Source organism: Pseudohaemophilus parahaemolyticus (assembly GCF_938021905.1).
In the GTDB taxonomy this organism is placed as follows: Bacteria; Pseudomonadota; Gammaproteobacteria; order Enterobacterales; family Pasteurellaceae; genus Haemophilus_A; species Haemophilus_A parahaemolyticus_B.
Genome location: NZ_CALIFA010000028.1, coordinates 1 through 57,671 on the forward strand (window position 1 = coordinate 1; position 57,671 = coordinate 57,671).

54 protein-coding genes and 1 rRNA gene (1 of these 55 running past the window's edge) are annotated in these 57,671 nt (G+C 39.8%); 31 read left to right on the plus strand and 24 right to left on the minus strand.

Annotated features, from left to right (window positions below; translation table 11 throughout):
* Positions 1 to 436: ribosomal RNA gene (locus QMF79_RS01930) — 16S ribosomal RNA — on the minus strand; the annotation flags it as partial.
* A 472-nt stretch (positions 437 to 908) separates the two neighbouring features.
* Between QMF79_RS01930 and QMF79_RS01935 the strand changes: the two genes are divergently transcribed.
* The 8 genes from QMF79_RS01935 to QMF79_RS01970 all read left to right on the plus strand — a co-directional run bounded on the left by QMF79_RS01935 (position 909) and on the right by QMF79_RS01970 (position 9,120).
* On the plus strand, positions 909 to 1,745 hold the full coding sequence (locus QMF79_RS01935; RefSeq protein WP_281772549.1) for a DUF5718 family protein: 837 nt from the start codon (positions 909 to 911) through the stop codon (positions 1,743 to 1,745).
* Between the two features lie 114 nt (positions 1,746 to 1,859).
* Positions 1,860 to 2,705, plus strand: coding sequence for a DNA ligase (locus tag QMF79_RS01940; protein WP_281772550.1), 846 nt, complete (start codon positions 1,860 to 1,862; stop codon positions 2,703 to 2,705).
* Between the two features lie 135 nt (positions 2,706 to 2,840).
* A complete protein-coding gene (locus tag QMF79_RS01945) occupies positions 2,841 to 4,115 on the plus strand; it encodes an SLC13 family permease (RefSeq protein ID WP_281772551.1) in 1,275 nt (424 codons plus the stop codon).
* Between the two features lie 187 nt (positions 4,116 to 4,302).
* Positions 4,303 to 4,560, plus strand: a complete 258-nt coding sequence (locus QMF79_RS01950; protein WP_281772552.1) for an oxaloacetate decarboxylase subunit gamma — start codon at positions 4,303 to 4,305, stop codon at positions 4,558 to 4,560.
* 21 nt (positions 4,561 to 4,581) lie between these two features.
* Positions 4,582 to 6,399, plus strand: a complete 1,818-nt coding sequence (oadA, locus tag QMF79_RS01955) for a sodium-extruding oxaloacetate decarboxylase subunit alpha (protein ID WP_281772553.1) — start codon at positions 4,582 to 4,584, stop codon at positions 6,397 to 6,399.
* 64 nt (positions 6,400 to 6,463) lie between these two features.
* Positions 6,464 to 7,771 carry a sodium ion-translocating decarboxylase subunit beta gene (locus QMF79_RS01960; RefSeq protein ID WP_281772554.1) on the plus strand — a complete coding sequence of 436 codons (1,308 nt, stop codon included), beginning with the start codon at positions 6,464 to 6,466 and terminating at the stop codon, positions 7,769 to 7,771.
* An 89-nt stretch (positions 7,772 to 7,860) separates the two neighbouring features.
* A complete protein-coding gene (locus tag QMF79_RS01965) occupies positions 7,861 to 8,184 on the plus strand; it encodes a zinc ribbon domain-containing protein YjdM (protein WP_281772555.1) in 324 nt (107 codons plus the stop codon).
* Between the two features lie 93 nt (positions 8,185 to 8,277).
* Positions 8,278 to 9,120 (plus strand): patatin-like phospholipase family protein, encoded by an 843-nt coding sequence (locus tag QMF79_RS01970; RefSeq protein ID WP_281772556.1) that lies wholly within the window; start codon positions 8,278 to 8,280, stop codon positions 9,118 to 9,120.
* A 24-nt stretch (positions 9,121 to 9,144) separates the two neighbouring features.
* Here QMF79_RS01970 and yggU read toward each other — a convergent pair whose 3' ends face one another.
* The 8 genes from yggU to yceD all read right to left on the minus strand — a co-directional run bounded on the left by yggU (position 9,145) and on the right by yceD (position 14,236).
* Positions 9,145 to 9,453 (minus strand): DUF167 family protein YggU, encoded by a 309-nt coding sequence (gene yggU, locus QMF79_RS01975; RefSeq protein ID WP_040218138.1) that lies wholly within the window; start codon positions 9,451 to 9,453, stop codon positions 9,145 to 9,147.
* The gene (locus tag QMF79_RS01980; RefSeq protein WP_281772557.1) at positions 9,453 to 9,989 is read right to left on the minus strand and encodes a YggT family protein; all 537 of its coding nucleotides are present in this window, start codon (positions 9,987 to 9,989) and stop codon (positions 9,453 to 9,455) included. Before QMF79_RS01980 ends, yggU begins: the two co-directional genes overlap by 1 nt.
* 87 nt (positions 9,990 to 10,076) lie before the next feature.
* Positions 10,077 to 10,418 (minus strand): YggL family protein, encoded by a 342-nt coding sequence (locus tag QMF79_RS01985; RefSeq protein ID WP_281772558.1) that lies wholly within the window; start codon positions 10,416 to 10,418, stop codon positions 10,077 to 10,079.
* 101 nt (positions 10,419 to 10,519) lie between these two features.
* A complete protein-coding gene (trmB, locus tag QMF79_RS01990) occupies positions 10,520 to 11,269 on the minus strand; it encodes a tRNA (guanosine(46)-N7)-methyltransferase TrmB (protein ID WP_281772559.1) in 750 nt (249 codons plus the stop codon).
* A 149-nt stretch (positions 11,270 to 11,418) separates the two neighbouring features.
* Positions 11,419 to 12,369, minus strand: a complete 951-nt coding sequence (locus QMF79_RS01995; RefSeq protein WP_281772560.1) for a beta-ketoacyl-ACP synthase III — start codon at positions 12,367 to 12,369, stop codon at positions 11,419 to 11,421.
* A gap of 109 nt (positions 12,370 to 12,478) precedes the next feature.
* On the minus strand, positions 12,479 to 13,504 hold the full coding sequence (gene plsX / locus QMF79_RS02000; protein ID WP_281772561.1) for a phosphate acyltransferase PlsX: 1,026 nt from the start codon (positions 13,502 to 13,504) through the stop codon (positions 12,479 to 12,481).
* Positions 13,505 to 13,524: 20 nt separating this feature from the next.
* Positions 13,525 to 13,695: a 50S ribosomal protein L32 gene (rpmF, locus tag QMF79_RS02005; protein ID WP_005598552.1), complete on the minus strand. Its 171-nt coding sequence runs from the start codon at positions 13,693 to 13,695 to the stop codon at positions 13,525 to 13,527.
* A 16-nt stretch (positions 13,696 to 13,711) separates the two neighbouring features.
* Positions 13,712 to 14,236 carry a 23S rRNA accumulation protein YceD gene (gene yceD, locus QMF79_RS02010; protein WP_281772562.1) on the minus strand — a complete coding sequence of 175 codons (525 nt, stop codon included), beginning with the start codon at positions 14,234 to 14,236 and terminating at the stop codon, positions 13,712 to 13,714.
* A 154-nt stretch (positions 14,237 to 14,390) separates the two neighbouring features.
* Between yceD and QMF79_RS02015 the strand changes: the two genes are divergently transcribed.
* The 5 genes from QMF79_RS02015 (at position 14,391) to QMF79_RS02035 (ending at position 19,285) form a co-directional block, all read left to right on the plus strand.
* Positions 14,391 to 15,041 carry a DUF4328 domain-containing protein gene (locus QMF79_RS02015; RefSeq protein ID WP_281772563.1) on the plus strand — a complete coding sequence of 217 codons (651 nt, stop codon included), beginning with the start codon at positions 14,391 to 14,393 and terminating at the stop codon, positions 15,039 to 15,041.
* 149 nt (positions 15,042 to 15,190) lie between these two features.
* A complete protein-coding gene (locus QMF79_RS02020; RefSeq protein WP_111313202.1) occupies positions 15,191 to 15,982 on the plus strand; it encodes a cytochrome C assembly family protein in 792 nt (263 codons plus the stop codon).
* A gap of 91 nt (positions 15,983 to 16,073) precedes the next feature.
* Positions 16,074 to 17,345, plus strand: a complete 1,272-nt coding sequence (locus QMF79_RS02025; protein ID WP_111313203.1) for an HlyC/CorC family transporter — start codon at positions 16,074 to 16,076, stop codon at positions 17,343 to 17,345.
* Positions 17,346 to 17,682: 337 nt separating this feature from the next.
* Complete coding sequence (locus tag QMF79_RS02030) at positions 17,683 to 19,191, plus strand: sodium-dependent transporter (protein WP_281772564.1); 1,509 nt, start codon at positions 17,683 to 17,685, stop codon at positions 19,189 to 19,191.
* Between the two features lies 1 nt (position 19,192).
* Entirely contained in the window at positions 19,193 to 19,285 is a 93-nt protein-coding gene (locus QMF79_RS02035; RefSeq protein ID WP_039851557.1) for a methionine/alanine import family NSS transporter small subunit, read from the plus strand.
* 40 nt (positions 19,286 to 19,325) lie between these two features.
* Here QMF79_RS02035 and QMF79_RS02040 read toward each other — a convergent pair whose 3' ends face one another.
* From QMF79_RS02040 to QMF79_RS02070, 7 genes are all read right to left on the minus strand, one after another.
* The gene (locus QMF79_RS02040) at positions 19,326 to 22,466 is read right to left on the minus strand and encodes a type I restriction endonuclease subunit R (protein WP_281772565.1); all 3,141 of its coding nucleotides are present in this window, start codon (positions 22,464 to 22,466) and stop codon (positions 19,326 to 19,328) included.
* A 45-nt stretch (positions 22,467 to 22,511) separates the two neighbouring features.
* Positions 22,512 to 23,624 carry a restriction endonuclease subunit S gene (locus QMF79_RS02045; RefSeq protein WP_281772566.1) on the minus strand — a complete coding sequence of 371 codons (1,113 nt, stop codon included), beginning with the start codon at positions 23,622 to 23,624 and terminating at the stop codon, positions 22,512 to 22,514.
* 346 nt (positions 23,625 to 23,970) lie between these two features.
* Entirely contained in the window at positions 23,971 to 24,432 is a 462-nt protein-coding gene (locus QMF79_RS02050) for an N-6 DNA methylase (protein ID WP_281772567.1), read from the minus strand.
* The gene (locus QMF79_RS02055; protein WP_281772568.1) at positions 24,390 to 25,016 is read right to left on the minus strand and encodes a type I restriction-modification system subunit M N-terminal domain-containing protein; all 627 of its coding nucleotides are present in this window, start codon (positions 25,014 to 25,016) and stop codon (positions 24,390 to 24,392) included. Before QMF79_RS02055 ends, QMF79_RS02050 begins: the two co-directional genes overlap by 43 nt.
* A gap of 9 nt (positions 25,017 to 25,025) precedes the next feature.
* Entirely contained in the window at positions 25,026 to 26,780 is a 1,755-nt protein-coding gene (locus tag QMF79_RS02060) for an N-6 DNA methylase (RefSeq protein ID WP_281772569.1), read from the minus strand.
* A gap of 9 nt (positions 26,781 to 26,789) precedes the next feature.
* Positions 26,790 to 26,972: a hypothetical protein gene (locus QMF79_RS02065; RefSeq protein ID WP_111427919.1), complete on the minus strand. Its 183-nt coding sequence runs from the start codon at positions 26,970 to 26,972 to the stop codon at positions 26,790 to 26,792.
* A gap of 12 nt (positions 26,973 to 26,984) precedes the next feature.
* Positions 26,985 to 27,161 carry a hypothetical protein gene (locus QMF79_RS02070; RefSeq protein WP_281772570.1) on the minus strand — a complete coding sequence of 59 codons (177 nt, stop codon included), beginning with the start codon at positions 27,159 to 27,161 and terminating at the stop codon, positions 26,985 to 26,987.
* A gap of 175 nt (positions 27,162 to 27,336) precedes the next feature.
* Between QMF79_RS02070 and QMF79_RS02075 the strand changes: the two genes are divergently transcribed.
* The 8 genes from QMF79_RS02075 (at position 27,337) to QMF79_RS02110 (ending at position 34,444) form a co-directional block, all read left to right on the plus strand.
* A complete protein-coding gene (locus QMF79_RS02075; RefSeq protein WP_281772571.1) occupies positions 27,337 to 28,200 on the plus strand; it encodes a VirK/YbjX family protein in 864 nt (287 codons plus the stop codon).
* A 20-nt stretch (positions 28,201 to 28,220) separates the two neighbouring features.
* Entirely contained in the window at positions 28,221 to 28,637 is a 417-nt protein-coding gene (locus QMF79_RS02080) for an HI0074 family nucleotidyltransferase substrate-binding subunit (RefSeq protein WP_040218121.1), read from the plus strand.
* Complete coding sequence (locus QMF79_RS02085) at positions 28,621 to 28,920, plus strand: nucleotidyltransferase family protein (protein ID WP_040218119.1); 300 nt, start codon at positions 28,621 to 28,623, stop codon at positions 28,918 to 28,920. The genes QMF79_RS02080 and QMF79_RS02085 overlap by 17 nt, the downstream gene beginning before the upstream one ends.
* Positions 28,921 to 29,017: 97 nt before the next feature.
* Entirely contained in the window at positions 29,018 to 29,653 is a 636-nt protein-coding gene (locus QMF79_RS02090; RefSeq protein ID WP_040218117.1) for a YkgB family protein, read from the plus strand.
* A gap of 159 nt (positions 29,654 to 29,812) precedes the next feature.
* Positions 29,813 to 30,835 carry a hypothetical protein gene (locus QMF79_RS02095; RefSeq protein WP_281772572.1) on the plus strand — a complete coding sequence of 341 codons (1,023 nt, stop codon included), beginning with the start codon at positions 29,813 to 29,815 and terminating at the stop codon, positions 30,833 to 30,835.
* Between the two features lie 8 nt (positions 30,836 to 30,843).
* On the plus strand, positions 30,844 to 31,989 hold the full coding sequence (locus QMF79_RS02100; protein WP_281772573.1) for a TRAFAC clade GTPase domain-containing protein: 1,146 nt from the start codon (positions 30,844 to 30,846) through the stop codon (positions 31,987 to 31,989).
* Positions 31,989 to 33,392, plus strand: coding sequence for a hypothetical protein (locus QMF79_RS02105; protein WP_281772574.1), 1,404 nt, complete (start codon positions 31,989 to 31,991; stop codon positions 33,390 to 33,392). Before QMF79_RS02100 ends, QMF79_RS02105 begins: the two co-directional genes overlap by 1 nt.
* Complete coding sequence (locus QMF79_RS02110; protein ID WP_111313210.1) at positions 33,392 to 34,444, plus strand: WG repeat-containing protein; 1,053 nt, start codon at positions 33,392 to 33,394, stop codon at positions 34,442 to 34,444. The genes QMF79_RS02105 and QMF79_RS02110 overlap by 1 nt, the downstream gene beginning before the upstream one ends.
* Positions 34,445 to 34,518: 74 nt before the next feature.
* Here QMF79_RS02110 and QMF79_RS02115 read toward each other — a convergent pair whose 3' ends face one another.
* The 3 genes from QMF79_RS02115 to QMF79_RS02125 form a co-directional block, all read right to left on the minus strand.
* A complete protein-coding gene (locus QMF79_RS02115) occupies positions 34,519 to 35,124 on the minus strand; it encodes a pirin family protein (RefSeq protein WP_281772575.1) in 606 nt (201 codons plus the stop codon).
* A 198-nt stretch (positions 35,125 to 35,322) separates the two neighbouring features.
* Positions 35,323 to 36,234 (minus strand): N-acetylmuramic acid 6-phosphate etherase, encoded by a 912-nt coding sequence (gene murQ, locus QMF79_RS02120; protein ID WP_281772576.1) that lies wholly within the window; start codon positions 36,232 to 36,234, stop codon positions 35,323 to 35,325.
* A 263-nt stretch (positions 36,235 to 36,497) separates the two neighbouring features.
* A complete protein-coding gene (locus tag QMF79_RS02125) occupies positions 36,498 to 37,610 on the minus strand; it encodes an anhydro-N-acetylmuramic acid kinase (protein ID WP_281772577.1) in 1,113 nt (370 codons plus the stop codon).
* A gap of 101 nt (positions 37,611 to 37,711) precedes the next feature.
* On the opposite strand from QMF79_RS02125, the gene QMF79_RS02130 reads away from it, so the two are divergent.
* From QMF79_RS02130 to cpdB, 4 genes are all read left to right on the plus strand, one after another.
* A complete protein-coding gene (locus QMF79_RS02130; RefSeq protein ID WP_281772578.1) occupies positions 37,712 to 38,752 on the plus strand; it encodes an acyltransferase family protein in 1,041 nt (346 codons plus the stop codon).
* Between the two features lie 233 nt (positions 38,753 to 38,985).
* Complete coding sequence (locus QMF79_RS02135; RefSeq protein ID WP_281772579.1) at positions 38,986 to 43,359, plus strand: hemagglutinin repeat-containing protein; 4,374 nt, start codon at positions 38,986 to 38,988, stop codon at positions 43,357 to 43,359.
* A gap of 79 nt (positions 43,360 to 43,438) precedes the next feature.
* On the plus strand, positions 43,439 to 44,146 hold the full coding sequence (gene aphA / locus QMF79_RS02140) for an acid phosphatase AphA (protein WP_040218101.1): 708 nt from the start codon (positions 43,439 to 43,441) through the stop codon (positions 44,144 to 44,146).
* 91 nt (positions 44,147 to 44,237) lie between these two features.
* Positions 44,238 to 46,211, plus strand: a complete 1,974-nt coding sequence (gene cpdB, locus QMF79_RS02145; protein ID WP_281772580.1) for a 2',3'-cyclic-nucleotide 2'-phosphodiesterase — start codon at positions 44,238 to 44,240, stop codon at positions 46,209 to 46,211.
* A gap of 111 nt (positions 46,212 to 46,322) precedes the next feature.
* Here cpdB and QMF79_RS02150 read toward each other — a convergent pair whose 3' ends face one another.
* The 4 genes from QMF79_RS02150 to nhaA all read right to left on the minus strand — a co-directional run bounded on the left by QMF79_RS02150 (position 46,323) and on the right by nhaA (position 50,701).
* Positions 46,323 to 46,709: a MerR family transcriptional regulator gene (locus QMF79_RS02150; RefSeq protein ID WP_040218097.1), complete on the minus strand. Its 387-nt coding sequence runs from the start codon at positions 46,707 to 46,709 to the stop codon at positions 46,323 to 46,325.
* Positions 46,710 to 46,733: 24 nt separating this feature from the next.
* A complete protein-coding gene (locus QMF79_RS02155; protein WP_005707220.1) occupies positions 46,734 to 47,411 on the minus strand; it encodes a cation diffusion facilitator family transporter in 678 nt (225 codons plus the stop codon).
* A gap of 372 nt (positions 47,412 to 47,783) precedes the next feature.
* A complete protein-coding gene (locus QMF79_RS02160) occupies positions 47,784 to 49,334 on the minus strand; it encodes a phosphoethanolamine transferase (RefSeq protein ID WP_281772581.1) in 1,551 nt (516 codons plus the stop codon).
* A 185-nt stretch (positions 49,335 to 49,519) separates the two neighbouring features.
* Positions 49,520 to 50,701 carry a Na+/H+ antiporter NhaA gene (nhaA, locus tag QMF79_RS02165; protein WP_281772616.1) on the minus strand — a complete coding sequence of 394 codons (1,182 nt, stop codon included), beginning with the start codon at positions 50,699 to 50,701 and terminating at the stop codon, positions 49,520 to 49,522.
* Positions 50,702 to 50,888: 187 nt separating this feature from the next.
* Between nhaA and QMF79_RS02170 the strand changes: the two genes are divergently transcribed.
* Genes QMF79_RS02170 through nudF form a run of 3 tightly spaced genes read left to right on the plus strand, consistent with a single transcriptional unit; the run spans position 50,889 to position 52,666 of the window.
* Positions 50,889 to 51,317 (plus strand): EamA family transporter, encoded by a 429-nt coding sequence (locus QMF79_RS02170; RefSeq protein ID WP_111354067.1) that lies wholly within the window; start codon positions 50,889 to 50,891, stop codon positions 51,315 to 51,317.
* Positions 51,318 to 51,321: 4 nt separating this feature from the next.
* Complete coding sequence (locus tag QMF79_RS02175) at positions 51,322 to 52,053, plus strand: 4'-phosphopantetheinyl transferase family protein (RefSeq protein ID WP_281772582.1); 732 nt, start codon at positions 51,322 to 51,324, stop codon at positions 52,051 to 52,053.
* The gene (gene nudF / locus QMF79_RS02180) at positions 52,046 to 52,666 is read left to right on the plus strand and encodes an ADP-ribose diphosphatase (RefSeq protein WP_281772583.1); all 621 of its coding nucleotides are present in this window, start codon (positions 52,046 to 52,048) and stop codon (positions 52,664 to 52,666) included. Before QMF79_RS02175 ends, nudF begins: the two co-directional genes overlap by 8 nt.
* A gap of 14 nt (positions 52,667 to 52,680) precedes the next feature.
* On the opposite strand, the gene cpdA is transcribed toward nudF, so the two are convergent.
* The gene (gene cpdA, locus QMF79_RS02185; RefSeq protein ID WP_281772584.1) at positions 52,681 to 53,520 is read right to left on the minus strand and encodes a 3',5'-cyclic-AMP phosphodiesterase; all 840 of its coding nucleotides are present in this window, start codon (positions 53,518 to 53,520) and stop codon (positions 52,681 to 52,683) included.
* Between the two features lie 357 nt (positions 53,521 to 53,877).
* On the opposite strand from cpdA, the gene tyrS reads away from it, so the two are divergent.
* The 3 genes from tyrS to QMF79_RS02200 all read left to right on the plus strand — a co-directional run.
* A complete protein-coding gene (gene tyrS, locus QMF79_RS02190) occupies positions 53,878 to 55,068 on the plus strand; it encodes a tyrosine--tRNA ligase (RefSeq protein WP_281772585.1) in 1,191 nt (396 codons plus the stop codon).
* A 358-nt stretch (positions 55,069 to 55,426) separates the two neighbouring features.
* Positions 55,427 to 57,502 carry a TonB-dependent receptor domain-containing protein gene (locus QMF79_RS02195; protein WP_281772586.1) on the plus strand — a complete coding sequence of 692 codons (2,076 nt, stop codon included), beginning with the start codon at positions 55,427 to 55,429 and terminating at the stop codon, positions 57,500 to 57,502.
* 51 nt (positions 57,503 to 57,553) lie between these two features.
* Positions 57,554 to 57,671 carry the 5' portion of an alpha/beta hydrolase gene (locus QMF79_RS02200; RefSeq protein WP_281772587.1) on the plus strand. It continues 743 nt past the right edge of the window, so 118 of the gene's 861 nt are visible here — the first part of the coding sequence; its start codon is at positions 57,554 to 57,556; its stop codon lies beyond the right edge, outside the window.

Below are 57,671 nucleotides of genomic sequence, written 5' to 3' on the forward strand. Positions count from 1 at the left end.
GAACTTTACAACCCGAAGGCCTTCTTCATTCACGCGGCATGGCTGCGTCAGGGTTCCCCCCATTGCGCAATATTCCCCACTGCTGCCTCCCGTAGGAGTCTGGACCGTGTCTCAGTTCCAGTGTGGCTGGTCATCCTCTCAGACCAGCTAGAGATCGTCGGCTTGGTCAGCCTTTACCTAACCAACTACCTAATCCCACTTGGGCTCATCTTATGGCAGGTGGCCCGAAAGTCCCACCCTTTAATCCGAAGATTTTACGCGGTATTAGCTACAGTTTCCCGTAGTTATCCCCCTCCATAAGCCAGATTCCCAAGCATTACTCACCCGTCCGCCACTCGTCAGCAAGAAAGCAAGCTTTCTCCTGTTACCGTTCGACTTGCATGTGTTAAGCCTGCCGCCAGCGTTCAATCTGAGCCATGATCAAACTCTTCAATTCAAAAAGTTTAATCGCTCAATAAACTGCTTAAGCTTAGTTTCACTACTCTATAAACTAAATTAAAAAAATAATTTAATCTAAAAGTAAAAATGAATTTCTAGTTAGCACTTTTATCAAGACTTCAAAATTAAAATATTTTAACTAAGTCAATCAACAAGTGCCCACACAGATTGTCTGATAAGTTGTTAAAGAACAAAAAGAAACGACGCACTGCATATCAATCTAAATCATTCACAACAGTGCGTCGTTGTGTGGGATGCATTATAGAGAAAAATAAAACTCGTGCAAGCACTTTCTGCAAAAAATTTTAAAAAATTTACCACTTGTTGAAACTTTATGCGAAAAGTATGAATAAATACCATTTTTCGATAGTTTTCTATACATTTTAGAAGAAGAGTTTTTCTGATAATTGTAATTCAAACCAAATCCCTTTAAAGTATCTCCACTTTCTAACTCTATTAAGGTACTTTTTATGACATTCAACCATTTCATCGGCTTAGGCGTAGCGGGCAATTTTGCAGGGCATTTAGAACAAGCGGGCGAAGCAGAGGACTTCTTGCAAGTGAAAACAGAAGAAGCCATTCAACCCAAAGCAATTTTCCCTTTTTATGTACCAAGCGAAACGCTTGCCCCAACCGAGCAATTTCTTTCTACTTATCCTTTATCACACGACTCCATCGCCTTTCCAAACGATGCAGACAATCTGCAAATTGAGCCCGAAGTTGCTTTAATCTGTAACATTGAATATCAAGATGGCAAAGTAGTTACCTTAATCCCAACCCATTTTGCAGCTTATAACGACTGCTCAATCCGCCGTCCGAACGCACGCAAAATTTGTGAAAAGAAAAACTGGGGCGCAAACTCTAAAGGGATTTCCGCCACACAAATCGCATTAGATAAATTCGAACAAGGCGGTAATCTTGACCAATACAACATCGCTTGCTTCCACAAACGTGATGGCAAACTTAACACTTATGGCGAAGACAGCTCTGCAGTGAGCTACAGCTACTTCCACCAAAAATTGTTGAACTGGATCATCGACAAAATGAACAACCAGCCCGATCAAGGTCCGATGAACCACATTGCAGAATTGATCAAACAAGCAAACTACCCTGCCCAAGCAATTATCAGTATTGGCGCAACGTGCTACACTCCATTCGGCGAAACCAACTTCTTGCAAGTGGGCGACACCAGCATCGTGGTAGTTTATAACGCCACCAAATACAGCCACGAACAAATCGTCGCAATGGCAGAAGCGGAGCAATTCGCAGAAGAAGGCATTTCTGCGCTGATTCAAAAAGTGAAATAGCCTGCAAGCGGTCAAATTTCCAATTATTTTTGCGATCTCGCTCGAAAATTTCACAACATTTTCTGTTCGCTATTTTTCTTTCTTTTATAGTGCTTCCATTTGGAGGCACTTTTTATGTTCAAACGATTCTTTTGGCAAATTGTATTGCTTTTTCTACCGCTTGTAACACTGGCGAAATTGCCCGATTTAATGCTCCTGCAAGAATATAAAAATCAAGATATTTCAGGCTGGGTAATGAGTGAAAAGCTCGATGGCGTACGTGCTTATTGGGATGGTAAGCAGTTAATCAGCCGCCAAGGTAACCCATTTAATCCGCCCGACTATTTTCTACAACATTTTCCGCCTTTTGCGATTGATGGCGAACTCTTCAGCGAGCGTGGTAAGTTTGAAGAAATTTCTGGCATTGTTCGCTCCGCGGGACCCAAAGGTTGGTATGAGTTAAAGCTGCACGTTTTCGATGTGCCGAATGCAGCGGGAAACCTGTTTGAACGTTTGGCGACCTTAGAACATTATCTGCGGGAACAGCCCTCGCCTCACATTCAGATTATTCCGCAAATACCCATTCAAGATCAGGCACATTTGCAACAATTCTATCAAGCGATTTTGGCAGAAGGCGGCGAAGGTGTGGTGGTGAGAAATCCGAATACGCACTATATTCACGGTCGTTCGGCTCAAATTCTTAAAATGAAACCTGTAGCGGATGAAGAGTGCACTGTGGTTGCGCATCATCAAGGGAAAGGCAAGCACGCCAATCATCTTGGAGCGATAACTTGTGAAAATCATCGCGGACGTTTTCGAATTGGCTCAGGCTTTAAAGATAAAGTGCGAGAAAATCCGCCAGCAATTGGCAGTCAAATCACTTACCGATATCGTGGTTTAACACAACAAGGGAAGCCTCGCTTTGCCACTTACCTGCGTGAGCGTAATGAAATGTCGATAAACACAGATCAAACCAGATAGGAAACAAACAAAAATAGTATTTATTTTAAGCTATTTCACTCCAAAATCTGCCTTTTATTGCGTTGGATCAATCCTATCCCCCTCAAGTTAGGTATGATAGCAAGCTAAATTTCAATCCTTCAAAGGAGCTTATCCATGACTCCAAGTGTAATTACACTCTGTTTTCTCGGCTTTGCCGTTTTGATGTTTGCACTCGAAAAACTACCGCTTGCTGTTACCGCAATGGTGGTAACCGTTGGTTTAGCCGTCACAGGCGTATTGCCTGCGAAAGAGGCATTTTTAGGCTTTGTCGATACCAACGTGATTTTATTCGTTGCAATGTTTGTGATCGGCGGAGCTTTATTTGAAACAGGTATGGCGAACAAAATTGGTAGCGTAGTCAGCCGTTTTGCCAAAAGTGAACGTCAATTGATGGTTGTGCTAATGGTCATTACTGGCTTGATGTCGGGTGTATTATCCAACACGGGCACAGCAGCCATTCTTATTCCCGTGATTCTGGGTATTGCGGCTAAATCGGGCTTTGCACGCTCACGTTTGTTGATGCCAATGGCATTTGCATCCACACTGGGAGGCAATCTTTCACTTATAGGCTCACCAAACAACTTGGTAGTGCAAGGTGTATTATCACAAACTGGTTTAAAATTTGCCTTCTTCGAATATGCAAAATTAGGTTTACCGATTTTAGTGGCGGGCATTCTCTACTTTGTCTTTATCGGCTATCGTTTCTTGCCAGCGCAACCCAACGTCCACGTGGAAGAAGAGGAATACAATGCGTTCCATAATCACCACAATCCAATCCCACAATGGAAACAATATCTCTCACTTCTCGTACTTGTCGGCACACTTCTTGCGATGGTATTTGAAGAGGCAATCGGCATCAAACTCTATATTTCGGCTTGTATTGGTGCCTTGATTTTAGTCATTATGCGTGTCATTACCGAAAAACAAGCCTATCAAGCGATTGATAGCCAAGTAGTATTCTTATTTGCAGGAACGCTTGCCCTTGCCGATGCCCTCCAACGCACAGGGGCTGGTGCTGACATCGCCCATTTGATTTTAGGCTTACTAGGCGATAATCCCAATCCATCCTTGTTACTGCTCACCATTTTATTACTAAGCTGCTTACTCACAAACTTTATGTCGAACACCGCAACGGCTGCTCTTCTCGCCCCGATTGGGCTTTCTATTGCAGGCTCGCTCAGTGCTGATCCGCGTGCAGTCTTGATGGCGGTAGTAATCGGTTCTTCTTGTGCCTTCGCCACTCCAATTGGCACACCGGCAAACACAATGGTGCTTTCAGTGGGTCACTATCGCTTTATTGATTACACCAAAGCAGGTTTACCACTCATTGCCATTACGGTTATCATATCCATGATACTGCTCCCGATTTTCTTCCCATTCTTCCCATAACGGAATAATCGGCATCACAAGCGGTTATTTTTTGGAAACATTTGCAAATTTTCCGAAAAATGAACCGCTTGATTTTTTTGCTTAAATTTTTTTGTGATCTACTCCACACTTTTCACTTCAACCCTTTGCACTCCAATTCATTCACGATTATTCTTCAATTATTCATCAATCACGATAAGGAAATATTATGACCAATGCAGAACTCTTTAGCGAAGGTATCAATTTGATGATTTCTGGTATGGGATTTGTGATGTTCTTCTTATTCACCCTGATCTACGCCATCGCTTTGATGTCTAAGCTCATCAATCAATATCTTCCCGAACCTATCCCCACTCCAATAAGCAAACCTAAAGTGCCAACGCCACCTATTCAAGATGATCTCGAGCGTTTACGCCCTGTGATTGTTGTCGCCATTGCACATCACAGAAGAAAACAAGGTTTATAAATTATCAGAAGGATTTGAATTATGACAACTCAACCCAAAAAAATTGCCATCACTGACGTGGTATTACGCGATGCCCACCAATCACTTTTTGCTACCCGTTTACGTTTAGATGATATGTTGCCGATTGCCGCTGAACTCGACAAAATCGGCTATTGGTCTTTAGAAGCATGGGGCGGCGCAACTTTTGATAGCTGCATTCGTTTTTTAGGCGAAGATCCGTGGGTGCGTTTGCGTGAATTGAAAAAAGCCATTCCAAACACCCCGCTGCAAATGTTACTACGTGGTCAAAACCTGTTGGGCTACCGCCACTATGCAGACGATGTAGTCGATAAATTCATCGAACGCTCTGTGGCAAACGGTATGGATGTGTTCCGCGTGTTCGATGCGTTAAACGACCCACGTAATATGAAACAAGCCCTACAAGCGGTTAAAAAACAAGGTGCACACGCACAAGGCACCTTGAGCTACACTACTAGCCCTGTACATACATTGCAAACGTGGTTAGAGGTAACAGAACAACTACTTGAAATCGGCATTGACTCCCTTGTCATCAAAGATATGTCAGGCATTCTTACCCCGATGGCAGCGCAAGAATTAGTGAGGGCGATTAAAAAACAATTTGATGTCGAGCTTCACTTACACTGCCACTCCACCACAGGGATGGCGGAAATGGCGTTGTTAAAAGCGATTGAAGCAGGCGTGGATGGCGTAGATACTTCCATCTCTTCTATGTCTGGCACTTACGGACACCCAGCCACTGAGTCAATTGTCGCCACTCTACAAGGCACCCCATACGACACAGGCTTGAACATTCCAGCGTTAGAAAAAATCTCTGCTTACTTCCGCAATGTGCGTAAAAAATATGCGAAATTTGAAGGACAACTCCGTGGTATCGACAGCCGTATTTTAGTGGCACAAGTACCAGGTGGAATGCTCACCAACCTTGAAAACCAACTCCGCCAACAAAATGCCTCTGACAAACTCGATCTTGTGTTGCAAGAAATTCCACGTGTGCGTGAAGAGTTAGGCTACATTCCATTAGTAACACCAACCTCACAAATTGTTGGTACTCAATCGGTAATGAACGTATTGATGGGTGAACGTTACAAAACCATCGCCAAAGAAACTGCAGGCATCTTAAAAGGCGAATACGGTAAAACCCCAGCCCCTGTTAATGCTGCATTACAAGCTCGTGTGTTAGAAGGTACTACACCATTAACCGACCGCCCAGCGGATCATATTGCCCCAGAATGGGATAAATTAGTCGCCGAAGTAACCACACAAGCCAAAGAAAAAGGTATCACTCTTTCAAGCAACTTAGTAGACGATGTGTTAATTGTGGCACTCTTCCAACAAGTGGGCTGGAAATTCTTGGAAAACCGCAATAACCCAGCAGCCTTTGAACCAGCACCAACAGGTCAAGAATCTACAAAATCTACGGAAAAACCAACCGCTTCTCAAACCCCATTAGCGAAAGCAGGCGAACCAGCAGTTTATACTGTGGAACTCGAAGGCAAAGCCTTTGTGGTAAAAGTGAGCGAAGGCGGCGATATTACTCATATCACACCAACTGCAGCTCCAGCAGCTGAACCACAAGCGGTACAATCTGCACCAAGATCTGCAAATGCTGAACCTGTGAAAGCCCCCATGGCGGGAACCATCTTAAAGGTAGAAGTGGCAGAAGGTCAGCAAGTAGCTGAAGGCGATGTGTTGCTCATTCTTGAAGCAATGAAAATGGAAACCCAAATTTGTGCAGCGAAAGCGGGCAGAGTGCAAGGCATTAGCATCAAACAAGGTGACTCTGTGGCAGTTGAACAGGTGATGATGAGTTTGGCGTAGTTTTTAAAATAATGCAGGGTGTGTGAGTTTTCAATTCACGCCCCTACAAAGAAAAGGACAAAATATGGACAGCATTATTGCACTTTTCCAAGGTATGGGCATTATGCATATGGAGTGGGGGCAAGCGGTGATGATTATCATCAGCCTTGTACTACTCTGGCTTGCAATTGCACGTGGCTTTGAGCCACTTCTGCTCCTGCCGATTGGTTTTGGGGGATTGCTCTCGAACATTCCTGAGGCAGGAATGGCGATGACAGCTCTCGATAATCTTTTACACCACGGCACGCCTGAACAATTGGCGATTATTGCCGCCAAAGTAAACAGCCCAAACATTGACATTCACAGCCTAAAAGAAGCGATTGCCTTAGCTTTGCCTTCCGTGCAAAACGAACTTGAAGTCATCGCAGGTGATATGGGCTACACCGCTGGCGTGTTGGCGTTATTCTATAAAGTGGCGATTGGCTACGGCGTGGCTCCGCTTGTAATCTTTATGGGCGTGGGTGCGATGACCGACTTCGGTCCGCTCCTTTCTAACCCGAAAACCTTGCTTTTAGGCGCGGCAGCACAGTTTGGGATCTTCGCCACCGTGCTAGGTGCATTAGCCCTTAACTGGATTGGCGTGATTGATTTCACCCTCCCACAAGCCGCAGCGATCGGTATTATCGGTGGGGCAGACGGTCCAACCGCCATTTATTTGGCAAGTAAGCTCGCCCCTGAATTGCTCGGTGCAATTGCGGTAGCCGCTTACTCTTATATGGCATTAGTACCACTTATTCAGCCGCCAATTATGAAAGCCTTAACCACCAATGCAGACCGCCGCATTCGTATGGTGCAAGGTCGTGAAGTCACTAAACGTGAGAAAATTCTTTTCCCAATCGTATTGCTCGTGTTAGTGGCACTCTTATTGCCTGATGCCGCACCGTTGCTTGGTATGTTCTGTTTCGGTAACTTAATGCGTGTGAGTGGCGTGGTAGAACGCTTAAACGACACCGCTCAAAATGCGTTAATCAACATCGTGACCATTTTCTTAGGCTTATCTGTGGGGGCTAAATTAGTGGCGGATAAATTCCTCCAACCACAAACCCTCGGCATTTTAGTGCTTGGCGTGATTGCGTTCGGCATCGGTACAGCAAGTGGTGTGTTAATGGCGAAATTGATGAACAAATTCACCAAAGACAAAATTAACCCGCTTATCGGCTCTGCAGGCGTTTCTGCCGTACCAATGGCAGCGCGTGTGTCGAATAAAGTCGGTCAAGAATACGACAAACAAAACTTCCTGCTTATGCACGCAATGGGTCCAAACGTCGCAGGCGTTATCGGCTCCGCAATTGCCGCAGGGGTGATGTTGAAATATATTTCTGTGATGATGTAAAACTGACTTATAGCTCTCTTCCATAGAGAGCTATATTTTTATACGCTTTCGTTATAAAATACCGCTTTTTACAACTTCAAGGACTAAAAATGACATTTCCAGCTTGCCCAAAATGTAATGGCAAAAACACCTACCACGACTCAATCCAATTCGTTTGCCCAGATTGTGCTTATGAATGGACAGGCGAAGAAGTGGCTGAAGACGATGAAGATCAACTAATTGTCAAAGACAGCAATGGCAACTTATTAGCTGATGGCGATGATGTTTTATTGATTAAAGATTTAAAACTCAAAGGCTCATCAGAAGTGTTGAAAAAAGGCACGAAATTCAAAAATATTCGCTTAGTGAACGGCGATCACAACGTAGATTGTGGCAAAATTATGCTGAAATCGGAGTTTTTGAAAAAAGCGTAATTTTTCATATACAGATGCCAACGGCGGACTTTAGTCCGCCATTTTTTTATAAGCAAACATAACTATTTCAAATAATCATTATAAGGAAAGCAGATGAAAATTGGCTTAGTACTCGAAGGTGGTGCGATGCGAGGTATGTACACCGCAGGCGTGCTTGATACTTTTTTAGATAAAGATTTTTGGGTGGATGGTGTTATCTCAGTTTCAGCGGGGGCATTGTTCGGCGTAAATTACCCCTCTAAACAAAAAGGCCGAGCTATTCGCTACAACAAAAAATTTATGCCTGATAGCCGCTATGTAAGCCTAAAAAATCTGATTAAAACGGGTAATATTATCAGCAAAGCGTTTGCCTTTTACGAAGTGCCATTTAAACAAGATGTTTTTGATAATACCACTTTCCAACAAACACAGATGGATTTCTACGCCACTATTACCAATCTAAACACAGCTCAGGCAGAATATGTCAAACTGACTGATCCACTGGCTCAAATGGAAGTGCTGAGAGCCACTTCCGCAATGCCTTATGTTTCAATGCCTGTCGAAATCAATGGTGTACCTTATCTTGACGGTGCGATTGCCGACTCCATCCCACTTGAGCAAATGAAAAAAATGGGCTACGACAAAATCATCGTAGTGCTTACTCGCACGCTTGATTACCGCAAATCTAAACCCAATCCGATACTTGCCAAACTTTGGTATCGTAAATACCCCAAATTCGCCGAAGCGGTAAACAACCGCTATGCGATGTATAACGAACAAGTCGAAAGCATCATCGAGCAAGAAAAAAAAAGCGAAATTTTTGTGATCCGCCCTTCGGTCGATTTAAGCGTAAAACGAGTAGAGAAAGATCCGAATAAGTTGCAAGCAATGTATGATTTAGGCGTGAGTGATATGCAAAGAGAGTGGGAGAATTTGCAGGCGTTTTTGGAGAAATAGAAAATTGCAAGCGGTCGGAAATTTCTAACCGCTTGTTGATTGTAATACATTTTCAATCTCCCTCGGCATCAGCTTCGGGCTTGGCACAAAAATCTGTTTATGCCGTTGCAACTCGCCTTTTTCTAGCACAATGCTACTTTTCGGGACTTTAAACAATTTGCTGAGATATTTAAGCAGATGAGCATTTGCTGCGCCATCCACAGGCGGGGCAGTAATGGCAATTTTTAGCTCGCCATCGTGTAAGCCGACAATTTGATCGCGGCTGGCTTTCGGCTGCAGGAGAATTCGCAACCGAATGCCGTCAGGATTTTCTACTTTTTCAACCGCTTGCATTATGCAATTGCCCATAATACGCCGAAAATATTGTAGAACACGTTGTTTAGCAAAATTAACGCAAAGCCAAGTACCATTACAGAGAAATCTAACATTCCCGTGCGAGGTAAGATACGGCGGATAATACCTAAGACAGGCTCAGTGATTTGTGCCACCATATAGTCAAGCGGATGGTTTCCTTGAGTCACCCAGCTCATTAAAGCTCGAATTAAGGTGGTAAAGAAGAGCATTTGCCCAAAGGTTTTAAGCACACCTAATACTCCTGCCAATACAGCAAGTGGAACAGATAAGCCAAATACGATCCATTTTTCTGCCATCAGTAACACTACTGCTAATAAAATCGCTGAGAAGTTGATGCCTTTGCGGGTTGGGATGACTTTTTTGATAGGAGCAAGTACAGGTTCGCTCATTCTCAATAATGATTGTGAAAGTGGCATTCGAGGATCTATGCGACAAAATTCTAGCCAAGAACGTAGAATTAAAATAAAGGTGAAAAAGCCGATAATGACCGACAAAATTGAACCGATTATTTCCATTTTATTTCCTTTTAATCTAATATAAGCAAGCGGTCAATTTCTGTAAAACTTTTGCAAAAATTGACCGCTCGAGATGAAAATACTTAATTAAGCTTCTGCTGGGAAATCCCACCAAATATCGAATAATTCGCTTACTTGTACGTTTTGTAAGCCATTGTTTTCTAACCAAGTTTTCACTAATTGACGGTGTGATTCATCACATTTGCCAATTTTTTCTAAGCATACTAAACCTTCCCAAGCGAGGTAGCCGTTGCCTTCATAAGCAAGACCGTTTGCTTTGATCACTTCGTCGATAAAACGATCAACGGTTGCATCAATTTGGTCGATACCTGTGTTTTCCGCAAAGTTAAATTTTACTAAAAAGCCTAATTCTTGGAATTCTGCTAAGTGCATTTTTTTACGCTGACGTGCGTTACGTTGAATAGCCATATTTTTCTCCTTATGGAATGTTCGTTGAAATTGGCGAAACTTGATTGGGCAAAAGATGGTTACATTTTGCGATTTTTCAAGCCTTTTTCACCGCTTGTTTATTACTTTTTGAGAAAATATAAATCCCAAACGCCATGACCGAGGCGATGCCCACGCTCTTCGAATTTAGTCAATGGGCGGAAATCAGGACGAGGAATAAAATCATTCGTTGCCGAAGTGTTCTCTAATTCATTTTCAAATTGGCGTAAGACTTCAAGCATATGTTCTGCGTAGTTTTCCCAGTCGGTCGCAAAATGAATAAAACCATTCGAGCGAAGTTTGGTTAATACGAGAGTGATAAATTCAGGTTGTACAATACGGCGCTTGTGGTGCTTTGCTTTCTGCCACGGGTCAGGGAAATAAAGTTGCAAGCCACCTAATATGCCATCGGCAACGCTATCACGTAGAATTTCGGTCGCGTCGTGACAAATCACGCGTAAATTTTTCACGCCTTTTTCTAGGGCATACGCAATACAAGCCCCCACACCAGGTGTGTGAACTTCGATCCCAATATAGTTACGATCTGGATTTTGCTCCGCCATTTCGACGAGTGAGCGCCCCATTCCGAAGCCAATTTCAAGAATAACAGGGTTGTTGTTGCCAAAAATAGCTTGGAAATCGAAAGGGGTATTTTGATAATCTAAGCCTAAATTTGCCCAGTTATTGTTCATCATATCGCGTTGATAATCGCTCAAACGTCCAGTTCGCAATACGAAACTACGCACTTTCCGTAAGTAGCGTCCATCTTCGGTAAACTCCGCCTGTTCAACGGTTTTACGCTTTTTATCTGCAAAAGTAATTTTTTCTGACATTTTTCTCTCAATAAAAAAGCACTGAAAATTCAGTACTTTTGGTATTTTAGTGTAGGGTGTATGGATTAAAAATTCACATACGTTTCGGGAAAATAATTAGAAAATCAACCGCTTACGTGCGTGAACTCTATTTCTCCCTACAAAAATTATTAAAACCGCACTAACGCTGAACCCCAAGTCCAGCCACCACCGAAAGCTTCAAGCAACAATAGTTGACCACGTTGAATACGTCCATCACGCACAGCTTCATCTAATGCCACAGGAATGGTTGCTGCACTAATATTACCGTAGCGATCTACCGTGATCACCACTTGATCTAACGACATCTCTAATTTTTCTGCGGTTGCAGTGATAATGCGTAAATTTGCTTGGTGAGGCACAAGCCAATCTAATTCACTTTTATCTAAATTATTTTCACGTAAAGTTTCTTCGACCACATTCGAAAGCTCACGAACTGCCAATTTAAAAGTTGAGTTACCTTGCATCGAGATAAAGCCTGAATTCGCCTCACCACGTTCAGCATTTGGTAACACAAGCGATTCTTTAGTGTCAGCTGAAGCATGTAAATGGGTCGAGATAATGCCTTGTTCTTCGCTTGCTTCTAAAATGACTGCACCTGCACCATCACCGAAAAGCACCACTGTGCTGCGGTCGGTTTCGTCTAATTTGCGAGAGTTGAGGTCAGCTCCCACAACTAACGCCTTTTTCACTTTGCCTGTGCGGACGAATTGATCGGCGACGCTTAATGCGTATACAAAGCCTGTGCAAGCTGCCGCAACATCAAATGAGATTGCATCTTCAATACCAAGCAAGCCTTGAATTTGACAAGCAGCACTTGGATAAGCATGTGAGTTGCTCGTTGTGCCTACAATAATTAAATCAATCTCTTGTGGATCTAAATTAACTTGCTCTAAACATCGTTTTGCTGCTTCAAAACCCATTGTCGCAACGGTTTCATCTGGCGTTGCGATACGGCGTTCTTTCATACCTGAACGGGTGATAATCCACTCATCTGAAGTGTCCACCATCTTTTCTAAATCAGCATTGGTTCGAACTTGCTTAGGTAAATAACTCCCTGTCGCTAAAATTTTGCTGTTCATATTTTGTTCTCAACGATATTTTTAATTATGGAAAATTTGGCTATTATAGCCTGAAATAGTCAAAATTTATAGGAAAACAAGCAGGCGATTTTAGGGAAAGTTTTGCAAATCAATGAGCTAAACTCACCAATTTTTGCTGAATACGTTCAGGGATTTTGTGCTCAATCTGCTGAATGGCATACTCAATCGCATAGAAAAAAGCATTAGCACTCGCTCCACCATGGCTTTTTACCACTACTTTTGATAAACCAAGCAAAGTCGCTCCGTTATGTCTGTCTGGGTTGATTTCTTGCAACTTGCGATAGTAACGATACAAAAATGCTTTCATAAAGAAATTTTTGACCAACGAACAGAGATGAGAACTCCCTTTTTCTTTATGTAAAGAGATGATATTTTTTGCGGCACCTTCTAATGCTTTCAACGCCATATTACCGCTAAAACCATCACAGACAATCACATCCGTCAAATAATTCATTAGCTTATCGCTTTCAATAAATCCGCAATAATTGATGTCATAACGTCTGTGCAGAATTTTGTTTACATCTCGCAATACTTGCGTGCCTTTGCTCTCTTCCGTGCCGATATTAAGCAAAGCAAGACGAGGATAAACTAAGCCCAAAATGGTTTGAGCAAAAATATTGCCCATTTCAGCAAATTGAAGAAGTTGCTTTTGATTGACCTCTACATTCGCCCCTAAATCGAGCATCACAGTAGATTTACCATTCATGGTTGGAATAAGCGAAGTGAGTGCTGGGCGATCAATATTCGGCAGCGGGGCAATCAATAATTTTGCCAAGCCAAGCAGAGCACCCGTATTACCGCCACTTACACAGCCATCCGCTTGCCCATTGGCAACCGCTTCAATAGCTAAACGCATAGAACTGTTTTTGCTTTGACGCATTGCAACCGAAAAAGAAACTTCGGGATCAATGGTTTTGTCTGTATGCTGAAATTGAATGCGAGATTGTAGTGCTTCTGGAAAAGTTTGCAGAATTGGATCAACCTGTTGCTGATCACCAAATAAAAGAAAAGTTAGCCTTGGGTTAGACTCCAATGCTTTTTGTACGGCGGGCATAGTAATACGGGGACCAAAGTCCCCGCCCATTACATCTAACGCAAGAGTTAGATGATTCAAGTTAAACCTCTAAAAAGGAATTACTTGTTGATTACTTTACGACCACGGTAGTAACCGTCAGCAGTAACGTGGTGACGTAAGTGAGTTTCACCAGTTGTTTTGTCTACTGATACTGCAGCAGTTGTTAATGCATCGTGTGAACGACGCATATCACGACGTGAACGAGATTTTTTATTTTGTTGAACAGCCATTGGCTATACTCCTAAGTTAGTTCTTTTTTAAATTAGCTAATACAGCGAACGGGTTCGGTTTTTTCGCCAGTTCTTCAGGCAATTCGCCAAAAACCTGTTCCTGCGTGGACACTTCACAGTGTGCAGCATCATGCATCGGGACTAGAGGCAATTCAATGATAAACTCATCTTCAATCATATCTAGTAAATTTACTTCACCGAACTCATTAATTTCAATCGGCTCATAAATTTCGGGCAAATCGTCCGCCTGATTCATATTTGACACTGGACTGAAACAAAATGTGCAGTCGAGCGTTTGCGTAAATGGGTTACCACAACGTTGGCAGTCAAGCTCCACATCAACTGTCGCCGTGCCTTTAATCACTACGAGTTTTTGCGGATCAACATATAACGAGAGAGTAACTTGTGCATCGCTTAGCACTTGACCAACAGATTCACCCAAACGGCTTAAAAGACTTACTGGAAAGTAGCCTTCGTAATCCATTCGACGCTGAGCATCTTTATATGGGTCAATTGTTAGGGGTAGTTTTACCTTTTGCATAGGGTCGATATATTACAGATAGAACGTCAAATAGTCAAAAGGAAAATCGGCTTTTTAATAAAATTCTCTTACTTTACTCGTTAGGCTTTATTTCTAAACAATGTCGAATTCGTTATAATTCTGCTGTTTATTTTCTTTTCAAACAAGGCAATTTATGCAAGTTATAAAAAACAACACTACTCTCCTAGTTAGCTTATTAAGTGCGTATTTAATCTTTCTTGTCATTAGTGTTGCGAATGACCTTATCGCATTAAAATTTATTCATGATATTGAAAATGGAGTTATCTCTGAGTACATCGATGCTTTTGACAACTACACAGCCGTATTTAATATTATCCTTTTCATTCTTCTTATTACAGTTTTCATCAACGCGGGAATTTGGTTATATCGTAGCCATAAGAGATTACGTGTTTGGGGTGCTAAGAACTTAAAATTTAGTGATGCCAGCTGTATCTGGTGGTATTTTGTTCCACTTATGAATTTAGTAAAACCTTACCAAACAATGAAAGAAACATGGTTTGCAAGCCAAAATCCTAAAAATTGGTCATTACCCTCTTCGCCTACATTATTAAAAGTGTGGTGGGGGTTATGGATTGTTTCAACAATTGTAGATAATGCTTATTTCAAACTTTCTTTGCGATTGGAAAATCCAACGCTTGGGGAACTCAGCTTTTTAACTAGCCTTTCTACTTTTTCAGGTCTTATGAGTATTGGTGCAACGATTGCTTTTCTATCTGTTGTAAAACACGTTAATCGTATGCAATTAGATTATCAAGATACCGTCTCAGAATCAGAAAAAACCTAATCAATCTCTTTCAAGCGGTTATTTTCTCAAAACAATTTGCAAAAAATTAACTGAAAATAACCGCTTATTTCATTCAAAGATAGAAAAGATCCAAAAAAACTGCTACCTTAAGCATTATTTGACAACGATTCTTAATTAGAGAACATTTTATGATTTTTTCCATCTTTGCCATTATCGCTTACATTGCAGCCTTGCTCTGGATTACTCCTACATTGGCAAATATTGAAAACCAAAATAGCAATAAAAAACCGAATATTAAAGCCGTTTTTTCCATTGGCTTAGTTGCCGTGCTTTGCCACTTTATTAGCACCTCGCAAGAGTTGCTTTTAAGCGAAGGGCAGAACTTCACGCTTGCCAATGTTAATGCTTTGATGAGCCTGTTATTAAGTGCTTTTGCAACCCTTACCTTGCTCAAATGGCGAACCATCTGGTTTCCGCTGATGATTGTTTACACTTTCGGGATTTGTAGCGTAGCAGTAAGCCTAATTGCAACAGGTAACTTTACAAAAAATATTGCCGAAAATGCGGGGCTTATCTTCCATTTAGGCATAGCCTTGTTCTCTTACGCCCTCTTTTTCTTGGCGTTTATTTATGCACTGCAACTTAAATGGCTCGATCAAAAGCTTAAAAGCAAAAAGCTCTTTTTCTGTTCAATGCTGCCGCCATTGATGACTGTTGAACGCCATTTTTTCACGCTCACCCTTGCAGCGCAAGCAATGCTGACAGTAGCACTTATATCGGGAATGATTTATCTGCACAATTTCTTTGCTCCTGAGCAAGTGCATAAAGCGATTTTCACCTCACTGGCGTGGATTATTTATGCGGTGCAACTGCTTGGACAGTGGAAATTCCGCTGGCGTGGAAATCGGGTGCTTATTTACTCAATTTCGGGTATGATATTACTCACAATCGGCTATTTTGGTAGTCATCTGGTGAAATAGCCAGAACGGTAAGCGGTTAAATTTATTTTGTTTTTGCAAAATACCAACAAAACTCAACCGCTTGAATATTTACAAACATAGGAAATTTATTTTGGACAGTATCCCCCTGAGTACGCTTTTTATCACACTTGCCATTCTTTTAGCCCTCTCGGCATTCTTCTCTGGCTCTGAAACAGGGCTAATGTCACTTAACCGCTACAAAATGAAACACCTTGCCGAACAAGGGCATAAAGGTGCGATTTTAGCCAGCAAACTACTTGAAAAAACCGATGTTTTATTAAGTTTTATCTTAATCTGTAATAACCTTGTAAACATTGCTGCCTCAGCGATTGCAACCATGATTGGTATGCGTATTGCAGGTGATGCGGGAGTTGCTGCGGCGACAGGTATTCTGACCTTTGTAATGTTGGTTTTCGCTGAGATTCTGCCGAAAACCATTGCTGCAATTTACCCTGAGCGTATCGGCTTTTTTGTTAGCTACATTCTTGTTCCACTTAAAAAAATCATCCTACCATTAGTCTTTTTGATGAACTTAATCATCAACGGCTTAATGAAGCTCTTCCGCATTCATAAGGATGAAAACCAAGGCTTAAGTGCAGAAGAACTGCGTGGTGTAGTGCTTGAAGCAGGGAAATTTATTCCAACCGAACACCAAGAGATGCTCGTTTCCATTTTGGATATGGAAAAAGTGACAGTCGAAGATATTATGGTGCCTCGCAATGACATTGGCGGAATTGACATCGACGACGACTGGAAAGCGATTATGCGTCAGCTCACAGGTGCCGCTCACACTCGCGTAGTGATCTACAAAGGCAATATGGACAAAAACGTGCTGGGGATGCTTCGCGTACGTGAGGCGTTCCGCTTAATGTTAGAGCGAAACGAGTTCACTAAAGAGATGCTGATTCGTGCTGTGGATGAGGTCTATTTCATCCCTGAAGGCACCTCGCTGACTACGCAATTAATGAACTTCAAAGCAAATAAAGAGCGAATCGGCTTGGTGGTTGATGAATACGGTGATATCAAAGGCTTAGTCACGCTAGAAGATATTTTAGAAGAGATTGTGGGCGAATTTACCACTTCAACCGCCCCAACGCTTGAAGAAGAGGTCAAACAGCAAGCAGACGGCACAGTGATTATCGAAGGCTCTGCAAATTTACGCGATCTGAACAAACTCTTTGGCTGGCAACTGCCTGTGGATGAAGTCCGCACCTTCAACGGTTTGATTCTCGAACACTTGGAAAAAATTCCTGATGAAGATACGGTATTTGAGCTCTATAACCTGAAAATTACGGTGTTAGAAGTGGCAGATAATATGGTAAAACAAGCGAAAGTTGAGCCGCTGCTTGATACAGAAAATTAATATCTCCTTTCAAGCGGTAGATTTGTACAATATTTTGCAAATCTCACCGCTTGTTTTTTATCCAATTAAAAAACAAACTTTCCCTCTACTTTTTAATCCTCAAACTTATCACAAAAACTAGAATAAGATAATTTTTAGCATAAACATCTATTATTATCTCAAATATATAGAATAATAGACTAGTAAATTTACTAAAAACCCATCAAAATTTTATATTCCTCTTCTTTACTTTCTAATCACTTAAGCATATTCTTCACTCGTCTGCGAATTATTCGCAACTTATTTGACTAAACTCAAATCAATGTTTGCATTTTTAACTTTTTAGAGGAACTTTTCCGTGTCTAATCAAACAACCCACAAACGCGAAACCTTCTCAGGTCGTCAAGCGTTTATTATGGCAGCCATCGGTTCAGCCGTAGGCTTAGGGAACATCTGGCGTTTCCCTTATACCACTTATGAAAATGGTGGCGGTGCATTTATCATTCCTTACATCGTTGCACTTTTAACTGCAGGGATTCCGCTACTTTTCTTGGACTTTGCGATTGGTCACCGCCATCGTGCAGCCGCTCCGCTCTCATTCCGTCGCTTAAATAAACACTTTGAAGTATTTGGCTGGTGGCAAGTAATGGTGAATGTCATCATTGGCTTATATTATGCAGTAGTATTAGGCTGGGCAGCCATTTATACTTTCTTTTCATTTAGCAAAACGTGGGGCGATAAACCGGTTGATTTCTTCGTCGGTGAGTTCCTTAAAATGGGCGATATTGCACAAGGTGTGAGTTTTGATTTTGTTAGCTTAGTCACAGGTCCATTGATTGCCGTTTGGGTTGTCGCATTATTAGTATTAGCCCTTGGCGTACAAAAAGGGATTGCAAAAAGTTCAAGCATTTTAATGCCAGTATTGGTGGTGATGTTCGTGGCACTCGTAGTTTACTCATTAACACTACCAGGGGCAGCGAAAGGCTTAGATGCGTTATTCACGCCAGATTGGTCAAAATTAGCAGATCCAAGCGTATGGATTGCAGCTTATGGGCAAATCTTCTTCTCGCTTTCAATCTGTTTCGGAATTATGGTGACCTACTCTTCATACTTGAAAAAAGATTCAGACCTTACTAGCACAGGCTTGGTGGTCGGCTTTGCAAACTCCAGTTTTGAAGTGTTAGCCGGTATCGGCGTGTTCGCTGCACTTGGCTTTATGGCAACTGCCGCAGGTCAAGAAGTCAGTGAGGTGGCAAAAGGTGGCATCGGTTTAGCCTTCTTCGCTTTCCCAACCATCATTAACGAAGCACCAATGGGCACGGTTTTAGGCGTGTTGTTCTTCGGTTCACTTACCTTTGCAGCATTAACTTCATTTATCTCAGTAATTGAGGTAATTATTGCTTCCATTCAAGACAAACTCAAAATGGGGCGTGTAACTGCGACTTTCGTGGTTGGCGTGCCAATGATGATCGTCTCAGTGATCTTATTCGGTACCACAACAGGCTTGCCGATGTTGGATGTAATGGATAAATTTGTGAACTACTTTGGTATTGTAGCGGTCGCTTTTGCTGCCTTAATTGCAATTGTAGCGAATGGCAAACTTAGTACATTAGGTCACCACATCAATAAAACTTCATCATTCAAAGTCGGCACAATCTGGCGTTTATGCATTATCGTTACCACAGGGGTTTTAGCGTTTATGCTATTAAGTGAAGGCGTAAAAGTGTTTACCGAAGGATATGAAGGTTATCCAAACTGGTTCGTTAATACTTTCGGTTGGGGAATGGCAATTTTCTTAGTGATCGTGGCGTTTATCCTGTCTCGCTTACCGTGGAAAAACGAACCTGAATTTAACGTGGAGGAATAATATGAGCACATCAGCAATTTTAATGATGGTTGCAGCGTTAGTTATCATCTGGGGCGGTTTAATCCTCTCGATTAAACGCTTGCCGAAAGAGTAAAAAAATAAGGCTGATTGGTGAAAACCTATCAGCCTTATTTTTAATGATATTGTTTAAAATTCTCTGTCTGTTCCATCACTTTTTCAAACACTTCCTCATTCCATTGTGGCGGATAGCCGTTGTTGTAAAGCAATAGAGTCAATTCCATATTCAGCTTGTTTTTAATATCATCACGCACATTCCACTCGGCAAACTGGAGATTATCATCCACCAACTCTTTAATTTTTTTGGCAAGTACTACGCATTTTTCATCATCATAATCAAACTGATGTTCATCTCTCACATGCGTGAGAATATCGAAAAAAGCTTTTTCTTCAAGACTAATACCAAGCTCTTCAAAAGAGGATTGGTCTTCTTGTAGCTGTTTAAGCAGATCTAAAATTTCATCTGATAAACTGTTGATGAAATCGCCCACCACCTCATTTACAAATGCTAAATTATCGCGACTATTGTAGCGATCAACCACCGCTTTCATTCGTTGTTCAAATTCAAGACTTTTCACTTTATTTGTTTTGCCATATTCGCCAATGGCTTTTTTCAGCAAAGCGAGTAACGCGTGGAATTTCGAAATAGGTAGTTCAATTTTAGCTACTTCTTGTTCCAAGTTCTCATCAAATAAAGCCTCTCTTTCTTGCATATTGATGATGTTTTCCACCCCCGTTGAGGCAATCGCTTGTTCCACCATTTTGCTCACAAAAGCATTCATCTGCTCGGTGTCTGGCGCTTGCTGGCTGCCCGAATGTTGTTTATAAATCACGGCTCTTACCGCTAAGAAAAACTGACTTTTTTCGATTTCTTGCTCACTTAACTCACCTGATGCCACACAAATTTCATACGCCATTTTGAGTCGTTTCGACAGCCCCATAAAACGGTTTTCTGTCTCTTTTTTCTGTTGCACCCATTCTGCAGCTAAGTTCAAGCAATGCAATCGTGCTAAAGGCGAACCGTGATAGAAATCGTGAGTATCAAAACTATGCATCAATTTGCTTAACAAATCTAATTGATTACGCAAAATTGCGAGTGTCACTTTCATATCATCTACTGGCGATTCATCATCATTACCATATAATTTCACCGCTTGTAACATCGCATTTTTAATCCCGATATAATCCACCACGATACCTTGCTCTTTACCAGCAAAATTGCGATTAACGCGGGAAATGGTTTGAATAAGCGTATGTTTTTGTAACGGTTTATCAATGTACATCACCGCTAAACTCGGCACATCAAAGCCTGTAATCCACATATCCACCACCACAGCAATTTTGAAATTCGATTGCGTGTTTTTAAACTGACGATCTAACTCTTTACGATACTCTTTCGTACCACAGGCTTGATAAAGGGCTGGCGTGTCGTTGTCGTTACGTGTCGCCACCAGTTTAATTTTTTCAATAGCGGTTAAATTTTCTAATTCTTTTGCAGAAAGTGCAGCCTCATTTTCCGCTTTTTTTGCCACGCCCCAATCAGGGCGAATTGCCACAATTTCATTGAGCAATGCAAAGGCAATTTCCCGATCAGCACACACAATCATTGCTTTTTTCACGATGGCAGGATTTTCTGCACAAAGTGCGTCATAGTGTGAAATCATATCTTGAGCGAGTAATTTTAATCGAGTTGGGTGTGCCAAAATCTGGCGCATCTGACTCATTTCTCGTTGACTTCGCTCAATTTCATAGTCGGTTGAACCTTGTTCCGCACAATGATCATAATAAGCCTGAATTTCTTTGATTTTTTCCTCTGAAAGCAACACTCGTGCTAAACGTGGCTCATAAGCAATACGCACCGTAATGCCATCATCACTGGCTTGCTTCATTGTATAACGATCAACGACATCACCAAAAACAGAAATGGTTTCATCAATCGGCGTGCCGGTAAAGCCGACATAAGTAGCATTAGGGAATGCATCACGCAAGTATTTGGCAAAGCCAAATTTAGTTTTTACACCCTGTTCATCAATGTAGATTTTTCCTTCCACACCAGTTTGCGTGCGGTGAGCCTCATCAGAAATACAGATAATATTTGCTCTGTCTGAAAGCAACCCGACATATTCAGCGAATTTCTGAATGGTGGTTAGATACACGCCACCACTAGGTTTGGCACGTAGTTTATCAGCTAAATCTTGGCGAGACTCAATGCTCAGCACCTCATCTTCTCCTAAAAAGTTTTTCGCATTGGTAAAAATTTTCGCTGTTTGGTTATCTAAATCTTCTCGATCAGTGATAATGATTACTGTTGGATTTTTAAATATCGCTTGCTCACGTTGCACCAACATTCGGGCTAAATAGAGCATCGTATAAGTTTTTCCGCAGCCTGTTGCTCCAAAGTAAGTGCCTCCCTTGCCATCCCCGATTGGGCGTAAATGGCGTTGGATATTGGCAAACATTTTATTGGCAGCGAAAAATTGCGGATAGCGTGCGACCACCACCATTTCATTATCGCTTTGATCTGGATAGTAAATAAAATCACGCAACAACGCCAACAAACGCACAGGCGTTAATGCCCCTTCAATCAGACTAAACAGGGTTTGAATGCCTTTTTTCGTAGTAGCTTCTTTATTGATACGGTTCCAAGTGTAATAAAATTCATAAGGCGTAAACACAGAGCCTAAACGGTTATTCGCACCATCACTTATCACACTTAAAAAAGTGTATTTCAGTAGTTTTGGAATATCACGGCGATAACGAATATGAATCTGCTCCCACGCATCATAAATATTTACCTCTTCATTGATCGCACTTTTCAGCTCAAATAGGGCGACAGGAATGCCGTTAATAAACAACAAAATATCGGGAATGCGCTCTTGCTCGCCTTGTACTTTAAACTGATTAACCACCCGAAAGCGGTTATTCTCCACACAATCAAAATCAATAAAACGCAAGTGTAACGCGGGCTTTTGGCTCTCTTCACGCGGAAGAGTCAGCCCCTCATTAATCAATTTAAAGGCAGTTTTCGAACCTTGGTAAAGTGGTGTGGCAGGAATGTTTTCTAATTGAGCGATGATTTTTTGCATTTCGCTTGGCGTTAAATCGGGATAACAAGCGGTTAAATAATCGCGTAAATCTGCAACTAATAACACCTCGTTAGGCGCACGGTTTAATTCATCGCCCTGGCTGTGTTGGTAACCTTGTTGCACCAACAATTCCACCACGGCTTTTTCTAATTCGCTCTCGTAAAATTTCATAGGTTATCCCGTTTGTAAAATAGTTGCCAAAAATGACCGCTCTTTTTAGATTTCAGCCATCGCACCACGCACTAGCACAGGGCAAAGTTGCTTAATTTGGTTTTTTAATTGCTCGTTAATCCGACGACGTTCTAGCAATACTTTGTAAATATCCACGATAAATTGTTGAACGTTCAAATCGGGAAGAGGAATCTTAACTTCACATAAATCCGTCCAAGAAAATACTTCCCTTACACTGCCCCAAGAATGAAAACGTGCATAACGGTCAAATTCGCTACGGTTAAAGAATAATGCAAGGTATTCAGGAAGAAGTTTGGTTTCATTTTTGCTATAAAAAACCGTACTAATTGATGATACTAAATAATTATTTTTACTTTCGTTAAATGCCAAAGATATTTTATCTCCACGGCGTGAAGTATCTGCGACATAAGCAAAATAACGAGAAGGCACAATTAAATAATTATCTAAATTAACACCTTCTAAATTAGATTTTGTTTCAATAAATGTTTTTGCCGTAGCAATACCCATTACAGAATTTTGATCTAATAAACCGTTATTTTTCACTTTATGTTCCGCAATAAAATCCCCAATCCTATGCAATGGCTCTGAATGTTGCAAATGCTCAATATAGGCGTCACACACCAACTTCAAATCTTCCAATCCTTTTTCATAAGCACGTTGATTGGCAAGCATTGCTTGATACACCGCCACATATTTTTGTTGGATTTCAAGGGATGGGAGGGAGAGTTCGATGTTGCAGAGATCGTCCCAAGATAAACCATCTCTCACTGAACTATCTGTAAATAACCAAAAATAACGATCTTTTTCGTCTGATTTTAGCCACATAAAGAAAAACTCACTTAAGATTTTGCTTTCATCTTTAATTTTGAAAACCGTATAAGCAGGGCTAACAATTCTATTTTTGTTTGTGGTATTTAATGAAATTGGTAAAACAATATCTCGACCAACATGCATTAAATTACACGCAAAGTAATTTGGTGGAACAATCTTATATTTACTGGTATCTGTTCCCACTTGCTTTGCAGGTGAAAAAAATTCTTTATCACGGTTGATGCCTGATACTTCATCTACTGTTAAATTCTCTATTCCACAGGCTTCTGAATAGAGTTCAATTAAATCACCGAGTTTGTGTTTCATTTTATTCCTTGGTTATTTTTTATTAATTTCTTCGTTAATCACTTCTGCCAAATCTCCCCTACCCCTCTTTGCTAAAGAGGGGATTGGATCGCATAAGAGTTTAATTTCAGAGCATTACCCGAACATTATTTTATAATGAATGCAAATGAGCCAGTAATCATTAATTTACTAAAGAATGCCCCCTCTTTAGCAAAGAGGGGTAGGGGAGATTTGGCAGAAGTAAATCCAACCTCATACTCAATCAGCCCTCGTTATTCCTTATTAGCTCCCATGTATTCGTATCTAGCTCTACTGATAAGAAGATTTAACTCACCTGTATCCACGTTTAATTTAAGGGTTAAAACACCTATTCTCCTAATTTAAACCCAATCCCTTCAAACGCTTTTTCTAACATCGCTTGCGATTGTTTTTCGCTTGTCAAAAGCGCGGTCATTTCTGATTGGATTCTTTTCATCTCTGCGTTGTAATCAATCTCTAAATCGCGATCAACAAATTGAATATATTGACTTGGTGCAAGGGAATAATTTTTTGTACGAATGCCTTCAAGAGTTGCCGATTGGCAAAACTCAGGAATATCCGCATAATTTTCACCTGTTTGCCAGTTAAAATAGGTGGATTTTACTTGTTCAATATCAGCTTGTGTTAATTGAATATATTTTTTCTCGTAAACGTTGGTATTAAACGTACGGAGATCCATAAATAACACTTCATTTTGACGATTGCGTAAATTTCTACCATTTAATGACCGCTCTTTTTTGTTGTTATTTAAAATCCATAAGGTGACAGAAATATCGGTGGAATAAAACATTTCACGTGGTAATACGATAATGGCTTCCACTTTGTCATTTTCGATAAGCTGTTTCCAACGCCTGAATCAATCGCAAACACTTGCAAGAAATATTCTTGTACACGCCCAATCAAGTCTTTTTCGTGAAAACGGTTGTTGTCGAGCTTATTGATTTCATCAATGAGGCTTTTAATCTCTTTTTTGCCAATGCCGAGTGTCGCGTAGAAGTTTTGCGGCAACGCGCCTTTAAGTGGCGGATTGCGTTCTTCAATATCCGCCATCGCTTTATCTAATTTCACCGCAATATCATCGCTTGAGGCTTGCTCCACTAAATAAGACCAGCGAGCTGTTTCGTTAAGATAGAATACGTTTTCACTACGATAAAAGGATTCTTGCTCCCAAAAAATTTCAGGATATTGCGCCATTATTTCAGCGCGGCGAGCGGCAAATTTATCGCCAACAAATTTTAAGAAAACCAGTCCCATTACAGTATCGCGATTTTTTTCATTTCCGCCCACTTTACCACGCAGAGCATTACGGCAGTTCATCATTACGCTTTCTAGTGAAAGCTCTTCAATTTTGCTTTTTTTCGGTGCTTTAGCCATTGTTATTCCTTAGTTTGTTTGCCAGAAATTATTAGCAAGCTGTTTCATTTCTTGCTCTTGTTGGCGAATCATTTGTTTTATTTTGGCTTGTTGGTGAAAATTTTCTGCTAATTCTTGCTGTTTTTGTAAAGAAAAAAGTGCTATAGGAAATTCTTTTAAATCCTTCACTGATAACCCTGCAATCATTGCCCCTGATGAGAGTAACTGCAAACGAGATTGACAAAATTCCGAACGAAGTTGCATTAACAACGCAAGCGGTGTAATTTTTTCTGCATTTTGCAGACGTAGCACCACACAGATTTTTCCTGCAATTACACGCCCTTCATATTGTTCAAGTAAGCTTTTTGAAACAATGCCAACTTTGCCTGTTACACCGCGAATGGTAATTAAAATATCATTTTCTTTTAAATAATACTTTTCTAACCCTTTTAGCTGGCTTTCCTCTACCTGATTTGTTTTGCTAATAGAATCAATGTAGCCATATTCCGGAAGATCGCCGCCTTGAATTTCAAAAATAGAATATTTACCTTCTTCTTTTGAAAGCGATGGAGCAGGACGCAAAACTTCTACAAAACTGCCCAATGTTGCCGTTTCGTATTGATTTAAAATCTCAAGAGCGGCTTCGGTTTGTGAATCGACAATATAGCGTTCAGGATCGAGTACATAATCATTTTTAGCCAAGGTTTCTATCGCAATTCTTTGAGAGATTTTGTTTGACTTGCCATTAATGATCTCAACCAAAGTGTCAATTTGAGTAAGTTTATTTTCTCGTAACTGTCTTTCAACAAAATCGGAATCTTTAAGAGAAACTAAATTCACTTCATCATAAATTTTCGTGAAATCAAAAATCAGTAAAGAAAAACCAATATTTGTGCTCTTTATAAAACCGCCACTAGGAAAAGCCACAATTGATTTCAAATGACCTTGCTCAAGCAACCATTTACGCATTTCAATTTCACTTTTTACCGTAGAAAATAAATGGTTCATTGGCACAGCGACAATCGCAAAATCACTTACTTGTTGCCATAAATGTTGAATCGCATAATTCTGATAGTTATTGCTAACGACAGAAAAACGTTGCTTTGCATCTTCATTAAGGCTAATTTTCATTCCCCAAGGCTCTGCCAAAAATCCTTTTTTAAAAGGCATTAGTTTTCCATTTTGCATATAAGCTGGATTTAAAATAGGGTCACTCACTTTATATTGGATGTTGCCTAAAATTAAATTCAACAACGCTGGGATATTTGTAGATTTGATACTTTCTGCCGCCACAGATTGCTGTTCACTTAGCATTAAACTGTGGTAAGTTGCATTACCTGATGTGAGATAAACATCCCCTTCTACACTCGAAAATAGCTGATTACAAAGTGCATAAACACTCTCTTCAAAAGCAAAGAGATCACTTTTTCCTCCTAGCTGAAGATTAAATAAATGATGTAACCAATCTTGCTTATTTTCTTTAGTCAGTAAGCCTTTTTGCTGATTTTCACTTAAATCTGCCAGCAAATTCATCATAGTTGGAGAAAGATGATTACTTAAAATATCGTGGCTATTTTGTAAGAAAACTTCAGCATATTCTCGTTCTGTGCTTTCCACTATAGTACGAAGTTCATCCTGATTTCTTAGCAATTTATTTTCGTTTAAAACCACCACTGCCATTGCTTTAATCGCTAATTCGTTAATGATTTCAATCGACAATTTATTGTGCATAGTTTGGTAAAAATCATTAAAGCTATTTTTATTTAATTTGAGTAATTGAGTCATAATGAACCCTTAATGGTATCTTGATAATTTACGGTTATAGCTGCAAAGGTTATAAGTAGTCAGGAGAGCATTATCTTCCATCACAACAATAACACCTTGTTTATCGGCAATCTTTTTCATCTGTTTGAGTAAAAAGTTAAGTTGTTCTTTACTCATTTGTGAAAAACTATGATTGTATTCTGCTATTCTCATTTTTTTACCTCTCTAATGCTTACGTTTTGCCAATTCTTGCTGAATTAATTTGATATATGAATTGGCAAGTTTTTTGCTGATAACGTATTTGTCTTTTTTGATTTCCCCAAACTCAACAACACAATCTAATAGTGTTTTATTGATTCCGCGATGGTTCATTCTTTGAACGATATGGAAAGTGGTTTTCATACATCCTCCGACTCTTAAGTTGGGTAAAGAATAGCATAGCTAAATTTTAAGTCAATAAAGATTTTAAAATATCTATTGAAACATTTTTAAAATGTATGGAAGATGTAATTAAACTTATGGATTCGCTAAATCATTAAAATTATGCGAAAATAACCGCCGATTTTAAGGAGCTACAATGAATTTATCGCAATATCACTGGACAAAAGCAAACGATATTTATCCCAACCGAGGCAAAAAATCTTATGCAGGCAAGCGTTTACGCTATCGCCTGCGTTCACTTTTACACGTGCAAGCGGTTAAAAAATTTGAGCAATTTGTCAACCAACACCCTTTGCTTATTTCTCTACTTAACGAACGAACAAACTACGGCTATCCATTAGTGCATCGCTTTTTAGATAAACGTTTTAACAGCCAACAACGTTTTAATGCTATCTGTGAGAACTTGCTTTTTATCCCGCAACAACTTGCTCATCTCAACCCACCTTTGTGGCAGCAACCATTAAGTTTTTGCGAAGTTATCCCTGATTTTGAGATTTTGCTTAACATCAACGAACACCAGCCGATGGAAGGTTATTGGGCATTGGAACTTCGTTATAAGCCTAAGAATCAACTGATTTACTTGCTGACTTTTGGCAAGTTGGGCGATGCACTATTGATAGCGGTGGTACAAGGTCCAAATTTTGAAGGCTCAAAAGAGATGGTAAAACAGCTCACTAAAGCTTGCCACGGCTTACGCCCTGCGTATTTGATGGTAGAAGCAATGAAAAGCCTTACCAAAATTTTAGGGTACGATAAATTATTGGGCATTCCGCAAAAATATCAGAACAAATCGCGCCTTGTGCAAAGCAAGCGCTATGTGGTGGATTACGATGCGATTTTCTCTGAAGCAGGCGGAAAACGTGAAGATTATTGGTTGCTCCCACTTGAAGATGACCGCAATTTAGACGAAATCCCAAGCAAAAAACGTTCAATGTACCGCAAACGCTTTGCGATGTTGGATGAATTGTTTGAGGCGATGAAACAAGCGGTAAAAATGTAAGAAAAGTTTGCGAGAAGAAAATGAATCTTGATTTAACCCCACTTAATAATGCAATAACTCGTTTGTCTGAAGGGCTCACACGTTACGAATCAGACACAAGTGATATTCAGATTCGCGATGGTTTAGTTCAGCGTTTTGAATTTACTTACGAAATTAGTCATAAAATGCTTAAGCGATTTTTGGAACAGACCTCTGCTAACCCCGCTGAATTTGATGGGATGACTTTCCAAGATTTAATTCGCACAGCAAATGAACGCAGTTTATTACTCGGAAGTTGGCAAGATTGGCGGAAATATCGTGATATGAGAAGTCGTACAAGCCATACTTACGATGAAGAAACCGCTATCTTAGTCGTGGCTGGCATTCCTGATTTTTTAAAAGAGGTCCAGTTTCTACAAAAATCGCTACAAGAAGGTTTAAATGCTAGCAATTACTGAGGCTGAACGCCAAATCGTACTAGATATTTTACACAAGAATGTGCCTGAATATGAAGTTTGGGCATTTGGTTCACGGGTTAAAGGTACGGCAAAGCGCTATTCAGATTTAGATCTCGCTATTATTACCGAAAAACCGCTTTCACTTGAAACGCACGCCAATTTAGTCGATGCCTTTTCTGAATCCGATTTAGATTGGAAAGTAGATATTGTTGATTGGGCAGCTTGTTCTGAAAACTTCAAAAAGATTATTCAAACGCAATTCGAAATTGTGCAATCAAGATAGTCAAAATCTTACGAATAAATAGTTTTTACCATCAATATTTTCAACAGATAAATATGCAATAATTGCGTCCCTTTTTACTACTCTTAATGAGGTATCTATGAGTGCATTTAATGCGTTTGTTGAATTTGTTGCTAAAATCGTTGCCCCAATGCAACGCCAATTTATCAACTTTATTCGTATTGCTATTTTTATCGTTATGGTTTGGATTGGCGGCTTAAAAGTTTGTCAATATGAAGCGGATGGCATCGCCCACTTTGTATCAAACAGCCCGTTCTTCAGCTATATGTATAAAAAAGGTCCAAATTTAGTTGAAAATGACAAAGGCGAAATGGTGATGGAATACACCCTTCACAAAAATCCTGAAGGCAAAATGGTAGCGAAAAACATCGAATGGCATAAAGAAAACGGTACTTACACCACTTCTTATATCATCGGTGCAATTATCGTGACTGTGGGCATCCTCACTTTAGCAGGTATCTGGAATGCAACCGCAGGCTTGGCAGGCGGATTGCTCACCTTCGGAATGTCGATTGTAACACTCTCATTTTTAATTACTACACCAGAGGCTTGGGTGCCTAATCTGGGCGGTGATTTACCAACACCAGCCTATGGTTTCCCTTATCTCTCTGGTGTTGGTCGCTTAGTCATCAAAGACGTGATTATGATGGCAGGCGGCTTAACTGCTGCGGCTGAATGTGCTAATCGCATTTTAGCAAGAAAACGTGCAGCTTAATTGCAAAACAGTCTAAATTTATGACCGCTTGTAACATTTTCTACAAGCGGTTTTTTTCTGTGTAAAATTTACAATTCGAGGTCGGAGTTGTTTTTTTTTTGCTCGTTCTTGGTATGATTTGCACTCAATTTTACATCAACATTTTTGAGGTCTTATATAATGAAACCAACAACAAAAAAATTACCTGGCTGGGTACATATTCCTTTATTTGTTTTTATGGCGATTAGCCTTGCTCAAACTGCATTAGGCTTTACCGATTTATTCGGGGCTACTTTTGCTTGGGCATTTTCTGCAGCAATTACGATGTTAATGTATGGCTTTACCCTGTTTATTGGGACTCGCCGTTTAAATAAATTGCCCGTTATTGGCTTTTTAATCGCCTACTTTTTCTTTTCACTTTTTTCCTTCGCTGGGAACTTCAATGCGATTTATACCAGCTATCAAAAAGAGCAACTCTTCCGTGATGAACTTCTTAAACATAAGCAGCAGCTTAATGATGTCGTTAGTGCAACAAATAAAGCCTTAAATAATTTCAACCCTGAATTAACAGAAAAACGCAATCGCGTAGAAGCATTAACGGAACAACTTGTGAGCCAAATTTCAGATCCAGCTCGACCTGGTTTAGGCAAACGTGCATTAGAGCTTATTCGTGAAATTGAAGGAGTACTCGGTGAACGCCTCACTGAATTTGGTACAAGAGGTATTTCCCCAAAAGAATTGGCATTACGTTATCAAGAAAATATTGACCAAATCACTCGCCGTAAGCTTACTAATAAAGATTACGATAAAGTAGAGGAAATCCGTGCTAATACGGAGAAAAAAGCAAAAGAAATCAATAATTTAATTGACAATGTGCTATCTACCGCCGCAGATGTTAAACAATATGGTTTTGAAACCAATTTAAAAGCAGTGAATGTGATTAATGAGATTGGCTCAAACACACAAGAATTTATCAACGATACCGCTATTTTCAAATTTGAAAAAGTACCTTTTGAAAGCCAAGAGATTGGTAAAATCGCCTTCTCTTTCAAATCGGCATTTGTAGATCATCCTCTTGTTGCGGTGTTATTCACCATTCTTTGCTTATTTATTGACTGGGCTGTGGTATTAAGTTTACTCGTGTTCTTCGGCCGTAACGAAAAAGAACCTGCACAAGTCATTCATTCTGGTCGTTCAATGTAGGAGGCAGTATGTTAAAGAATCCATTTGAAACCGAAGAGCAAACAACAAAACCTTCAACAGAAGAAACCACTTTTGCCGTTGATTTAGAAAAAACAGAGCAAAGTAAGGAAGAAAATCCACCGCTTGATTTCGTAACGGAAGAACCTGTCATCGAAAAAAATGAATTTGCCGCTTTTGAGCCATTACCAGAATTCAATTCAAACTACACGCATACGCCAATCACTAAGCAGGCAAAATTAGATAAGCGTGAAGTGAAAGAGTTATCTGATGAAGAATATCACGAACGTGTAAAAGAATTAAATGAAAACGCTGAAAATAAGCACTATGTTTTATTCTTTGGTAGCCCTGCATCAGGTAAAACGTGGATTATTGGTAGCGTACTTCACTATATGAAAAATTATATTGGTGGTGTGGTTTATCTACAAACCGACAAAACCACTGAAAGTGAAGAAGAATTATTCTATCAATTACAAGATCGTTTTAATGACATTGTGGGTACAAAAAAATTAACCAGTACTGATACAAAACAATACTTTGAAATGCATATTTCTTTTACGCCAACCGATAAATCTAAGCCACCAATTGAAATTGTATTTGTTGATGCTTCAGGCGAACATTCAGAAGAAGCCTTCCATAGTCGAGATAAAAATAAATCAGGTATGCTGCCAAATTATTTAACAGCTATTTTAGAATCGGACGTTAAAACAAAGATTGCCTTTGTTTACGATCAGTCATTATCTGATAATGGCAAAATTCCACAAATGAATGTATTAAGTGAAGTTTTCACTAAAATTCAATATATTCAAAGTAGTCAAGGGAAACAATTTCCAAAAGCCTTACTGCTTTCTAAAGCAGATAAAATTTTTGCAACAGATATAGCAGCCGTAGAACGCAATGGTTATGACCCGATGCACTATGCGTTAGAAAAAATTCCTGCCTTTGCAAATAGTTTCTTTAATGAATCGCCAAATAATAAAACGATTTTTTATCGAATGGGAAAATTCTCTGTTAATTCCGATTTATTAACCGAATTTGATAAAGAGTGCCCAGAGAAATTCTTTAATTGGTTATATAAAGAGGGCATGGGCGTTTCAGCAGTAAAAGAATTAAATTGTTGGGATAAATTTAAGCGTTGGTTTAGTGGGAAAGCATAATGACACAAGAACAAAATTTTAAACAATATTTAGGCTGGGGATTGGTCGGTACGCCAGCAGGTCGTCAATATACCAATAATGGCATTGACAAACAATTTAATTTAGGCAAAACCGCTTTTGAATTAGGGCAAGATTTAGGTGGTTGTTTGCCTTCACCAAAATTAGGTGATGATGCTCCTCTATATGCCTTAATCAGCCGTACGGAACAAAACGTTTCGCTTTTAGGTTTTGCAGAATACTTCTCTATTTATGAGCAAGGGCAGACTCGAGCAGGCACTTATTTTGGTAGCTTTATTGAAGCGGCTAATGCCTCATTTTCGCCTAACAGCATAAAAGATATTTTTTCTGGCCTTCGTCAATTAAGTATTTATCAAATGACTCACTTTATTGACAACGAGAAAAAGGCTTACCATACCAGTATTACAGGTAAAACATTTGAATCACCAAAAGCATTAGAAAAAATTCAATTAGTTGCACCTGTTAAAAATAGCATTACGAAAACCGCCTCTTCTGACTTTTTATTTATCCATTGCCAAGAAGGTGAAGCGTTAAAAGTCGCAGAGTACTTGATAACAAGCGGATTACATTATCAATATAAAGATATCTTCTTTACAGAAAGTGAACATATTTCTGCACAAGTACGCCAAATGAAGCGTTTGCAAATCTCATCTTCGCAATTATTTAGCTTAGATATCTTTGTTTCGTCTTATAAATCGGAAATTCATTACTTGCACACTTATATACAGGAGCTGAGTAAAAAATATCAAGATGCAACCGGTGAAATCCAACAATTAAAGAGTGAACAAGCGAAAATCATTCAGCAAGAAGTCACAAAAAAGGTTGAAGTCCAAGCTAGGGCTTATCAACAAGAGCGAGATAATGCGATTGCAGAAATGAAAAAAGTGCGAGCTAAAGCTGAATTAGGTGATACTCGGCTTTCTCTTTTTTCAAACGAGGTTGCAAAACAAGTGGCAGAAAAAACTGAACAAAAATTAACTTTACAGCTAGATAATAAGTTCAAATCGCTTGAGTTGAAATTGCGTCAGCCTGTAGAACCAGCTCAAGCTGTACAAGTAGATGATATAAGTAATCCTTCTATGGCAACAAAAGTGTTAGCAATAATTTGTGCATTACTCTTTCTTATGCTTGTTTTCACTTTTGCGTGGCAATGGTTCGATTCGAGTGTAAAGATCAGCGAGGAACAAAATAAGGAATATCTTAAGCTAAAAACAACTCAAAAGAATGTTGAAGAAATGGAGAAAGAGCTGAGTGACTTAAAACAAGAAAAACAAAAAGTTGAGGAAAATAGCAAAACAGAGATTCAAAAATTGAAAAATCAACTTAGTACGGTTTGTTCTAAACCATCTAATAAAAAAGAAAAAGAGTGTGTGGAGTATAAATAATGCAAAGATTAAATAAAATAAAACCGCTTGTATTATTTACCCCTTTGCTGTTAAGCGGTTGTTTTGATGATAGCGTGGAACAATGCCAAACTTTATCAAATGATGAAGCGAAACAATCCCTTGCATTTTCTTTCTGTGAAAAAGCAGCGAATAGTGGTGATATAAATTCGCAACTGAATTTTTCGACATTACTGCTTAAACAAGGCAACACAGAAAGAGCTATCGCTTTTTTAGAAAAATCCGCTAATCAGAAAAATGGGCAGGCTGCTTATAAATTAGGGGAAATTTATGAGAGCCAGGCTGATTTAGAAAAAGCCGCGTTCTATTATGAAGAAGGTTGTAAACAAAGCGAATTAAAGGCATGTGAACGCTCTCGTGCGTTGATAAAACAACAAAATGAGAAAGATAAAGCTGACAAAGTCGCATTAGAAAAAGCGAAATTAGAAGCACAAGCAAAAGCTCAAGCGGAGCAAATCGCTTTGGAGGAAGCAAAAGCGAGAACACTTGCCCAAGAAAAAGCCAAATTAGATGCTGAAGCAAACGCACAAGAACAAGCACGTTTAACCGAAGAAGCCAAACAGCGTAAAGCTGAAGCTGATGAGATAAAAGCGAGAGCAAAAGGCAAAAAATTTCGTTATGGCTTAGCGAAATATCAAGATGGCGCATTGTGGGGGCATATCAATCAAAATGGCGAGATCGTAATTAAACCGCAATGGGCTTACGCTGCTGATTTCTATGATGGTTTAGCCGCAGTAAAAACAACGGATGGGAAATGGGGATTTATTGATACCTCTGGCTATTATCAAATCCAACCACAATTTGCCTGTGTCGTTTATTTTAATGAAGGAATGGCAGCAGCAACAACATCTGGCTATGGTAAAAATTGTCAAGGCGGAAAATGGGGATTTATTGATAAACAAGGAAAATGGGCAATTCCTCCTATTTTAGATAGTACTGAAACCGTCTTTAAAAATGGGATAGCCAAAGTTACTCTTAATGGATATACAGGCTATATTGATAAGTTAGGTAACTGGGTTAATTATCAAGAATAATGGAAAATTAAATATTCTTCTAGCATCACCGCTTGTAAGCATAATACAAGCGGTGTTTTTTAGAAAATTTTTTGCTATTTCAAATCAAACAATAAAAATTCCACTGCACTGGCTGTTTGCAATTCAAGCAAAGTTTCATCACTTACCGCCAACGCATCGCTGCTGTTTAGTTTCACTCCATATTGATAACGCCATAATTTCATCTCTTGATAGACCTTAAACGAGCCACCCTCCGCATTTGGTGAAAGAATTAAAGTTGCACCCTCTTTATCGGCAAACTGCTTTTGCCCATAGCGAGGCGTAATACCATATTCATTCGGCATAATCCAGATTTGCAACAAGTGCAACACGTCCGTTTCAGACGGATTAAACTCTGAATGATATACGCCCGAACCCGCCGACATAACCTGAAACTCACCTGCATTAAATTCCTTCACATTGCCCATACTGTCTTTGTGAGCAATTTTTCCTTCCAGCACATAAGTGAGAATTTCCATATCTTTATGCGGATGCATTCCAAAGCCCATTGTCGGCTGGACAAAATCTTCGTTAATCACCCGTAAATCGGAAAAATGCATATGATTACGGTCGAAATAATCCGCAAAAGAGAAGCTGTGATAAGCCTTTAACCAACCGTGATTTGCATGACCTCGTTCATTTGCACGTCTAATTTTTAACATACTCTATTCCTTACTTTAAGTTAATAATTTGCATTTAAAATGCGTTTGGTTTTGATAGAATACATTATAAAACGGTTAAAAATAGGATAAAGAGAGATTTTATGAAGAGATTATTTAGCAAAAATGAATAAAATAAAAAGCGATCAAATTCTCTTTCATTTTTGCAAAATAGAACAGAAATTTGACCGCTTAAAATCATTAACTTTGAAGTGCTTGCCTTAACTTGCCTTGATTCTCAGCAAGCATTTTTTCGGCTTGGGGTTTATCCACATTGGCTAAAATCATAAGAATAGCAACTTTGGCGTGGTTATCGGCTTGAAGCAAGGTGATTTCTGCGGTTTCTTTGGTGCAGTCGGTGGCTTCCATCACGATTTTCACCGCTCTTGCTTTGAGTTTTTCATTGCTAGCTTGTACATCCACCATCAAGTTTTGGTAGCATTTGCCGATGCGGAGCATCGAAGCCGTGGTAAGCATATTAAGCACCAGTTTTTGTGCTGTACCCGATTTCATTCGGCTTGAGCCTGTGAGTATTTCCGCACCTACGACGGTCTCAATTGCAATATCTGCAATTTGCGACATCGCACAACCTGCGTTACTGGCAATGGATACCGTAATCGCACCTAATGATTTGGCATATTCCAACGCACCAATCACATAAGGCGTACGCCCGCTGGCTGCGATGCCAACTAAGACATCTTTTTCGCAAAAATCGACCGCTTGTAAATCGGCTTTGCCTTGCTCGTAGTTGTCTTCTGCCCCTTCGACGGGATGGCGTAAAGCTCGCTCGCCACCTGCAATAATACCTACCACCATTTCAGGTGGCACACCGTAAGTGGGTGGACATTCAGACGCATCTAATACGCCTAATCGTCCGCTCGTGCCAGCACCAATATAGACAAGTCGCCCGCCGTTTGTGAATGCGTGTTCGATTTTTTCGACTGCTTCGGCTATGTGAGGTAAGCATTTTTCTACTGCCTTAGCAACTAACAGATCTTCTTGGTTGATGAGTTGCACAATATCGATTGCCGTCATGCAATCAATGTTAAGAGAACGGGGATTGCGTTGCTCAGTCATCATCTGAGAGAGCGAATTGAGTAGTGTTTGATTCATATTACACTCGTTTCACAACTATACATTTAATTTGGCGTTTATCTTTGTTTCAGCTCATTTTAATGCAGAATAACTTGCCATTACCAACGCACTCAAACCAAATAATACCACTACAACAGGCTGCCTCATTTTTATTTTTTTCATCTTGATTTCTCCTGTCAATTTTCAATTATAAGCTACTTAGCTAAAGCACAGAATAGAATTTATAGCACAGAATGAAAGAAAAGCTGTCTTTTCAGACAGTTTTTCCTTTTATCCATTAATTATTTCGGAAAAATCACCCCTAAACTAACCGCTTGCGATGCCCCCGTTACGCTTGGCATATTACTTGGCAGGTTTTCCATTCTTTGAAACGCCAACCAGGCAAAAGCAGCCGCTTCCACATAATCAACATCTACGCCATAATCATTAGTCGTACCAACATGCCAATCTGGTAACAAAACATTGAAACGTTCCATCAATAGTGGGTTTCTCGCCCCGCCACCGCATACCAACAACACTTTATTTGGCTCATTTTTCCACTGCGATAATTCAAGAGAGACACTTTGAACGGTAAATTCCGCCAATGTGCGTTGTACATCTTCTACTTTGTAAGCGGTCGATTTTGCCGTTAAATTTGCAAATTGCTTTTCTAACCACGCAAGGTTAAACAGCTCACGCCCTGTACTTTTCGGGGGCGATAATTGTAAAAATGGCTCGCTCAACATTTCCGCCAAGAGTTCAGAGATCACCTCACCCGTTTTTGCCCATTCCGCATTTTTGTCGTAACGCTTACCGAGATGTTTTTCAATCCAACTATCCATCAGTGCATTGCCTACGCTTACGTCGTAGCCAATGGTTTCCGACTTAGGATCAAGCACCGAAATATTACTAATGCCGCCAATATTGAGCACAACGGTAAACTGATTTGGGCATGCAAAAACTGCTTCGTGAAAGGCAGGCACCAGCGGTGCACCTTGACCTCCCATCGCCATATCTTTACGGCGAAAATCAGCGATGGTGGTAATCCCCGTGCGGGCGGCAACGATATTCATATCGCCAATTTGCATCGTAAATGGGAAGTTACCTTGCGGAGCGTGCCAAACCGTCTGCCCGTGGCAACCAATCGCTTTAATTTGGCTGGGTTTAAGCTTATTTTTCGCCAGAAATTCGTTTACACAATCAGCATATAACACGCCCAAGCGGTGGTCGATTTCCCCCAATTTTTGTAACGATGTTTCGCCCGATTTAAGCAATTCGGCTAAATTCGCCCGTAAATCCTCTGGCATTGGCACAAAACCACTCGCAACCAAATTGGGCTTTTCGAAGAAATCCACCAACGCTAAATCCACCCCGTCTAGGCTGGTGCCAGACATAATGCCTAAATATAAATTCATTTTACTTTCATTAAATATGTTATAGTATTGACGGGATTATATACAATTTATTACTCGTTAGTGAGCATTTTATTTGAGTATATCTCTAGCAGGAGGTTTATATGACAGATGAGAGAAATAGATGGCTTGATATTGTAAAAGGATTAACCATTTTTCTTATGATATTAGGGCACTGCATTCAGAATGGAAATGGTGCAGCTTATATCTCTTCTCAAGCATTTTGGAGCGATAAAGTTACAATATTTATCTATTCTTTCCATATGCCGCTTTTTATGTTAATTAGTGGATATTTTCTGCATTACAGTCTTAAAAAACGACCGCTTGTTAAAGCTTTACGCAATAAAATAAATCACCTGCTTTATCCTATTATTATCTTTAATCTCTATAATTACATTATAGGTAATACAGCTTATATAGATAATCTATTCTATATTATTATCAATCTAAATGATTTAGCCTTTAAGATTTTTGATGGATATTGGTTCTTATGGACTGTGCTCATTTTCTCTATATTAGTAACTCTAGTTCATTTCCTTCTTAAAGATAACCTCGTCATATACATTGTTATTTTCTTTTTATTGTTCTTTATTCCTAATTTTATCTTTAACTTGCAAACATTTAGAATAGATTTTATGTATCCTTTCTTTATTATTGGTTATTTATTTCCTAAATGGGAATTTAAACTAACTCGTCCTTTGCTAATTTGGTTTTTAGTTTGTGCAATTTTTGCGATACAGCTTTACTTATTTGATGAGAAAGACTACATCCATGCATCAGGATTAAATATCCTTCATTCTAAACTTAATTTATCAGTTTTAGAACAAATTAAAATTGATCTCTTTAGAATAAGTATTGGCATTTCTGGTAGTCTGTTCTTTCTTATTTCAGTTTATTATGTTTACCATCAGTTTTTTAAATTAGAAAGGCTATGGAAAATATTTTCTTATATAGGAGTAAATTCGCTTCTTATATATTGCCTACAAGAAATTTTGATTACTTTTCTTATTAGATCTTATGCAAAAGATTTTGAACTCAGTTATTTTAATAATCTCTTGCAAACTTTCTTTACCCTTTTCTGCTGTTTCATTATTATAGAAATTCTAAAACGCAATGAATTATTAAGAAAATTACATTTAGGCTAAAAAACCTCAACATACGAAAACGTTTGCGTAAAAAGTAAGCCAAAATGCTCCAAAATTTTTCTATTTTTGTGAACTAGATCACATTTTTACCCAATAAACCTCTAGTCTAAACCAAGCATTTTTGCTTTAATACTAATGTTTTTTATTTAGCGACAAGCGGTCAAATTTTGCGGAAAATTGCAAAACAGCACGGAAGTTTGACCGCTTCAGTGTTCATTTTACGAGGTGCCAATATGTCTAAATCCTACTCTTTAAGCAAAATTTCGCTTGCGATTGCATTGAGTATTGCAGGTCAATCAGCGTTTGCGGAAATCACTAGTGCCGATGCTAATACGCAAGTGAGCAAAAAACAGGGCATTGAAATTATCAATATCGCCAACCCAAGCAATGCGGGTTTATCGCATAACCGATACGATAAATTCAATGTGGATAAGGCAGGAGCGGTGTTAAATAACGCTCGTCAAAATGGCAAATCTCAACTCGCAGGCGATCTGAACGCCAACCCAAATCTCAAAACCCAATCCGCAAAAGTGATTCTTAATGAAGTGGTGAGTCGCAATTCTTCTAAAATTGCTGGTCAGCAAGAAATCTTTGGTGATAAAGCCGATTATGTGTTAGCTAACCCGAACGGCATTAGCGTGGAAGGAGGCGGTTTTATTAATACGCCTCGTGCTTCGCTTGTGGTAGGTAAGCCGCAAGTCGCAGAGGGTAAACTTAAAGGCTATGATGCAACAGGCGATAAAGCGTTAAGCACCAACGGCAAAATTACCAGTTCTGGCGACATTGATTTAATCGCCCCGCAAGTGACCGTTGGCGGTCAAATTACCACCAGCGAAGGGGTGAATGTGATTACGGGCAAAAATAAAATTGCACGTGAAGACAATGGCACGCTTAAAATTACAACTGCAGAGCGTAAAGGTCAAGTGCTAGACGGCAAAGTCGTGGGTAGTATTCAAGCGGGTAGAATTCGTATTCATTCAACCGATGATCGTGCCACCATTACCGCACAAGCAGCCGATTTACAAGCAAAAGAAGTGGATATTACCGCAGGCAATGCAAACTTAAATGGTAGAATTAGTCGTCATACAGATCGTGGTAAAACAAAAATTACGCATCAAAATGGCGTACAAGCTCGTGAACATCAAAGTGGTTCAAGCGAAACTTACCAAGCAACGCGTATTCAAGCTGAACAATTTGATATGAATATCAGCGGTAATTTGAATATCGTAGGCACAGATATTCAAGCCAAAAATAGCAATATTCGTGGTGGCAATGTACATTTAGGGGCAGAAAAAACCGTAAATTTACGTGAACACAGCAAAAACCAAAGCAAAGGTAGCTGGTATCGCAATGAACAAGAGAGTAATCGTGTTGAAACCACACACCGCACTACGATTGCAGGCGATAGCGTAAACATTGAAGCAACCAAAGGCAAAGTGACCGCTGAAGGTGCAAAAGTTTCCGCAAAAACGACCGCTATTTATGGCGAACAAGGCGTGAATTTACGTGGTGTAAAAGCCACTACTACTCAAATGGCTCGAGCTGAATTTAAAAATGAAACTGCACGTTTAAAAACAGGTTTAAGTAGCCAAGATAGTAGCGTGCAACACTACACTGCGACAGAATTAACGACTGAACAAGATCTTATTTTAGGCGGTAAAGGCGACGTACATTTAACAGGCGTAGTGGCAAATGTGGATGGTGCATTATTGGCAAAAAATAGTGGTGCATTGAGCTTTGCGTCTGAAAAATCAACTGAAAGCTACAACCTCAGCGATGATATGCGTTTCTGGGGTGGTTTAGCAGGCTCTAAAACAGTGGGTACAGGCAGAAGTGCGGAAACTGTTCACGGGGCTGATTTTACCGTTAAAGGCGATGCAACTTTAGATGCAAGCCGTGGCGTGCATATTTCAGGCAGCCGTGTCGTAACAGGTGGTAATGGCATGGTAAAAGGCAATGCAGGTGCATTAGTCATTGATAGCACTCAAGCAAAAACCACTGCAGTTGATTACGCTCGTCAAGGTACAATTTTTGATATTACCAAGGCTCGCCAAAGTAGCTATACACATACCTCTACTGCAAAAGGTTCAACCTTAAAATCAGAATCAAATCTCCAACTTTCTACCAACAAAAACGTGAGCATTGTGGGCTCAACAGTGCAATCTGCAGGGTTGCTCGATATTGCAGCAAAAAGTGGCATTGAAGTGAAAGGTGCAGCTAACCACGTTCATACGGAATCAAGTAAGGCTGGTTTTAGTTTCGCAGGCGGTTTCGATAGCCTCAAAACATCATTCCAACACGGACATTTAACTGCAAACCTTAATATTGATAACAGCAAAGGCACGCCAAGCGTGGATTCAGATGTTGAAATCAGCAAAGAGAAAAAAGCAGATTCTGTAAATGCAGAAGGTAAATTCCACTTAGGCTTGAACGTTTACAATAACAGCCAAAATAGTCACACAACAACGCATACAGGTTCAAGCGTAAAAGGTGGTGATGTAGCATTGAATGCAAAAACTGTGACTGTTTCAGGCAGTGAAGTGGCGGCAACTCACGGCAATTTAGTCATTAACGCGGATAAAATCACGACACAGGCAGCTCAAAATCAAAGCATCAACAACAGCGTGAAAAATGAAGTAAATGTTGGTTTGAGCGGTACAATAACAGAGAGCAAATTAAGTGGTACGTTAGGTGTGAGTGTGGCTCACGCTTTAACTTCAAGCGTGGAAAACAAAGCCCAAGCAAGCAAACTTTCAGCGTCAAATGATGTAAAACTCAACGCTAATCGTATTGAGCATCAAGGCAGCCAAGTGCAAGCAGGCGGAAATATCCAAGAAAATGCGAAAGAGGTACTTCACACGACTGAAAAAAATAGCACAAATAGCTTTGGCAATAATGTGAACGTGGATCTCAGCGTGTCGGCTGGCATCAACCAAGCGAAAGCCTTTAATGTGAATGCAGAACTTTCTGCTAAAGGTGGGCACGAAACCGCTTCAATCACAACGCATACCGCAACGCAGTTACAAGCGGGCAAAAATATCAGCGTGAATGCAAACCACATTCAAGATAATGCGACCCAATACAAGGCGGGAGAAACGGCACAATTTAATTCAAACAACCATCAACTTGTAGCAGTTGCAAATCGTGTTGAGAAAAACAGCCTTTCAGCTGGGGCGAGTTTAGGCGTTTCAGCCGATACTACTGACTTCCAACGCTTTAACGTTGCGGCAAAAGTAGGAGCAAATTACAACCAATCAGCTAGCCAAGAAAGCAATGCTGTGCAAGGCTCAATTAATGCGAAAAACGTGAACATTCACACAGGCAAATTGAATAGCCAAGCAAATATTAACGCAAGTGAAAATGTGAATATTCAAGCTCAAAGTGCTCAATTCAGCCAAGCAACAAGTAGTAAAACCCAATCAGGTGGTGGTTTTGATGCGAAAGTCGGTGTTGGTGCAATGGTTGTGCCATCAGCAGGTGCAGCCGTTCCATCTATTGATTTAAGCCTTTCTGCAAATGGTAAAAACGGCAACCAAAGCCAAGCAGTAACAAGCACCATCGCTGGTCATAATGTGAAAGTACACACCACAGGCACTTTAGGCTTACAAGGCACCAACGTACAAGCGGTTGAAAATGCACAACTTTCTGGTAACCGAGTTAATATCACCGCAGGTAATAATGCTGTACAAAGCGTTGCGGCCACTGTTGCTACTGGCGTGAATATTGGAGCTAAAGTAGCAAATGCAGGCTTCAATGCAAATGTAGGCGTAAACACCGAAAACAGCCAAACGCACACAGGCGTGGCGGTAAACGGTAAAAACGTGAGCATTCAAGCTCAAAACGGGGTGAATTTAAAAGGCGTGACCTCAACCTCTGAACAGCTCAATCTTAATGCAGGCAAAGGCAATTTAGCCTTAACGGCAGCAACAGATAGCGTGAACAAAACCGATGTTTCAGTAGGCTTAAAACTAGGCGGTGGCGTGGCTGAACAAAAATGGACTCCGTCTTCAGGTAGCGGTCATCTTGCTGTGAACGTGGTGCGTAATGAAACACATACCGAAACCACTCTCAACACCGATACTGCTAAAATCAATACTGGTGGTGATGCGAAATTTATCGGTGGCTCTGTCAATGCTAACCACGCAAGCGGTACGATTTCAGGTGACTCTCACAGTGAGCAATTAGCTAATAAAGTCAATGAAGTAAGTGTAAGCCTTGCTGCAAATGGTAGTGGTAAACTCGCTGTACCAACTACTGATAAGTGGGCAGAAGCAGCAAAAAATGACTGGAATAACGGTTCTATTGCAGGTGTGAAAGCGGATGCAAAATTAGAGGTTAACGCCAAACATCAACAAACAGCAACTAATGCTGGCGTGAATGCAACACAGGATACAGTTGTAGTCAAAGGCGTGAAATCTCGTACTGAGATGAAAAATCATCGTAGTCGCCAAATACATTTTAAAGCGGAAGCTACTACCGCGATAAAAAAACAAGTTGAAGCAAAAATTCCTGAAAAAGTAAGACAGGTAGTAAAACCAATACGAGCAGTAAATTTACAACTTATTAAAAATAATAAAGTAAATTATAAAGTACGTGTAAGACACTAAACCCCATCAAGCAGTCAATTTTTTGCAAAATTTTATGAAGAGTTGACCGCTTATTTCAATCATCAACAGAGGATTCTTTATGAACAAATTAACTAAACTCTCATTAGCAGTCGTTATCGGTAGTTTAATGATGCCAGCATTTGCGTCTAAAACTGAGCCTTACACTCAATCAGGCACTAACGCCCGTGAAATGTTGGTTGAACAACCCATTCACTGGATTTCAGTTGATCAAATTAAAAAAGAATTAGAAGGCAAAGCACCGATTAATGTGAGCTTTGACATTGACGACACCGTGTTATTTAGTAGCCCTTGCTTCTACTACGGTCAGCAAAAATACTCACCAGGCAAACAAGATTACTTAAAAAATCAAGACTTCTGGAATGAAGTAAATGCAGGGTGTGATAATTACTCAATTCCAAAACAAATTGGTGCAGATTTAATCAAAATGCACCAAGAGCGTGGCGATCAGATTTACTTTATTACGGGTCGTACAGCAGGTAAAACCGATGGCGTAACCTCTGTATTACAAAAAGCATTTGATATTAAAAATATGCATCCAGTGGAATTTATGGGTGGTCGTGAACGTACGACAAAATATAATAAAACCCCTGGTATTATTGCCCATAAAGTGACAATCCACTATGGCGACAGCGATGATGATATTTTAGCTGCGAAAGAGGCAGGCATTCGCGGTATTCGTCTAATGCGTGCGGCAAACTCAACTTACCAGCCAATGCCAACTTTAGGCGGTTATGGCGAAGAAGTTTTAATCAATTCAAGCTATTAAAATAGTGTTGAATGACCTTAAAATAGGATAAACATGTTTATGTGGGCGGATTTCTATCCGCCTACTTTTTCAAAATTTTTGTGGAGTTTTTATGATGAACAGACGCCATTTTATTCAAATTGGTGCGACCAGTATTCTTGCATTAAGTGCAAACCGTTTTGCGATGGCAAAAGGAAAGAGCGATGTTGATTTACGCATTGTGGCAACAACAGATGTTCATAGTTTCTTGACCGATTTTGACTATTATAAAGATGCACCAACCGATAAATTCGGTTTTACTCGTGCAGCAAGCCTTATTCGTCAAGCACGTGCTGAAGTAAAAAATAGTGTATTAGTAGATAATGGTGACCTAATTCAAGGTAACCCTATTGCAGACTATCAAGCTGCACAAGGCTATAAAGAGGGTAAATCTAACCCTGCGGTCGATTGTTTAAATGCGATGAATTATGAAGTGGGTACATTAGGTAACCACGAATTTAACTATGGTCTCAATTATCTTGCAGATGCCATCAAACAAGCTAAATTCCCGATTGTGAATGCTAACGTAGTAAAAGCAGGGACAGAAGAACCTTATTTCACACCTTATGTCATTCAAGAAAAATCTGTGGTGGATAATAATGGTAAAACACATAAATTAAAAATCGGTTATATAGGTTTTGTACCACCACAAATTATCGTTTGGGATAAAGCGAACCTTCAAGGTAAAGTGGAAACCCGTGATATTGTAAAAACAGCACAAAAATATGTCCCTGAAATGAAGAAAAAAGGGGCAGATATTATCGTTGCATTAGCTCACACAGGCCCGTCTGATGAACCATACAAAGAAGGGGCTGAAAACTCTGCATTCTATTTAGCCGATGTTCCACATATTGATGCAGTTATTTTTGGTCACTCACACCGTTTATTCCCAAATAAAGAATTTGCGAAATCACCAAATGCGGACATCGTAAATGGTACCGTAAAAGGCGTACCAGAAAGTATGGCAGGCTATTGGGCAAATAATATCAGTGTGGTAGATTTAGGCTTAACAGAACACAAAGGCAAATGGATTGTTACTTCAGGCAAAGCTGTGCTTCGCCCAATTTATGATGTAGAAACCAAAAAAGCACTTGCAAAAAATGATCCAGAAATCACCGCTCTTTTAGCACCAGTTCACGAGGCAACACGTAAGTTTGTGTCTCAACCTATCGGAAAAGCCACAGATAATATGTATAGCTACCTTGCATTAGTGCAAGATGATCCAACCATTCAAATTGTAAACCAGGCACAAAAAGCATACGTTGAAAAAGTGGCATCAAGTGTGGCAGAAATGGCTGGTTTGCCTATTTTAAGTGCAGGTGCTCCATTTAAAGCGGGTGGTCGTAAAAATGACCCAACGGGCTATACCGAAGTGAACAAAGGTGAATTAACTTTCCGTAATGCGGCAGACTTATATCTCTATCCAAATACATTAGTAGTTGTTAAAGCCACAGGCGAACAATTAAAAGAATGGTTAGAGTGCAGTGCAGGTATGTTTAAACAAATTGACCCTACCAGTGATAAACCACAATCATTAATCGACTGGGAAGGCTTCCGTACTTACAACTTTGATGTGATTGATGGTGTTAATTATGAATACGATCTAACCAAACCTGCTCGTTACGACGGCGAATGCAAACTTATCAACCCAGATTCGCATCGCGTAGTAAATTTAACTTACCAAGGCGAAGCAGTTGATCCTAAAGCAGAATTTTTAATTGCAACCAATAACTATCGTGCTTATGGCAATAAATTCCCAGGCACAGGTGATAAACATATTGTGTACGCTTCACCAGATGAAAGCCGTCAAATTTTGGCTGATTATATTAAAGCAACCAGTGAGAAAGAGGGTTCAGTCAATCCAAATGCGGATAAAAACTGGCGTTTTGTGCCTATCACAGGTAACGATAAATTAGATGTCCGTTTTGAAACATCGCCAAGCGAACAAGCAGCGAAATTTATCGCAGAAAAAGCACAATACCCGATGAAACAAGTGGGTACTGACGAAATCGGTTTTGCAGTGTATCAAATTGATTTATCTAAATAATAATTAGGAAAATAAAATGCCGTCTAAAAATTAAAATTTAGGCGGCATTTTTTCTTCCTAAAGAGCGGTCAAATTTTTAGAGGTTTTTACTTAGTTCGCAATCTATCTTCTTTATTTTATACTTTTCAACCCTTCTATTGCTTTACATTCCTCTTCATTATGTTCACTTTCGGTAACAATGGACTGTAAAAAAGCTTTAATTTCTAATAATTGAGATATTTTATTTTCCACTTGAATCAGTTGATTCAGTACTAATTGATCCGCCTGATAATGATCTTCCATACTGAATTTAATACGATTGAGTACCTTAATATTCTCTAAAGAGAAACCCAATGTCCGACATTTTTTGATAAAGTTTAATTGCTCTACGCTCTCTTCATCATAATATCGATAACCATTAACCAACCGCTTAGGTGGCTGCAATACTCCTTGCTTTTCATAGTATCGGATAGTTTCAATATTAGTATGTGTAGATTTACTTAATTCACTAATTTTCATTATTTCCTCAAGCAATTTTTTACTTTAATGAGAATGATCACCTAATAAGAAATGTGTATTTCTATCATACAATGATTTAACAGCTTGAAAAACTGTAGAAATACCGCTGTATAAGACAAAAAGACTTAAAATACCACTAGCGACTACATCAACCCACTGCCAATTTAACCACCAAGCACTTATTCCTGCAATAATAGCAACAACCGAACCAAATAAATCTACTAAAACATGCAAATATGCTGCACGAATATTCAAATTATGGCGATTACTTTTTAGCATTATAAAAGCTACCAACAAATTAATCCCAAACCCTAGTAAAGCTACACCTAACATTGGCAAAGCGTCTATTTCTATCGGAGCCTGCCAACGTGTTACAGCCTCGATAAAAATCCAAATAGCGACCCAAATTAATGAAATTCCATTGATTAAAGCTAACCATTTTTGCCATTTTAGACTTAAAAATAATCCAATCCATGCTAAAAAAATAGATAAACTATCATTTGCCATATGCCCGGCATCAGCCATCAAAGTAAGGCTGTTAAACCAATATCCCCCTAGAAATTCAACAACCATATAAAAGGTAATAATTGCAAAACTGATGCCTAATACCATTTTATTTTTAGAAATTTGACTATGAGGGCAAGATGCATGCTGCTGGTATTCTTTAGGAGTATAATTTTTTACTATAGAAACTTCTTTCATTTTATTTCCTTAACTATTTGATTTACTTTGCAAGAATCATAAAGTCTGTAGTAACTACAATGTCAAGTCATAAAACGTACATTTAATCGGGTGCCGACGTAGACTCAATACCCAAACCAATTCAACAATTTTGTTTTACCGATAAAGCCAGTTTTAGCTAAATTTAACTTTGTTTTTAAGTTGGCGTTGAAATCTCGCCAATTTGACGAATTACTTGCACAACTAAATACGAAAGATCGGGCGAAATTATTGAGTTTTGTTGAAGCTATGGTGGAATGGAAACAAGAAAAATAATTGAGCGGTAGTAGATTGATTTGTTGAGAGTTGTAAATAGATAAGAAAAACGGCACAAAAAGTGCCGTTTTTATTGTATTACTTCCGAATATCCACCGCAGGATCCGCATCTTTACGATACTTCTCTTTAATCTGTTTTTGTAAACCATAGTCGTCTTTATCCGCTTGGTTTGAAAACAGATCTTCCTCGCCAAGTTTTGGATTTTGAATCCCCACCCAATGGGCGATGCCTTCTAAGAAGTTCAATCCAGATTTGAACACTTTATATTCGTGGCGTTCAGTGTCATCAGACGAAATTTTAAATAGCGGAATATTATGGTGTAACTGGCTGTGACAGTTTTGGTTGAACAAAATCGCACCATCTTTTTCGTTCGTTTGATGACATAAACCGTGGTCAGAGAAATAGATCATCGAGAATGAACGGTGCGTTTTTTGTTCGTTCGTTTTCAATTGCTCATAGGTGCGTTTTAAGAAATCATCGGTTTTCTTAATTGATGATATGTAGCAATTGAGGTAATCATATTGTGGTTTGATTTCACCTTCTTTAAAGATTTTCGGATAATCTTCCACGCGGTCACAAGCTAATGGGTGTGAGCCGTAAAGGTGCAATATGATAAAGCGTTTGCCTTGTTCAGGGGCTTCTAACACTTGAGCGAATTTCGGCAAGAGGTCAAAGTCGCTGTAATTGGTAGAGTTAAAGCTACCACCATTTTTAAGAAAGCTTGTTTCGTCTGCTTTGGAGGCAAGCGAGGAAATTGGTGTGTCATATTCGCCTAAAAAGCCTTGATTGGAAATCCAATAGGTTTTTACGCCTGCGGATTTTACGAGGTCAAGCAAGCTCAAATCATAGTGTGGCTCCCAACTTTCTTTGTTTGGCAACGTAAGCATTAAACGCAATGACGCGATAGTGTTTGTTCCCGCGGAAGTCATTCCGTCAATCAACGTACCATTCGCATTCGACATAAAAGGAGTGTTTTCCACAGGGTAGCCATAGGCGTGATGGTAATCTTTGCGAGCACTTTCGCCTAATACAATCACATAATCATCATATTTCGAATTTTCGAGCGTTGAGCTGCCCCAATTGTTCGCTTTTGCCATCTCTTTAAGCGTGTGCATCTCTTTGGTAATTTTTACCGCAGAATCAACCGCTTGTTTAAGTGGTTCAGCAATGGGTAAATAATAAGCAAAGAGCAAACCCGAAAGAGCCACGAAGGTGCGATTGCGTTGGAATTGAATGCCTGTATTCAAACGGATTTTATATTGTAGCCAGATAAGCAACGGAATTACAAACGCAATGAGGTAGCTGCTGATTGGCATTTGCTGTAAGAACTCTTTAGTTTCAAGCAAATCCGTGGCAAAAATTGAGGCGATATACTGGTAACTTGGTGCCCCAAAATTTAAGCCTGTTGGCGTATAAATTGCGTGAATGATTGCTAGCGGAAGCAGTAAAAAATAGAAGCCTTTTTTGCTAGAGCTGAGGAAAATAATCAGTACGCTGGTCAGCAGAATTTGCCCGAAATCAGGTTCAGGGAACATTCCTGAGCCGATGAGGAGGAAATAGCTGCTGAGTAGAGTAATTGCAAGAATTAATATCAGTGCGGTAGGTTTAGAAAGATTAGTGAATTTCATAATACGAATAGATAAGAAAAACGTTTACTCTCTCCCCCCGTAGGAAGAGACAGGGAAAATTGCATTAAGCAATTTTGCCAAAGAGAAGCAAAAAAGCGGTCAAAAATGACCGCTTACTCCTTTCCCAAATTTCAATGCTCAACGCATCGAAATTATCCCTCTCCCACAAGGGGCGAGGGCAATCATTAAGCCGTTACTTTATTCTTATTCGTGGTAGCTTTCAATAGAATATAGCCCACAACTGCCGATAAATTTGTTCCAATTAAGATACCTAATTGAGCTAATGGGAGCATATTGTTGCTATTATTATCCGCACCGAAAGCTAAGCCTGCGATAAAAACAGACATCGTGAAGCCAATACCGCAAAGCACCGCAATCGCAAAAATCTGTTTGAAATTGACCCCTTGTGGTAAACCTGCAAGGCGAAGCAACACCGCAACATAGCTGAATAAGAATACACCAACTGGTTTACCAATGAACAAACCAAGTGCGATACCTAGTGGTACGGGTGAGGTTAATTTTTCTAAGCTCATACCATCAAATGAAACGCCTGCATTGGCAAATGCGAAGAGCGGTAGAATCACAAATGAACACCAAGGGGCTAAAATATGTTCTAAGTGGTAAAGAGGTGTTTCACCATTTTTACCTCGTAGAGGGATTGCAAAACCAATGATCACACCCGCTAATGTCGCATGTACGCCTGATTTCAGTACAGATGCCCATAAAATTAAGCCAACGATTAAGTAGTGAATCATACTCACTACTTTATAACGGTTCATCGTGAATAACGTAATAATCGCAAGACTCGCCACAATTAACGCAGGCATACTCATTTCGTGTGAGAAGAAAATAGCAATTACCACAATAGCACCAATATCATCAATAATGGCTAACGCAAGCAAGAACATTTTTAATGGTAATGGCACTTGCTTACTGAGTAATGCGACAATACCTAATGCAAAAGCAATATCCGTCGCCATTGGAATTGCCCAACCACGAACAAGTTCAGGATCATGATGATTGATAAAATAGTAAATCAACGCAGGCACAATCATTCCACCAAATGCGGCAAAAGCGGGAAGAGAAGCTTTACGCACGCTTGAAAGCGAGCCTTCAAACATTTCTCGTTTGACTTCAAGCCCTACCAACACGAAAAAGACCGCCATAAAGCCATCATTAATCCACATTAAAAGTGGTTTATCAATCGCAAAGGCTCCAACCTTCAACACCACTTGGGTTTGTAAAAAATCAAAATAGACAGATTGTACGCCTGTGTTGGCACAAATAATCGCTAATATAGCCGCAGTAAAAAGCAGAATACCGCCTGAAGATTCAAGTTTAAGGAAATTCTTAATTTGCCTAATCATCATTCACTCCTTATATTGGCAAAAAACATCGTAAAACAAAACTGCAACACAAACGGTAAAATTGACCGCTTGCACACTTAGTTCTATTATCTTATAACATTTTTTTATCATAAAAGAAAAGTTATTTTATCCATAATTTTGATAAAATATAGTCTATCGAAAATATCAAATTAAAAGAAATTTATTTATGTCAAATCACTGGCTTTATTGGGCACTCGCCTCGGCAGTTTTTGCCTCGCTCACCGCAATTTTTGCCAAAATAGGGTTGCAAGGCGTCAATTCCGATTTTGCAACTTTTATTCGCACCATCGTTATCATTCTTGCTCTTATTCTTTTTTTAACCTACACCAACAAATGGCAGCCACTTAGCTCGCTCAACGGTAAAAACTGGCTATTTTTAATCCTCTCAGGCTTAGCAACGGGAGCATCGTGGTTGGCTTATTTTAAAGCCTTACAAATGGGCAACGCCTCACAAGTCGCCCCGATCGATAAATTGAGCCTTGCACTGGTTGCTGTTTTTGCTTTTCTGTTTTTAGGCGAACGCCCAAGCCAACAAGAGTGGCTAGGCATCGGCTTAGTAGTTGCAGGCGTTTTAACACTTGCTTTCAAGCGGTAGAATTATGGGCAAGATTTGCAATATTGATGTGGTGTTCGCTCACAATGATGAATCTATTACCGAGCCATTTTCACCACCTGAACATTTAACCGAACGCCAACTAAAGCGTTGGAAAAGCCGACGAATAGCAAAATTCCTGCTGAAAACATTGCTCAAAAAGCACAATTTAAATCCAAATTTAGCCGAGCAAATTCAGAGAGCAAAAAATGGTCGCCCTTATTTCGCACAGCAAGAAATCGATTTTAACATCACGCATTCGGGCAATTATGTCGCCATTATTTTTGCAAAAACGGCAAGTGGAGAACGAAGCCCTGTAGTCGGTATTGATTTAGAACATCCGCAAAAAACTCGCCGTTTTGAACCGCTGATCCGCCACTATGCCGATGCTGTTGAAGCAGAACAGTTGCTTGACAAACCGCAGATTTTGACGAATTTAGCCGAACGCTTTTATTTAAGCTGGTGTTTGCGAGAAGCAGTGCTAAAATCGCAGGGCATAGGGATTATTAAGCTATCGGAAGTGAGCCACCGCCCTAATAAGAAAACGATTAAAAGCCAGCATTGCCCGCAAGGCATTTTGCATTTTTATCATCAATTCCCGTTTTTTCTTGCCTATTTCTTTGGAGTTCACAACAAATGCCAACTAGATTTATGGGAATGGAAAAAGGGCAGTTTGCAAAAAAACTGTGCATTTCAACCGCTTGTTTATTCAGTCAATGAAGGAATATCGTATGAGTAATATCTTACAATTTGGTCAAAAAGACCTCGAAATTATTAAAGAAGAGACTGTCTATAAAGGACATTTTGAGCTAAAGAAAATCCATTTTCGCCATAAACTTTTTTCAGGCAAATTCAGCGGCGAAGTGGTGCGTGAATTACTTGTTAAAGGCGAAGCAGCAGCACTGATTGCTTACGATCCAAAATTGGATAATGTGGTGTTGGTTGAGCAAGTTCGCATTGGTGCATATCACAAACATTCAGACCAAACCCCGTGGTTGCTCGAATTAGTGGCAGGCATGGTGGATAAAGGCGAAGAGAACCCAGCTGAAGTTGCCAAACGCGAAGCCTTTGAAGAAGCGGGGATTGAAGTCAAAGAGGTCGAACACGCCTTAAGCGTTTGGGACAGCCCAGGTGGACAATTCGAACGTTTGCATCTTTTCCTCGGTTTAATCGACAGTACCCAAGTCAGCAACGGTTCAATCCACGGTTTGGAAGCAGAAAACGAAGATATTTTAGTGCACGTCATCCCACGCCAACAAGCCTACCAATGGATTGTTGAGGGAAAAATTGATAATGTGATTGCCGTCATTGGCTTGCAGTGGTTAGAACTGAATTATAAGAGATATCAATAAAAAGCCTAAGGCGGTTAATAACCTTGCGAATCAAAATTCGGTAAAAATGCTTGCGTTTTTAACCGCTTGACTTCCGTTTCAATGCGTCCATCCTCAAATAAGGAAAGCTCTCGCCAACCTTGTGGGAGATTATCTAGGGTAAAATCATCACAATTTGGCTTAAATTGAATACAAGTAGAGGGCGTGGAAAGAATGCGAATGCCATTCCAAACATCATCCACTTCTTGATGAATATGCCCGTGCAAAATCGATTTCACGTTCGGATAAAGTGCCAAAATTTCTGCCAATGCATCGCGATTTTTAAGACTATGTTGATCCAGCCACGCTGAGTTAGTAAATAAAATATTGTGGTGCAAAACCACCAACGTAAAGCGTTCAGGATTTTCGCTCAACTTTTGGTTCAGCCACGCCAATTGCCCTTTAGATAAAAAACCACTCGGTGCAGAAGCCACTTGGCTATTGAGCATCAAAATCTGCCAATGATCGCCTGCAAAAATCTGTTTTTCGGGGCGAATATAATCAAACTTGCCTAACAACAAACTCATTTGTGGTTGCTGATCGTGATTGCCTTCCAACCAAAATACGGGCTTTGCAAGCGGTTGTATCATCTCGGCAAAATGCACATAGCCTTCAAATTGATGATCTTGAATTAAATCCCCCGTTGCTAAAATGGCATCAAAATCAACCGCTTGCGTTTGCATTTCCGCTTGGATTTCATCTAATACTGCTTGAAAACTCGCGTGTGTATTCACGCCAAGCAGATCTTTTGTATCATCCGAGAAAAGATGTGGGTCGGTTATTTGGAGTAATTTTATAACCGATGTCTTTGGCTCAAGTGGATAAAAAGTATTCATTTTATAATTCCCTAAATTGATGGCGATACTTTACTGATTTATGCAACGAAGATCAGCAACCAATTTTCAAAAATGAGAAGTATGTTGGATTTTTTTTTCATTTTGCAATGTGAACTATCTTCAAAAGTAAAGATTTGTTCGTTTTTTAGCCACTTAATCAATTGAGAATTATTTTTATTTAGGAATTGCTTGACCTCTTTAGTGATAATCATTATTATTTGTAAAAATTCCAAATAATAATAGGTAATCACTCCAACTCTTTGCGCCGTATTCCCCCACAAAATACGGCGTTTTTTTTCATTTTTTTTTCAAAGCCGTTATAATAGAACCATTTTTCAGCCTATTTTAAGGAACATTATGAGCCAATCAATCGAAACAATTCTTGCCGAGCTTAAGCGTGGTGTAGAAGATATTTACTCCGAAGCCGATTTAATCGAAAAGCTTAAAGAAAACCGTCCATTACGTGTAAAACTGGGTGCAGACCCAACAGCACCCGATATCCATTTAGGTCACACGGTGGTGTTAAATAAACTACGTCAATTCCAAAATTTCGGACACGAAGTCATCTTCTTAATTGGTGACTTTACCGCAACAGTGGGTGACCCATCAGGTAAAAATGCCACGCGTCCACCACTTTCTCGTGAAGATGTGTTACGCAACGCAGAAACCTATAAAGAGCAGATTTTCAAAATTTTAGATCCACAAAAAACGCGTATCGTATTTAACTCAGAATGGTTGGGCGAACTCGGCACGGTGGGTATGATTCGTTTAGCGTCAAACTACACAGTGGCTCGTATGCTTGAGCGTGATGACTTCAAAAAACGCTTTACAAACCAACAATCTATCGCGATCCACGAGTTCATTTACCCATTATTGCAAGGTCACGACTCGGTAGCATTAGAAGCCGATGTGGAACTCGGTGGTACAGACCAAACCTTTAACTTGTTGATCGGTCGTGAATTACAAAAATCAGCTGGTCAAAAACCGCAAGTTGCGATGACATTACCGCTTTTAGTCGGTTTAGACGGCGAGAAAAAAATGTCAAAATCACTTGGCAACTACATCGGTGTAACCGAAGCTCCAAGCGAGATGTTTGGCAAAATCATGTCAATTTCTGACGAGTTAATGTGGGATTGGTATAATTTACTCTCTTTCCGACCGCTTGTAGAAATCGCACAGTTAAAATCTGAAGTCGAAGCAGGCAAAAACCCGCGTGATGTGAAGATTCTACTTGCAAAAGAGATCATCGCACGCTTCCACAATGAAGATGCTGCAAACGCTGCAGAACAGGAGTTTATCAACCGCTTCCAAAAAGGAGCGATGCCAGATGAAATGCCTGAATTTACCTTTGAAGGCGAAATTGGTTTAGCAACCTTATTAAAAGAAGCGGGCTTAGTGCCATCAACCTCTGAAGCCATCCGCTCCGCTCAACAAGGTGGCGTAAAAATTGATGGCGAGAAAGTCGATGATGTTCGCCAAAACGCACAAAAAGGCACTTTTGTTTACCAAGTGGGTAAACGTAAATTTGCCCGTGTGACGGTGAAATAAGTTGACAGTTACGAATAAAGTTAAATCCATTCAATAAAAAGATTCGGTTTTGTGTTATGCAGAGCCGAATCTTTTTTGTTCGTAAAACTAAAAAATTTTTACCAATACTTTACATTGAGTATAAGAGTTATTATCATTTGTGTCATTTCCTATGCATCCTACTTTCTTATTCGGATATTTTAGTTTTTTATAATCTAATATTTCCTCACACGAAAACAATCACACTCATGAAACACATAGCATCTAAACTCGCCCTCGTACGGTGATCATAAAATTCAACTGAGCGTTTTAATTAGCATCATAGCTTGCAAGCGGCCAGCTTTTCTCAAATTTTGACCAAATTGGTTAAGGATAATCTATGAAATCTATAAAAATGAAACTTTCACCTTTACGCCTTGCTATGCTTGTAACATTAGTAAGCAATGCAATGGCAGAAGAGCAATCACTCGAACTTTCTCCAATTGTCGTAACCGCTTCAGGAGCTGTACAAGAATTGCGTGATGCACCTGCAAGCATTAGTGTAATCAGCCAAGCACAGCTAAAAAAACACCCTGCTAATCGTTTAGAAAATGCACTCCAAGATATTCCAGGGGTAAATGTAAGTGGCAGTAATGCGAATAAATCAGACATTTCTATTCGTGGTCTACCTGCCGATTACACTTTAATTATGGTGGATGGACACCGCCAAAATACGCGAGAATCTCGTCCAAATGGTAATGGTGGATTTGAAGGAGCATTCATTCCGCCTGTGAGTGCAATTGAACGTATTGAGGTCGTGCGTGGACCAATGTCTTCGCTTTATGGTTCTGATGCAATGGGTGGTGTCGTCAATATCATTACTAAAAATACGACAAAAGAATGGACTGGCTCATTTTCTAGTGGTTTTACCGTTCACGATAAATCTGAATTTGGTGATGGCTATCACGGAGATTTCTTTGTTTCAGGTCCGCTAATTAGCAATGTATTAGGGTTGCAAGTTTATGGTGGTGGTAACTATCGTCAAGAAGATCGCCTGATTGGAGCATCAAACAAAAATAAAGATGGCAACCTTAACGCCAAATTAACCTTTACCCCTGTGGATAAACAAACCTTTATCTTTGAAGCAGGTCGTCATCGCCTATCTAAAGATGAAACCCCAGGAAAAACCATTGATTTAACCACAACACGTGGGGCTTCAGTAACAAAAAACAGCCCAAGCACTACCCGTGCAACCCGCAACCATTGGTCTTTCACTCACCAAGCAGATTGGGATTTTATGACCTCAGAACTTAGCTTCTCACAAGAAGTGGCTAAACGTGAGGTGATGGTGAATGATGTGATGAACAGCCGTAAGCCAGAAATCAAAAACAATGTATTTGATGCGAAATTTATGTTGCCACTTTCTAACCATTTCTTCGTCTTTGGTGGACAAGTACAACAAGCAAAATTACAAGATGATTCTGTGACAAAAGTGCAAACGAGAACATTACCAAATGGCAAAAAGGCATCAAAAGTGATGTTTGAAAACAGCAAAAATAGCATCAAGCAATCGGCATTCTTCTTAGAAGATCGCATTGATATTGGTGAACATCTTTTGCTTACTCTCGGCTCTCGCTTTGAAAACCACGAAAAATATGGCACACATTGGACGCCTAGAGCTTATGCGATCTACCACTTCAATGATAACTTTACCTTTAAAGCTGGGGTAGCTAAAGCCTTTAAAGCACCAAGCATTCGTGAAATCAGTGAAAGCTATGTAACCTCTACCGAAGCTGGTGCAGGTGTCATTTATGGGAATAAGAATCTCAAACCTGAAACGAGTGTAAACCAAGAGGTTGCTTTCGCTTACAGCAATAATAACGGCTATAGTTCAAGCATTACCTTGTTTAATACTGATTTCAGAAATAAATTAACTAGCCACTACACTGGTAAGGCTGATCCTGTAACAGGGGCTAAATTGTATGAATATGCCAATGTAGGACGTGCAAATGTGAAAGGGGTAGAAATTGCTGCCCATATTCCTTTCAACGAACATTGGAATGCGGATTTAAGCTATACTTACCAACACTCTAAACGCCAATCTGATGAAGATGTCTCTGCCTCTAAAGTTAGTTTGCGCGGTTTACCGTTGGATAACACACCAAAACATTCCGCGAGTGCGAAGCTAAATTGGGACATGAGCGATGCGTTCACAGCCTATACTCGTGTGGCATATAAAGGCAAACAAATTTGGGCAAATCCACGTAATGGCGATAATAAAAATCCATTCCGTACCCGCAAGGCTTATACTACTGTTGATTTAGGTGCAACTTACCAATTTAACCCGAATGTTGCTCTTACTATGGCAGTGTTAAATATCGGCAATCACATTGGAGAGCGTGTGAACACCAATGGGGGCAGCTGGACAGTAGAAGATGGACGCCGTTTATGGACTAACCTTAACGTCACCTTTTAATCAGTTGGGAATTAGCAACATTTAGGCTTTCTAAATGTTGCTGAGCATTTTATGTCGCGATATTTTCTTTACTTTTGGTTGGGCTTGTTATTAATAGCAAAAAGCTATGCCGAGCCTGATTTCACCATTGCAAAACTTAGCTCTAAAATGACCGCTTATTATCATATCC

What these genes read in the sequence shown, in the direction of transcription:
- QMF79_RS01935 (WP_281772549.1), top strand. Translation starts at nt 909, where the DNA reads ATGACATTCAACCATTTCATCGGCTTAGGCGTAGCGGGCAATTTTGCA.
- QMF79_RS01940 (WP_281772550.1), top strand. Translation starts at nt 1,860, where the DNA reads ATGTTCAAACGATTCTTTTGGCAAATTGTATTGCTTTTTCTACCGCTT.
- QMF79_RS01945 (WP_281772551.1), top strand. Translation starts at nt 2,841, where the DNA reads ATGACTCCAAGTGTAATTACACTCTGTTTTCTCGGCTTTGCCGTTTTG.
- QMF79_RS01950 (WP_281772552.1), top strand. Translation starts at nt 4,303, where the DNA reads ATGACCAATGCAGAACTCTTTAGCGAAGGTATCAATTTGATGATTTCT.
- oadA (WP_281772553.1), top strand. Translation starts at nt 4,582, where the DNA reads ATGACAACTCAACCCAAAAAAATTGCCATCACTGACGTGGTATTACGC.
- QMF79_RS01960 (WP_281772554.1), top strand. Translation starts at nt 6,464, where the DNA reads ATGGACAGCATTATTGCACTTTTCCAAGGTATGGGCATTATGCATATG.
- QMF79_RS01965 (WP_281772555.1), top strand. Translation starts at nt 7,861, where the DNA reads ATGACATTTCCAGCTTGCCCAAAATGTAATGGCAAAAACACCTACCAC.
- QMF79_RS01970 (WP_281772556.1), top strand. Translation starts at nt 8,278, where the DNA reads ATGAAAATTGGCTTAGTACTCGAAGGTGGTGCGATGCGAGGTATGTAC.
- yggU (WP_040218138.1), bottom strand. Translation starts at nt 9,453, where the DNA reads ATGCAAGCGGTTGAAAAAGTAGAAAATCCTGACGGCATTCGGTTGCGA.
- QMF79_RS01980 (WP_281772557.1), bottom strand. Translation starts at nt 9,989, where the DNA reads ATGGAAATAATCGGTTCAATTTTGTCGGTCATTATCGGCTTTTTCACC.
- QMF79_RS01985 (WP_281772558.1), bottom strand. Translation starts at nt 10,418, where the DNA reads ATGGCTATTCAACGTAACGCACGTCAGCGTAAAAAAATGCACTTAGCA.
- trmB (WP_281772559.1), bottom strand. Translation starts at nt 11,269, where the DNA reads ATGTCAGAAAAAATTACTTTTGCAGATAAAAAGCGTAAAACCGTTGAA.
- QMF79_RS01995 (WP_281772560.1), bottom strand. Translation starts at nt 12,369, where the DNA reads ATGAACAGCAAAATTTTAGCGACAGGGAGTTATTTACCTAAGCAAGTT.
- rpmF (WP_005598552.1), bottom strand. Translation starts at nt 13,695, where the DNA reads ATGGCTGTTCAACAAAATAAAAAATCTCGTTCACGTCGTGATATGCGT.
- yceD (WP_281772562.1), bottom strand. Translation starts at nt 14,236, where the DNA reads ATGCAAAAGGTAAAACTACCCCTAACAATTGACCCATATAAAGATGCT.
- QMF79_RS02015 (WP_281772563.1), top strand. Translation starts at nt 14,391, where the DNA reads ATGCAAGTTATAAAAAACAACACTACTCTCCTAGTTAGCTTATTAAGT.
- QMF79_RS02020 (WP_111313202.1), top strand. Translation starts at nt 15,191, where the DNA reads ATGATTTTTTCCATCTTTGCCATTATCGCTTACATTGCAGCCTTGCTC.
- QMF79_RS02035 (WP_039851557.1), top strand. Translation starts at nt 19,193, where the DNA reads ATGAGCACATCAGCAATTTTAATGATGGTTGCAGCGTTAGTTATCATC.
- QMF79_RS02040 (WP_281772565.1), bottom strand. Translation starts at nt 22,466, where the DNA reads ATGAAATTTTACGAGAGCGAATTAGAAAAAGCCGTGGTGGAATTGTTG.
- QMF79_RS02045 (WP_281772566.1), bottom strand. Translation starts at nt 23,624, where the DNA reads ATGAAACACAAACTCGGTGATTTAATTGAACTCTATTCAGAAGCCTGT.
- QMF79_RS02050 (WP_281772567.1), bottom strand. Translation starts at nt 24,432, where the DNA reads ATGTTTTATTCCACCGATATTTCTGTCACCTTATGGATTTTAAATAAC.
- QMF79_RS02055 (WP_281772568.1), bottom strand. Translation starts at nt 25,016, where the DNA reads ATGGCTAAAGCACCGAAAAAAAGCAAAATTGAAGAGCTTTCACTAGAA.
- QMF79_RS02060 (WP_281772569.1), bottom strand. Translation starts at nt 26,780, where the DNA reads ATGACTCAATTACTCAAATTAAATAAAAATAGCTTTAATGATTTTTAC.
- QMF79_RS02065 (WP_111427919.1), bottom strand. Translation starts at nt 26,972, where the DNA reads ATGAGAATAGCAGAATACAATCATAGTTTTTCACAAATGAGTAAAGAA.
- QMF79_RS02070 (WP_281772570.1), bottom strand. Translation starts at nt 27,161, where the DNA reads ATGAAAACCACTTTCCATATCGTTCAAAGAATGAACCATCGCGGAATC.
- QMF79_RS02075 (WP_281772571.1), top strand. Translation starts at nt 27,337, where the DNA reads ATGAATTTATCGCAATATCACTGGACAAAAGCAAACGATATTTATCCC.
- QMF79_RS02080 (WP_040218121.1), top strand. Translation starts at nt 28,221, where the DNA reads ATGAATCTTGATTTAACCCCACTTAATAATGCAATAACTCGTTTGTCT.
- QMF79_RS02085 (WP_040218119.1), top strand. Translation starts at nt 28,621, where the DNA reads ATGCTAGCAATTACTGAGGCTGAACGCCAAATCGTACTAGATATTTTA.
- QMF79_RS02090 (WP_040218117.1), top strand. Translation starts at nt 29,018, where the DNA reads ATGAGTGCATTTAATGCGTTTGTTGAATTTGTTGCTAAAATCGTTGCC.
- QMF79_RS02095 (WP_281772572.1), top strand. Translation starts at nt 29,813, where the DNA reads ATGAAACCAACAACAAAAAAATTACCTGGCTGGGTACATATTCCTTTA.
- QMF79_RS02100 (WP_281772573.1), top strand. Translation starts at nt 30,844, where the DNA reads ATGTTAAAGAATCCATTTGAAACCGAAGAGCAAACAACAAAACCTTCA.
- QMF79_RS02105 (WP_281772574.1), top strand. Translation starts at nt 31,989, where the DNA reads ATGACACAAGAACAAAATTTTAAACAATATTTAGGCTGGGGATTGGTC.
- QMF79_RS02110 (WP_111313210.1), top strand. Translation starts at nt 33,392, where the DNA reads ATGCAAAGATTAAATAAAATAAAACCGCTTGTATTATTTACCCCTTTG.
- QMF79_RS02115 (WP_281772575.1), bottom strand. Translation starts at nt 35,124, where the DNA reads ATGTTAAAAATTAGACGTGCAAATGAACGAGGTCATGCAAATCACGGT.
- murQ (WP_281772576.1), bottom strand. Translation starts at nt 36,234, where the DNA reads ATGAATCAAACACTACTCAATTCGCTCTCTCAGATGATGACTGAGCAA.
- QMF79_RS02125 (WP_281772577.1), bottom strand. Translation starts at nt 37,610, where the DNA reads ATGAATTTATATTTAGGCATTATGTCTGGCACCAGCCTAGACGGGGTG.
- QMF79_RS02130 (WP_281772578.1), top strand. Translation starts at nt 37,712, where the DNA reads ATGACAGATGAGAGAAATAGATGGCTTGATATTGTAAAAGGATTAACC.
- QMF79_RS02135 (WP_281772579.1), top strand. Translation starts at nt 38,986, where the DNA reads ATGTCTAAATCCTACTCTTTAAGCAAAATTTCGCTTGCGATTGCATTG.
- aphA (WP_040218101.1), top strand. Translation starts at nt 43,439, where the DNA reads ATGAACAAATTAACTAAACTCTCATTAGCAGTCGTTATCGGTAGTTTA.
- cpdB (WP_281772580.1), top strand. Translation starts at nt 44,238, where the DNA reads ATGATGAACAGACGCCATTTTATTCAAATTGGTGCGACCAGTATTCTT.
- QMF79_RS02150 (WP_040218097.1), bottom strand. Translation starts at nt 46,709, where the DNA reads ATGAAAATTAGTGAATTAAGTAAATCTACACATACTAATATTGAAACT.
- QMF79_RS02155 (WP_005707220.1), bottom strand. Translation starts at nt 47,411, where the DNA reads ATGAAAGAAGTTTCTATAGTAAAAAATTATACTCCTAAAGAATACCAG.
- QMF79_RS02160 (WP_281772581.1), bottom strand. Translation starts at nt 49,334, where the DNA reads ATGAAATTCACTAATCTTTCTAAACCTACCGCACTGATATTAATTCTT.
- nhaA (WP_281772616.1), bottom strand. Translation starts at nt 50,701, where the DNA reads ATGATTAGGCAAATTAAGAATTTCCTTAAACTTGAATCTTCAGGCGGT.
- QMF79_RS02170 (WP_111354067.1), top strand. Translation starts at nt 50,889, where the DNA reads ATGTCAAATCACTGGCTTTATTGGGCACTCGCCTCGGCAGTTTTTGCC.
- QMF79_RS02175 (WP_281772582.1), top strand. Translation starts at nt 51,322, where the DNA reads ATGGGCAAGATTTGCAATATTGATGTGGTGTTCGCTCACAATGATGAA.
- nudF (WP_281772583.1), top strand. Translation starts at nt 52,046, where the DNA reads ATGAGTAATATCTTACAATTTGGTCAAAAAGACCTCGAAATTATTAAA.
- cpdA (WP_281772584.1), bottom strand. Translation starts at nt 53,520, where the DNA reads ATGAATACTTTTTATCCACTTGAGCCAAAGACATCGGTTATAAAATTA.
- tyrS (WP_281772585.1), top strand. Translation starts at nt 53,878, where the DNA reads ATGAGCCAATCAATCGAAACAATTCTTGCCGAGCTTAAGCGTGGTGTA.
- QMF79_RS02195 (WP_281772586.1), top strand. Translation starts at nt 55,427, where the DNA reads ATGAAATCTATAAAAATGAAACTTTCACCTTTACGCCTTGCTATGCTT.